At 50.4% G+C, this 57,671-nt stretch carries 51 protein-coding genes (1 of these 51 running past the window's edge); 27 read left to right on the plus strand and 24 right to left on the minus strand.

Annotated elements, in window-relative coordinates; translation table 11 throughout:
• The 4 genes from CWI69_RS10380 to CWI69_RS10395 all read right to left on the minus strand — a co-directional run.
• Nucleotides 1-2,441 carry the 5' portion of a TonB-dependent receptor gene (locus tag CWI69_RS10380; RefSeq protein WP_126764139.1) on the minus strand. It extends 262 nt beyond the left edge of the window, so only the first 2,441 of its 2,703 coding nucleotides appear in the window; it begins with the start codon at nt 2,439-2,441; its stop codon lies beyond the left edge, outside the window.
• 319 nt (nt 2,442-2,760) lie between these two features.
• Nucleotides 2,761-3,810, minus strand: coding sequence for a bifunctional glycosyltransferase family 2/GtrA family protein (locus tag CWI69_RS10385; RefSeq protein WP_126764140.1), 1,050 nt, complete (start codon nt 3,808-3,810; stop codon nt 2,761-2,763).
• A 10-nt stretch (nt 3,811-3,820) separates the two neighbouring features.
• Nucleotides 3,821-4,813, minus strand: coding sequence for a DUF3667 domain-containing protein (locus CWI69_RS10390; RefSeq protein ID WP_126764141.1), 993 nt, complete (start codon nt 4,811-4,813; stop codon nt 3,821-3,823).
• Nucleotides 4,814-4,937: 124 nt separating this feature from the next.
• Entirely contained in the window at nt 4,938-5,243 is a 306-nt protein-coding gene (locus tag CWI69_RS10395; protein WP_126764142.1) for a hypothetical protein, read from the minus strand.
• Nucleotides 5,244-5,454: 211 nt separating this feature from the next.
• Here CWI69_RS10395 and CWI69_RS10400 point away from each other — a divergent pair, with 211 nt between their 5' ends.
• Nucleotides 5,455-5,991, plus strand: a complete 537-nt coding sequence (locus CWI69_RS10400) for a WYL domain-containing protein (RefSeq protein ID WP_126764143.1) — start codon at nt 5,455-5,457, stop codon at nt 5,989-5,991.
• Between the two features lie 24 nt (nt 5,992-6,015).
• Here the strand turns inward: CWI69_RS10400 and CWI69_RS10405 are convergent, their stop codons facing one another.
• On the minus strand, nt 6,016-6,489 hold the full coding sequence (locus tag CWI69_RS10405; protein ID WP_198678941.1) for a methylated-DNA--[protein]-cysteine S-methyltransferase: 474 nt from the start codon (nt 6,487-6,489) through the stop codon (nt 6,016-6,018).
• Between the two features lie 47 nt (nt 6,490-6,536).
• Between CWI69_RS10405 and CWI69_RS10410 the strand changes: the two genes are divergently transcribed.
• Entirely contained in the window at nt 6,537-7,748 is a 1,212-nt protein-coding gene (locus CWI69_RS10410; protein ID WP_126764144.1) for an Nramp family divalent metal transporter, read from the plus strand.
• Nucleotide 7,749: 1 nt separating this feature from the next.
• Here CWI69_RS10410 and CWI69_RS10415 read toward each other — a convergent pair whose 3' ends face one another.
• Both CWI69_RS10415 and CWI69_RS10420 read right to left on the minus strand, forming a co-directional pair.
• Nucleotides 7,750-8,736, minus strand: coding sequence for a hypothetical protein (locus tag CWI69_RS10415; protein WP_126764145.1), 987 nt, complete (start codon nt 8,734-8,736; stop codon nt 7,750-7,752).
• A gap of 70 nt (nt 8,737-8,806) precedes the next feature.
• Nucleotides 8,807-10,486 (minus strand): NAD-dependent malic enzyme, encoded by a 1,680-nt coding sequence (locus tag CWI69_RS10420; protein WP_126764146.1) that lies wholly within the window; start codon nt 10,484-10,486, stop codon nt 8,807-8,809.
• A 74-nt stretch (nt 10,487-10,560) separates the two neighbouring features.
• On the opposite strand from CWI69_RS10420, the gene CWI69_RS10425 reads away from it, so the two are divergent.
• Nucleotides 10,561-11,010 (plus strand): OsmC family protein, encoded by a 450-nt coding sequence (locus tag CWI69_RS10425; protein WP_126764147.1) that lies wholly within the window; start codon nt 10,561-10,563, stop codon nt 11,008-11,010.
• Here the strand turns inward: CWI69_RS10425 and CWI69_RS10430 are convergent.
• Both CWI69_RS10430 and CWI69_RS10435 read right to left on the minus strand, forming a co-directional pair.
• Nucleotides 10,996-11,694: a 2OG-Fe(II) oxygenase gene (locus CWI69_RS10430; protein WP_126764148.1), complete on the minus strand. Its 699-nt coding sequence runs from the start codon at nt 11,692-11,694 to the stop codon at nt 10,996-10,998. The genes CWI69_RS10425 and CWI69_RS10430 overlap by 15 nt on opposite strands.
• A gap of 2 nt (nt 11,695-11,696) precedes the next feature.
• Nucleotides 11,697-12,143, minus strand: coding sequence for a DUF488 domain-containing protein (locus tag CWI69_RS10435; RefSeq protein WP_126764149.1), 447 nt, complete (start codon nt 12,141-12,143; stop codon nt 11,697-11,699).
• A 103-nt stretch (nt 12,144-12,246) separates the two neighbouring features.
• Here CWI69_RS10435 and CWI69_RS10440 point away from each other — a divergent pair, with 103 nt between their 5' ends.
• The 5 genes from CWI69_RS10440 (at nt 12,247) to CWI69_RS10460 (ending at nt 21,767) form a co-directional block, all read left to right on the plus strand.
• Nucleotides 12,247-14,727, plus strand: a complete 2,481-nt coding sequence (locus CWI69_RS10440) for an ExeM/NucH family extracellular endonuclease (RefSeq protein ID WP_126764150.1) — start codon at nt 12,247-12,249, stop codon at nt 14,725-14,727.
• Between the two features lie 133 nt (nt 14,728-14,860).
• A complete protein-coding gene (locus tag CWI69_RS10445; RefSeq protein WP_126764151.1) occupies nt 14,861-16,588 on the plus strand; it encodes a serine hydrolase domain-containing protein in 1,728 nt (575 codons plus the stop codon).
• Nucleotides 16,585-17,937, plus strand: a complete 1,353-nt coding sequence (gdhA, locus tag CWI69_RS10450) for an NADP-specific glutamate dehydrogenase (protein ID WP_126764152.1) — start codon at nt 16,585-16,587, stop codon at nt 17,935-17,937. The genes CWI69_RS10445 and gdhA overlap by 4 nt, the downstream gene beginning before the upstream one ends.
• A gap of 111 nt (nt 17,938-18,048) precedes the next feature.
• The gene (locus CWI69_RS10455; RefSeq protein WP_126764153.1) at nt 18,049-20,205 is read left to right on the plus strand and encodes a S46 family peptidase; all 2,157 of its coding nucleotides are present in this window, start codon (nt 18,049-18,051) and stop codon (nt 20,203-20,205) included.
• Nucleotides 20,206-20,351: 146 nt separating this feature from the next.
• Entirely contained in the window at nt 20,352-21,767 is a 1,416-nt protein-coding gene (locus CWI69_RS10460; protein WP_126764154.1) for a DUF3300 domain-containing protein, read from the plus strand.
• 80 nt (nt 21,768-21,847) lie between these two features.
• Here the strand turns inward: CWI69_RS10460 and CWI69_RS10465 are convergent, their stop codons facing one another.
• The 3 genes from CWI69_RS10465 to CWI69_RS10475 form a co-directional block, all read right to left on the minus strand.
• Complete coding sequence (locus CWI69_RS10465; RefSeq protein ID WP_126764155.1) at nt 21,848-24,736, minus strand: insulinase family protein; 2,889 nt, start codon at nt 24,734-24,736, stop codon at nt 21,848-21,850.
• 116 nt (nt 24,737-24,852) lie between these two features.
• Complete coding sequence (locus tag CWI69_RS10470) at nt 24,853-25,884, minus strand: GGDEF domain-containing protein (RefSeq protein ID WP_241971100.1); 1,032 nt, start codon at nt 25,882-25,884, stop codon at nt 24,853-24,855.
• Nucleotides 25,871-26,899 carry a CNNM domain-containing protein gene (locus CWI69_RS10475; protein ID WP_126764157.1) on the minus strand — a complete coding sequence of 343 codons (1,029 nt, stop codon included), beginning with the start codon at nt 26,897-26,899 and terminating at the stop codon, nt 25,871-25,873. Before CWI69_RS10475 ends, CWI69_RS10470 begins: the two co-directional genes overlap by 14 nt.
• A gap of 105 nt (nt 26,900-27,004) precedes the next feature.
• Here CWI69_RS10475 and CWI69_RS10480 point away from each other — a divergent pair, with 105 nt between their 5' ends.
• The gene (locus CWI69_RS10480) at nt 27,005-27,700 is read left to right on the plus strand and encodes a DNA-3-methyladenine glycosylase I (protein WP_126764158.1); all 696 of its coding nucleotides are present in this window, start codon (nt 27,005-27,007) and stop codon (nt 27,698-27,700) included.
• Between the two features lie 11 nt (nt 27,701-27,711).
• Here the strand turns inward: CWI69_RS10480 and CWI69_RS10485 are convergent, their stop codons facing one another.
• Entirely contained in the window at nt 27,712-28,401 is a 690-nt protein-coding gene (locus tag CWI69_RS10485) for an aspartate/glutamate racemase family protein (RefSeq protein WP_126764159.1), read from the minus strand.
• 68 nt (nt 28,402-28,469) lie between these two features.
• Complete coding sequence (gene gorA / locus CWI69_RS10490) at nt 28,470-29,825, minus strand: glutathione-disulfide reductase (protein ID WP_126764160.1); 1,356 nt, start codon at nt 29,823-29,825, stop codon at nt 28,470-28,472.
• 111 nt (nt 29,826-29,936) lie between these two features.
• Here gorA and CWI69_RS10495 point away from each other — a divergent pair, with 111 nt between their 5' ends.
• The gene (locus CWI69_RS10495) at nt 29,937-30,647 is read left to right on the plus strand and encodes a M48 family metallopeptidase (protein WP_157984268.1); all 711 of its coding nucleotides are present in this window, start codon (nt 29,937-29,939) and stop codon (nt 30,645-30,647) included.
• Here CWI69_RS10495 and CWI69_RS10500 read toward each other — a convergent pair.
• The gene (locus tag CWI69_RS10500) at nt 30,644-32,947 is read right to left on the minus strand and encodes a S9 family peptidase (protein WP_241971096.1); all 2,304 of its coding nucleotides are present in this window, start codon (nt 32,945-32,947) and stop codon (nt 30,644-30,646) included. The genes CWI69_RS10495 and CWI69_RS10500 overlap by 4 nt on opposite strands.
• Nucleotides 32,948-33,062: 115 nt before the next feature.
• Between CWI69_RS10500 and prlC the strand changes: the two genes are divergently transcribed.
• Nucleotides 33,063-35,129 carry an oligopeptidase A gene (gene prlC, locus CWI69_RS10505; RefSeq protein WP_126764162.1) on the plus strand — a complete coding sequence of 689 codons (2,067 nt, stop codon included), beginning with the start codon at nt 33,063-33,065 and terminating at the stop codon, nt 35,127-35,129.
• On the opposite strand, the gene CWI69_RS10510 is transcribed toward prlC, so the two are convergent.
• Nucleotides 35,126-35,323: a DUF2970 domain-containing protein gene (locus CWI69_RS10510; RefSeq protein WP_126764163.1), complete on the minus strand. Its 198-nt coding sequence runs from the start codon at nt 35,321-35,323 to the stop codon at nt 35,126-35,128. The genes prlC and CWI69_RS10510 overlap by 4 nt on opposite strands.
• Before the next feature lie 9 nt (nt 35,324-35,332).
• Nucleotides 35,333-35,665 (minus strand): hypothetical protein, encoded by a 333-nt coding sequence (locus CWI69_RS10515; RefSeq protein WP_126764164.1) that lies wholly within the window; start codon nt 35,663-35,665, stop codon nt 35,333-35,335.
• Between the two features lie 149 nt (nt 35,666-35,814).
• On the opposite strand from CWI69_RS10515, the gene rpe reads away from it, so the two are divergent.
• The 8 genes from rpe to CWI69_RS10555 all read left to right on the plus strand — a co-directional run bounded on the left by rpe (nt 35,815) and on the right by CWI69_RS10555 (nt 43,375).
• A complete protein-coding gene (gene rpe / locus CWI69_RS10520; protein WP_126764165.1) occupies nt 35,815-36,489 on the plus strand; it encodes a ribulose-phosphate 3-epimerase in 675 nt (224 codons plus the stop codon).
• 48 nt (nt 36,490-36,537) lie between these two features.
• On the plus strand, nt 36,538-37,542 hold the full coding sequence (gene trpS / locus CWI69_RS10525) for a tryptophan--tRNA ligase (protein ID WP_126764166.1): 1,005 nt from the start codon (nt 36,538-36,540) through the stop codon (nt 37,540-37,542).
• 19 nt (nt 37,543-37,561) lie between these two features.
• Nucleotides 37,562-38,155: an anthranilate synthase component II gene (locus tag CWI69_RS10530; protein ID WP_126764167.1), complete on the plus strand. Its 594-nt coding sequence runs from the start codon at nt 37,562-37,564 to the stop codon at nt 38,153-38,155.
• A gap of 183 nt (nt 38,156-38,338) precedes the next feature.
• A complete protein-coding gene (locus CWI69_RS10535) occupies nt 38,339-39,541 on the plus strand; it encodes an aspartate aminotransferase family protein (RefSeq protein WP_126764265.1) in 1,203 nt (400 codons plus the stop codon).
• 15 nt (nt 39,542-39,556) lie between these two features.
• On the plus strand, nt 39,557-40,576 hold the full coding sequence (gene astA, locus CWI69_RS10540) for an arginine N-succinyltransferase (RefSeq protein ID WP_126764168.1): 1,020 nt from the start codon (nt 39,557-39,559) through the stop codon (nt 40,574-40,576).
• Nucleotides 40,577-40,603: 27 nt separating this feature from the next.
• Nucleotides 40,604-42,088 (plus strand): succinylglutamate-semialdehyde dehydrogenase, encoded by a 1,485-nt coding sequence (astD, locus tag CWI69_RS10545; protein WP_126764169.1) that lies wholly within the window; start codon nt 40,604-40,606, stop codon nt 42,086-42,088.
• A gap of 15 nt (nt 42,089-42,103) precedes the next feature.
• The gene (locus CWI69_RS10550) at nt 42,104-42,508 is read left to right on the plus strand and encodes an OsmC family protein (protein WP_126764267.1); all 405 of its coding nucleotides are present in this window, start codon (nt 42,104-42,106) and stop codon (nt 42,506-42,508) included.
• Nucleotides 42,509-43,375 (plus strand): 23S rRNA (adenine(2030)-N(6))-methyltransferase RlmJ, encoded by an 867-nt coding sequence (locus CWI69_RS10555; RefSeq protein ID WP_126764170.1) that lies wholly within the window; start codon nt 42,509-42,511, stop codon nt 43,373-43,375.
• A gap of 10 nt (nt 43,376-43,385) precedes the next feature.
• Here CWI69_RS10555 and CWI69_RS10560 read toward each other — a convergent pair whose 3' ends face one another.
• Together CWI69_RS10560 and CWI69_RS10565 are read right to left on the minus strand one after the other, a co-directional pair.
• The gene (locus CWI69_RS10560; RefSeq protein ID WP_126764171.1) at nt 43,386-44,279 is read right to left on the minus strand and encodes a phosphoribulokinase; all 894 of its coding nucleotides are present in this window, start codon (nt 44,277-44,279) and stop codon (nt 43,386-43,388) included.
• An 87-nt stretch (nt 44,280-44,366) separates the two neighbouring features.
• Nucleotides 44,367-44,603: a SlyX family protein gene (locus CWI69_RS10565; protein WP_126764172.1), complete on the minus strand. Its 237-nt coding sequence runs from the start codon at nt 44,601-44,603 to the stop codon at nt 44,367-44,369.
• An 87-nt stretch (nt 44,604-44,690) separates the two neighbouring features.
• Here CWI69_RS10565 and fkpA point away from each other — a divergent pair, with 87 nt between their 5' ends.
• Both fkpA and CWI69_RS10575 read left to right on the plus strand, forming a co-directional pair.
• Complete coding sequence (gene fkpA / locus CWI69_RS10570; RefSeq protein WP_126764173.1) at nt 44,691-45,482, plus strand: FKBP-type peptidyl-prolyl cis-trans isomerase; 792 nt, start codon at nt 44,691-44,693, stop codon at nt 45,480-45,482.
• 144 nt (nt 45,483-45,626) lie between these two features.
• Nucleotides 45,627-46,037 carry a hypothetical protein gene (locus tag CWI69_RS10575; RefSeq protein ID WP_126764174.1) on the plus strand — a complete coding sequence of 137 codons (411 nt, stop codon included), beginning with the start codon at nt 45,627-45,629 and terminating at the stop codon, nt 46,035-46,037.
• A gap of 257 nt (nt 46,038-46,294) precedes the next feature.
• On the opposite strand, the gene CWI69_RS10580 is transcribed toward CWI69_RS10575, so the two are convergent.
• Nucleotides 46,295-46,690, minus strand: coding sequence for a hypothetical protein (locus CWI69_RS10580; RefSeq protein ID WP_126764176.1), 396 nt, complete (start codon nt 46,688-46,690; stop codon nt 46,295-46,297).
• A gap of 146 nt (nt 46,691-46,836) precedes the next feature.
• Between CWI69_RS10580 and CWI69_RS10585 the strand changes: the two genes are divergently transcribed.
• Together CWI69_RS10585 and CWI69_RS10590 are read left to right on the plus strand one after the other, a co-directional pair.
• Nucleotides 46,837-47,475 (plus strand): RHS domain-containing protein, encoded by a 639-nt coding sequence (locus CWI69_RS10585; RefSeq protein ID WP_126764178.1) that lies wholly within the window; start codon nt 46,837-46,839, stop codon nt 47,473-47,475.
• Complete coding sequence (locus CWI69_RS10590; protein WP_126764179.1) at nt 47,476-47,904, plus strand: hypothetical protein; 429 nt, start codon at nt 47,476-47,478, stop codon at nt 47,902-47,904.
• A gap of 205 nt (nt 47,905-48,109) precedes the next feature.
• On the opposite strand, the gene rsd is transcribed toward CWI69_RS10590, so the two are convergent.
• Nucleotides 48,110-48,580 carry a sigma D regulator gene (rsd, locus tag CWI69_RS10595; protein WP_126764180.1) on the minus strand — a complete coding sequence of 157 codons (471 nt, stop codon included), beginning with the start codon at nt 48,578-48,580 and terminating at the stop codon, nt 48,110-48,112.
• Nucleotides 48,581-48,668: 88 nt separating this feature from the next.
• Here rsd and nudC point away from each other — a divergent pair, with 88 nt between their 5' ends.
• The 4 genes from nudC to CWI69_RS10615 all read left to right on the plus strand — a co-directional run bounded on the left by nudC (nt 48,669) and on the right by CWI69_RS10615 (nt 54,900).
• A complete protein-coding gene (gene nudC / locus CWI69_RS10600; protein WP_126764181.1) occupies nt 48,669-49,490 on the plus strand; it encodes an NAD(+) diphosphatase in 822 nt (273 codons plus the stop codon).
• 70 nt (nt 49,491-49,560) lie between these two features.
• Nucleotides 49,561-50,625 carry a uroporphyrinogen decarboxylase gene (gene hemE / locus CWI69_RS10605; RefSeq protein WP_126764182.1) on the plus strand — a complete coding sequence of 355 codons (1,065 nt, stop codon included), beginning with the start codon at nt 49,561-49,563 and terminating at the stop codon, nt 50,623-50,625.
• A 109-nt stretch (nt 50,626-50,734) separates the two neighbouring features.
• Nucleotides 50,735-51,790 (plus strand): efflux RND transporter periplasmic adaptor subunit, encoded by a 1,056-nt coding sequence (locus tag CWI69_RS10610; RefSeq protein ID WP_126764184.1) that lies wholly within the window; start codon nt 50,735-50,737, stop codon nt 51,788-51,790.
• A gap of 2 nt (nt 51,791-51,792) precedes the next feature.
• Nucleotides 51,793-54,900 (plus strand): efflux RND transporter permease subunit, encoded by a 3,108-nt coding sequence (locus CWI69_RS10615; protein WP_126764185.1) that lies wholly within the window; start codon nt 51,793-51,795, stop codon nt 54,898-54,900.
• Here the strand turns inward: CWI69_RS10615 and CWI69_RS10620 are convergent.
• The 3 genes from CWI69_RS10620 to rsgA are packed head-to-tail and all read right to left on the minus strand — an operon-like array spanning nt 54,897 to nt 57,561.
• The gene (locus CWI69_RS10620) at nt 54,897-55,625 is read right to left on the minus strand and encodes a glycerophosphodiester phosphodiesterase (protein WP_126764187.1); all 729 of its coding nucleotides are present in this window, start codon (nt 55,623-55,625) and stop codon (nt 54,897-54,899) included. The two genes, CWI69_RS10615 and CWI69_RS10620, sit on opposite strands and share 4 nt — an antisense overlap.
• Nucleotides 55,626-55,630: 5 nt before the next feature.
• Nucleotides 55,631-56,500 (minus strand): archaetidylserine decarboxylase, encoded by an 870-nt coding sequence (gene asd / locus CWI69_RS10625; RefSeq protein ID WP_126764188.1) that lies wholly within the window; start codon nt 56,498-56,500, stop codon nt 55,631-55,633.
• A complete protein-coding gene (gene rsgA, locus CWI69_RS10630) occupies nt 56,497-57,561 on the minus strand; it encodes a small ribosomal subunit biogenesis GTPase RsgA (protein WP_126764190.1) in 1,065 nt (354 codons plus the stop codon). The genes asd and rsgA overlap by 4 nt, the downstream gene beginning before the upstream one ends.
• Between the last annotated feature and the right edge of the window lie 110 nt (nt 57,562-57,671).

A 57,671-nucleotide genomic window follows, 5' to 3' on the forward strand; every position in this document is an offset into this window, starting at 1 on the left:
TGCAGACGCCAGTCGTCCCGCGTAAATGTTGCAGTGGCATTCGAGCGCCAGTGCGTGTAACTACCACGGCCGCCAGTGATGTAGCCTGCATATTCGATTTCCGCAGCACCTACGAATGGTGCAAAGGTATATTCGTCTAAGTAGCTGACATTCCAACTAAAGTCACTCGCCCAACCAGCAAGTTCAGTTTTGTAGAATAATGCTGCATCAATACCTGAAACATTTTCTGTTGCTGCATTGGTCGGCTGTGCTGACAAGTAGTTAATATCACCGGTCAGTGAGTCGCGAGTGAAGTGCTCAGAACTACAGAACGGATGCGAAAGGTTGTCAGAGTTGTAGCATACTGACAACTTGGTTGAACCTGGGATGGTCTGAATCGCATTCTCGATATCAATGTTGTAGTAATCTACGGTAAGTTGCAGATTTTCGACAAAGTTAACGTCCCACACAACACCTGCGGTAAAGGTTTCTGCATCTTCAGGTTTCAGGTTCGGATTACCGCCGACTGTTGTTAATACAGTCGCGCCAAACTGAGTGTAGCCAGCAGGTACGCCATCTGCCTGGCAGTTGGCGGCCACTGTTGGATCTGCACCCGGCTGATCCCAACCATCACATGGATCTGTGGTGGTCAAGTTACCTTCTGCAACACCACCGAAAAGCTCTGGGATGTTAGGGATGCGGAAAGCAGTCGATTGCGTTGCACGCAGCTTCAGGGCGTCCGAAACCTGCCAGTGCAAGCTTGCTTTGTAGTTACCATCGCTACCAAAGGTATCGTAGTCGCTGTAACGATAGGCTAAATCAAGACTCAGTGATTTTGCGAAAGCTTCATCTGCAAACAGTGGTATAGAAGTTTCAGCATAAACCTCGTCGACAGTATAGCTACCTTCAATTGGCTCGGCTTGGTTGGTATTCATGATCCCCGCAACAATTGAGGAATCAGGATTACGCCAGCCTTTCTCTTTGCGGTGTTCTACGCCAAACGCTACCGGGACCCAGCCTGCAGGGAGGTCAAACAAGTCCCCGGTAATGTTTGCCGTAAGTGAACGCTGCTCGTTGCCGCCGTTGTCCGTAGTGCGGAACATAATGTGGTCGAGTGCTTCCTGTGATAAGTCGCCATAACCAAGCAAGTCGATACATGGGATGCCGTTAGTGCCACAGGTATTTGGATCCAGGCCTTGCTCCAGACGCTGGGTATTAACGATATTGGTCATGCCGTCAATGGCAGTATTACGACCATAATTGTATGCCACTTCCCAGTTCCAGCCGTTACCGATGATACCGTTTGCACCCACTACAGTACGGAAGGTATTCACGTCCTGGAAGAAAATACGCGGTCCGCCTTCCAGCAAACGGCGGCCGTCCAGGCGAATGGTTTCGCCAGTAGGGTTAGTCGGATGATCCGGACCAAACTCAATGCCCCGTAATGTTCCCGGTGTTGCCAGCTGCTCTGAAGTACGGTTGTTGTAAAGTACTTCAGTAAATACTGTGGTATCAGGGCTCAGTTGGTAGTCGCCAAACACGGACATATTCCAGTTCGTGATCGGGTTAACTGCATTCAGATATGGGAAGAAGGCAAAGTTATGCTCTGCACTACTGTAGGTCTCGTAGGAGTCGCCGTCACCATTAGGATCTTGATTGAAGTTAATGCGCTCACCAGCATTCGGGCCCGTGAGGATGGTTGCACGGCCACCAATAGTGCTGGAGCTACCAAAGCAATCCAGCTGACCTGGGGTCATTTCCGCTAACGCACAACCGGCTTGATCTGCCATGTTCAGTTCATCAGAGGAACGGTAGCCCAGAGTTGCCATGATCCGGCCTTTATCGCCACTGGTACCGAATATCAGGTTTACGTTGCGATCCTGGCCTTCGCCGTCGTCAGTCGAACCGACACGAGCTTCGACGGTGAACCCATCGTAGCTTTTTCGGGTGATGATGTTTACGACACCAGCGACAGCGTCAGCGCCGTAGATAGCAGAAGCGCCGTCTTTCAGGACTTCGATACGTTGAATCATTTCAACCGGTATCATGTTGAGATCGACTGAGCTGTTGGCACCAGTACCGCCGTTAACGATACGACGGCCATTAAGCAGTACCAGCGTTCGGTTAATGCCTAAACCGCGAAGGTTAACCTGTGCGGTGCCATAGCCGTTGCCGGTCCAGTACGCGTTATTCTGGCCACCAGCAGCACCTGCCGAGGCAGACATCCGCTGTAGAATCATTTCAACTGAGGTCATGCCCGAGACTTCAATATCCTCGGCATCGAAAACCTGAATTGGGGAGGCGCTTGCAGCTTCGGCGCGTTTCAATCGTGAGCCGGTTACAGTAATGCGTTCGGCATCCGCTTGTGCGTCACTCTCATTGGTTTGTGCAAACACTGTAGGAGAGCTGAAAAAGGTGGCCGATACGCTTAAAGCGACGGCGGAAAACAGTAATTTTTTCATTATGTCACCCTGAATAAATTTTCGTTGTTGTAGCTTATGGATTAGACGTCGAGTTTACCCGATCAACTTGTTTATACAACTACTACCATAGAAGTTTTTACAGTAGAGTAAAGAGCGCTCATAGTGAAAGTTGTATAAAGAATGCCCGATTTCAAGGGTATTTCAGGGCTTGTATAGTCAACCTGGGCCGAGATGGATTAGAGGAGGCTACTGTAATTGCTCGATTAACAGTACTGAAAGTTACACACAAAAAAAGTTGTTTAGATTAAATTCGATCCTAAACATACATAATAAATATGCATTATGCGCGCAATTAAATTCATCCTTGCTCTGCTGTTTTATTACGAAAAACCAACTTTTTTTGCAGTCGGTAGCTCAGCAGAAAAACGATGACTTCAGAGGCGGGTTTACCAATGAAGGGAGACACGCCGACCAGCAGTAATCCTTTTGTCAGCATGTAGTTAACAGCAACAAGCACGGCTGCTAGCAGGGAATAGTGCGTCGCGTCACGAAACAATGAGCCACCACGGCCAAAGACCCATTGGCGGTTCATACTAAAGTTAAAGATACCGGAACAGAGTCGGGCGCTTGCAATAGCTGCAAGAATTTCGCCAGTGAAGCCGTAGATCAGCGCAAATAAGCCGTAATCGATGAGCGCGGACGCAATGCCTACACCAGAAAACTTAAGAAACTTACTATAGATTCTTAGCGAATCCTGCAGGGGTTTAAAGTGACTACTTTTATTGCCTTCTTCGTAGACGGTAGTAATGTCCAGACTGCAAAAGCGCAACTGATTGCGTTTGGCTAAAATGAGCATATCCAGCTCAAATTCGTAACGATTGCTCGGCATCTCTATAAGCTCGGGCAAGAGCTTGGCAGGGACTCCCCGTAGGCCTGTCTGAGTGTCGGGAACATTGATTCTTAAGCCTAAGCGAAAGGTGAAACGAGCGAAGGTATTGCCAAGCCATGAGCGAAAAGGGATCCCGGGTGCCTTAAAGTCACGACTGCCTAACCAGAGCGCGTCAGGCTCATTGTGAAAAGCTTTTGCAACGGCCAGGATATCGTCGGGGAGATGTTGCCCGTCGGCGTCGGCAGTCACCGCACCGACGCTCGCGCCTGCATGGCGCTCAACCCAGCTAAAGCCGGTTTTTAATGCTGCACCCTTACCTAGATTAGTTTCGTGCTGGAGCACTGTTACCTGGTCAAAGGTTTCAAGCTCGGTAAAAATAGAGGTCGCATCGCTGCCGTCATTAATTACGACAATTCCCTGATAATCATTTGCATCTTCGAGCAACGTCTTAACGAGTTGCGTTAGACGGACATCAGGATTATAAGCGGGAATAATGATTACAGGTCGGCAGTCGGCCAAAATTTCCTCTCTAGGCAGTTAATATCCCAATAAACAGCATGATAACAAAAGCAAAGGCTAATAAGACAGAATAAACCAAAGCGCACAAGAAAAACTTGGTTAGGGTAAGCAACCAGCCCTGACCATAAAATAATTTTTGCGTGAACAGCATGTAGCTAATCATCCACACGATAAGGATGTTTTCTGCCCAATCAACGACATCTTCAATTATCGGTAATCCTGTCAGTTCCGTCGCCCAGGCGGAGCCTTTGCTGATTATGGTAAGCAGCATGAGCGACAATAGCAGAAACGCATGAGTGTGCAGCGCTGCGCTTAAATGTTCCAGGTAAAAGCGCCCGGAAAATGCGTAAATTAACTTTAGAAACAGCGCCCAGAATGGCAGCATGATAAGCATCATCTGGGGCGCTAATGAAACCAGCCGTTTGACTAATATTCTGGGCTCTTTAGAGAGCTCGACGACGCGCTCTTTTATCTGGTTCTCTTGCGCTTCTGTCGCAAAGGGCAGACTAATAGTAAGTCCCTCAAAGATTTCTTCGGGCGCTTTAATGGTGTTCCCGGCAGGGAGTAAATCCAGTCCTTGTTGGGCTTCGTCTAACGCCTGATCAAGTTGTTGCTGTTCCGCTGGGGTTAAATCGTCAGGCCCGGTTTGAATATTTTCGAAGTCAATAAGTGACGTCAGCACTAAAAATGAAATCAGCGAAATAAAGAAATAGAGTCGCAGCGGTGGCACATAGGATGCGTGCCGGCCACGAACAAACTCCTGGGTTAGAAATCCCGGACGTGAGAACAAGCCTACCAAGGTCCGGTAAAACCGCGAGTCCCAGTGACTAATTTCGCCCATCAGGTCGCCGACAACTGCAAAGACACTGCGGATATAGTGACGATTCTGTTGGCCACAAACATGACAGAATTCGCCCAAAAGTTCACTATCGCAATTTTTGCAGCGATGGTTCGCGGGTTCGGTGGCTGGAACAATGCTCGGCACAGCACTTTCGGTTGTCATAATGGTTCGGTTGTTATTGTTATAATGGCTTTAGTTTAGCTTAGCTTTTACTTATAGCATAAAAAAACGACCACAAGGGAGTGGTCGTTTCAGAGATTGGAAGTGATGGTGTCTTGGCTGAGAATTAGCGATTGTTACCGTTATCGCCGTTGTCCTTTTTCTTTTTGTCCTTACTGTCTTTCTTTTTGCCTTCAGCATCAGCTTTAAGCGCTGCACGCTGAGCTTCACGCTCTGCTTTCATCGCTTCATGCTCGGCTTTCATCTTCTCGCGCAAGTCTGTTTTGCGTTGCTCTGCTGTGTCCTTTGATTCTTTGTCTTTGGCATCTTCAGCTTGTTGTTGTCCTTGCGCTGCATTCTGGCTTTGCGCAGCTACGCTAAGTGGTAGCGTCAGTACAATACCTGCAAGCAATACTGTTAATAAACGATTCATGGTGAACTCCTCAACTACGGTTTTTGCAGTGACCGGCAAAGTATGTAATGAATAGATTGTACTTGAATTAGGGTAATCCTGCTCAATAAATCGGCACGATCCACAAATGTTTGCGACTATTTTACAAAAATATCACGCTGCGACATAACGTGTCGCATCACGGGTATAACCTTGGACTTCGGCGACACTGAATCAGAAAGGGAGTTCAGTTATGCAAACGGTTCTACGCTACTTGCTTATGTTGCGACATATACCAAGACAACCACAGAAAATCGATGTAAACACGCTAAGGGAACGTCTTGCCGAGCATGGTATTGATGTCAGCATTCGTACTATTCAACGCAATTTAATTGAGCTCTCTGAAGTATTTCCGCTGACCACCGATGAACGGTGTAAACCGTACGGTTGGAGTCTGTTGCCCGATGCCCCCCTATTGCCATTATTGTCATCAAATCAAATCCAGCGTATTGCGTCAGGGGCTGACACCGCAGTTACGGAAACTGTCCCGCTAAAATTGCGCTGTGTTCCGGAAATCAAGAAGCAATTGGAAACCTACCCGCTTAATGATAGTCAGCGGTTAAAAAGTAATGGCGAGAGCGTACTGCTCACCGCTACTGCCGACTTAACCGACGAACTTACGGTTTGGATTTTGAGTCATGGGGCTAAACTTGAGGTGCTTGAACCTATTGAGTTGCGAAATAAGGTCGCCGAGCAGGCACAGATCATGCACCGTTATTATAAAGCTTAGTGTTGGCCTGGTTCTGGATTTGGGTCAGGTCTCAGTCGGCCAACATCCTTCATGTCGTAATAACCAGGACTTTTTGTCTAGTCCCCCAGCGTATCCTGTCAAAGTACCGTTAGCACCGATCACTCGGTGACAGGGCACCACAATTCCTATTGGATTTTTGCTATTTGCCATGCCAACAGCGCGAACAGCCTTGGGATTTTCAATCGCATTGGCAACATCCGCATAGCTAGCCAGTTTCCCGAACGGAATACGTTGTAAGGTCTGCCAAACGCGCTCCTGGAATTCAGTGCCTTGCGGACGTAACGGCAGATCAAAAATACGTAATGAACCGTCAAAGTAATCGGTCAGCTGCTGCGCTGCTTCACGAAGGATCGGGCACCACTTCGTCTCAGTCACGGGTGACTGCACAAAGGAAACGGCTGTAATGGCCTCACCGTCACTGTAAATTGCGACGGGGCCTAATTCGGAATCGATACTTGCTTGATAAATTGTGTTCATGGTATTGATTTAGCACATCTTCGCGGCCTGTTCCAGAGAGAGACAAAATGATATCTAAACTAAAGCAACTAAGTTTCGGCCCCGCCACCCTGGTGGCGGCCGCTTTTATCGGGCCGGGAACCGTTGTTACCGCCAGTCTTGCTGGGGCTAATTTTGGCTATGCGTTACTCTGGGCTTTAGTTTTTTCCGTTCTTGCGACGATGATTTTGCAAGAGATGGCAGCACGGCTTGGTGTTGTTACCCAACAAGGGTTGGGTGAAGCTATCCGTTCACAACTGGAAAATCCTCTGCTCAAGTGGTTTGCCATAGCCTTAGTTATTGCAGCTGTGGTGATCGGCAATAGTGTTTATCAAGGCGGCAATCTTACCGGCGCAAGTCTGGGCATGGCAGGTTTGCTGGGGGAGCAGGCCGCATGGATGCCGCTGGTACTTGGGGTTCTGGCGGCTGCACTCCTTTGGCGCGGCAGTTACCGTTTATTGGAGCGGGTTCTGATTGCGCTGGTGTTGGTGATGAGCCTTGCATTTATCACCACGTTTCTTATCGCGCAGCCGGACTGGTCCGAATTTTTTCAGGGCTTGTTCATGCCAAGCCTGCCGACGGGTTCGTTGTTAACGGTAATAGCATTAATCGGCACCACTGTGGTGCCCTATAACCTCTTTCTACATGCCGCGAGTTCGGCTCAGAAATGGCAAAGTCCAGAGCAATTACCACAGGCACGTGGCGACTTACTGGTTTCAATTCCGCTTGGTGGACTTATTTCCATTGCGATAGTTTCGACAGCGGCAGCGGCATTTTTTGGTCGGGCAGTGACTTTGGAAGGTGCTGCAGATCTGAGTGAGTCCTTACGGCCATTGGCTGGCGATGGTGCTACCTGGTTGATGGCAATCGGCTTGTTTGCCGCGGGCTTGTCTTCATCGCTGACTGCTCCCCTTGCTTCAGCATATGCCCTTAGCGGTATTCTCGGTTACGGCGGTAATTTGCGGAGTTGGCCATTTCGCTTAACCTGGCTGGCGATTATTGCCATCGGGGTGGTTATTGCATCGCTGGGAATTCGACCCGTGAATGTGATTTGGTTTGCGCAAGTTGCCAACGGCTTGTTGTTGCCTATTATGGCACTGTTTCTGGTCTGGGCCTGTAATCATAAAATGATGGGCAATTACCGCAATTCCTGGCAGCAGAATACATTAGCTGCTGTCGTCGTGCTTATTGCGGTAGGGTTGGGATTACGCAGTATCGGTGCGGCGTTACAATGGTGGTAGGCTAATCACCAAACTGGAGCTCGAGCTCAATACCGACCAACCAACGGGGTTGCCGGTGTTCGCTTAGATGCTCGCGCGGCCAGTGGGTACCGACCCATGCTTCCAGATAGAGCCACTCACGTAAGAATCGTGAACGGTGTAATGCGCGTAGACCATAATCTTGCATTGGAATTTCGTGCTCTGTCTCGCCGTACCACCAGATCTCGGCGCCAACAGCACGCTCATGGTGATAGATGTAATACAGCTTTTCCGAAGCGTGCCAGCGGAGTCCCTCAGTGCGTTCAGCGAAGGTGCCGCGCACCCAGAACTTATTAAACCAGCGTTCGCTTAGGGCGAAATCGTGTTCGATCGTTTGCGCTACGCCAAAACCGTCACTGTCGCGCCAGAAACCAACAGTCTGCAAGATGATCTCGCTGCGCTCATTAATGATGCCTTCGTACCGGTAACGGGCGCGCACGTATGGATCCAGGTTTATTCCGCCGCGGAAGCCGGCACCAAAGGAGACGTTGTGGTTAGCCCGGACCATTGGATCGAAACCTAGCCCGATCATCCATTCTTCATCCGCTTCGTCGCGGCGAATAACCGTTGGTCGGGTGGTTTGTTGATCGTTGATGAAATCGTCAAAATCGCCACGGCCGATGATTGCAGAAATTTTGCGTTCGGCATGGGGCAATATGACTTTGGCACGAAAACTAGTGTCGAGCTCAAGGCCATTGTATTCATCCCATTCTGGTCTCAGGGTAAGGCTACCGTAAGCATTCTCGTAGTCGGAACGGATAATGTCTTCAGTAAAAAAAGAGTCGAGCCAGGCGGCTGTGGCACTGACACCTGTTTGCAGCCCTGAGCGGATGTCATCGATGAGTTCGGTATCTTCGTCGGAGTCTTCAGTCTTTGTTTGCTGCGCGGCCACAGTGCCGCTGAGCGTCAAACTTAAGAGCAGGACGCTAACTAAACTCAATGGATGGATTAAACCCCGGCGACATCGCATTACGCTGATTCCTTTTTGAGCCTGTCTTTGAACATACAAGGAATCAGCGGGTTTGGCCAGTTAACGAATGTTAAATACTGACACGTTTGTAGTGCCGGTACTCGGGTGACCAGAAATGCGAGTCAATGCGCTGGCGCAACGTTTCGTCACTTATTTCTAGCGCATGCCCTTCGGCTTGTGCAACTTTGCCGACAGCAAACGCAATGCTTTTACTGAGCTCAGCAATGTGTGTGAGCGGCGGCAACAACTGATCGTCTCTATTCTGTACCCGCGGTGAAGCCTCGGCGAGCGTGTTGCTTGCCGCCATCAACATGGCGTCGGAGATGATCCGGGCTTTAACCGCAAGCACACCTAAACCGATGCCCGGGAAGATATAACTGTTGTTACATTGCGCGATAGGGTAGAGCTTGCCATTAAATTTAATCGGCTCATACGGGCTTCCCGTTGCAACTATGGCATCACCATTGGTCCATTCGATCACGTGTGCGGGATGCGCTTCGATTTGTCGTGAGGGATTGGACAATGGGAAAATAATTGGCTGCTGGGTATATTGATGCATCGCCCGAATGACTTGCTCAGTAAACAGCCCAGGCTGGCCGGATACGCCGATAAGAATGGTTGGTTTGGCGCAATGCATGACATCCAGCAACGACGGGTAGTCACCACTATGTTGCCAGTCGCTCAGCTGTTGACGCTGTTGTACCAGAGCTTGCTGAAAGTCGCGTAAACCTTCCATCCCTTCAGTTAACAGACCAAAGCGATCGACCATATAAATTTGCTGGCGCGCTTCACTGTCGCTGAGTCCCTCGGCCACCATCTGCGCGATCACCTGTTCGGCGATACCACAACCGGCAGAGCCCGCGCCAACGAAGGCGACGCGTTGATCTTTCAGCAGCACACCTTTGGCTTTACAGGCGGCCAGCAAGGTGCCGACAGTCACCGCAGCAGTACCTTGAATATCATCATTGAAACAGCAGAAATCGTTGCGGTAACGTTGCAAAATCGGCATCGCGTTCGGCTGCGCAAAATCCTCAAACTGGATCATTGCTTCTGGCCAGCGGCGTCGCACAGCATGCATAAATTCCTGAATAAACGCATCATAACTTTCCTGATCGATACGTTTATGACGCGCCCCCATGTACATAGGATCGTTTAAGAGTTTCTCATTGTTGGTGCCGACATCTAAACAGACCGGCAGGGTATAGGCAGGACTGATACCACCACAAGCGGTATAAAGACTAAGCTTACCGATCGGGATCCCCATGCCGCCAATCCCCTGATCACCAAGCCCGAGAATCCGTTCGCCATCGGTGACAACAATGACTTTGACTTTACGCTTGGTCGCATTACGTAAAATGTCATCGATTTGGTCGCGCTCTTCGTACGAGATAAATAAACCACGCGAGCTGCGGTAGATATCGGAAAACTGCTCACATGCATCACCGACAGTTGGGGTGTAGATGATGGGCATCATTTCTGCCAGATTGTCTTGCAGTAATCGATAGAAAAGCGTTTCGTTGTTATCTTGAATGGCACGTAAGTAAATGTGCTTGTTCAGTGCCGTATCGAAACTCGAGTACTGCATGTAGCAGCGTTGCACCTGTTCTTCGATGGTTTCGTAGCGCGGAGGTAATAAGCCTGTTAAATTAAAATTAGCGCGCTCTTCACGCGTAAAAGCACTACCTTTGTTTAATAGCGGCGTTTCTAGCAAGTTCGGGCCTGCATAGGGAATATACAGCGGATTCTTCATGGAATCATTCTCCTGGCGCGTACGGATTCAAAAGCTTTGGACCCGTTATTATGGCAAAAAAATAAGGGAAACACATGGAAAATCCGTCATTTGAAGTAAAACTTGAGTTAGTTGACAACTACAAATTCGAAATTGATTTCGGTGATTTTGGACACATGATAAGTGATGAGCCTGAGCCACTTGGGCATGGTGAGGGACCGAATCCAAGCCGGCTGTTGGGTGCTGCAGTGGCAAACTGCCTGGCGGCCAGCTTAATGTTTGCCATCCGCAAATACAAAGGCGAACCGGGTAAGCTTCATGCCAAAGTTAAGGGTGATATGGCGCGGGTCGACGGCCGTTGGCGTGTCACTCACCTATACGTCGAGCTGGTCCTGGGTAATCGTGCCGATGCGATTGATAAACTGGATCGGGTGCTAGCCCAGTTCGAAGATTTTTGTGTGGTGACACAAAGTGTACGTAGTGGCGTGGAGGTTGACGTGACCGTCCTCGATGAAGACGGCCTGATATTATCAAGCGCCGAATAATTGCTGACCTGAGTTCATTAATATCCAACTGGTAAGAATGTACTTGTCGTTCGACTCCGGTACAGTTCCGCGATGAGTGTGGGTAAAGTATCCGGGGGCAATCACCATTCGCCCCTGGCGCGGCTGTATGCTGCGGTTTTGATAATAAAAATCGGTACTCCCACCCACTTCCACATCGTTGAGGTAGAACATAAACAACAAGCTGCGATGGAGGGCTTCGACACTACCTTTCTCGGGAAACACCTCGCAGTGCCAGTAATTGTAATTTCCCGCGCCGCGCTCGTATTTTTGTGCCTGAACTGCACCCAGTCGGTACAACAACTGCATAAATGCTAATTCGTTACCGGCCGCAACCTCATCAAAGTTTTCGTGAGTCAGTGTCACCGGCTCTCCCGTTTGCGGGTGGCGTACCTGCAATGCTACCGGGGCAATGAGGGCGAAGCGGTATTTCTTAAAGTAATCTAATGCGCAACGCTCTGTGGCTTCGATAATCGTTTTTAACTGTTGTTGATACTCAGCATGCTGATTTAAATACAAATCAGTGCTTAATTTCTTGCTCGGATCAACGCCACCGCCGGTGCGGCCGGGTTGCAAATGCGGACTGGCATTAAATGTTTCGATAAAGCGCTGGCAAAAGTCCGGGCTCAGCGCCTGGTCGTAAACTTCGATAAAATCATTGCTCATAGTTATTTTTCGTCCGAAATTTGAATTTCATCGGCAAAGCAGACGGGCGAGCTTAATTCGTTCCCGTCGGCCTGCTCATCTTCCAGTTGTAAAGCATGCAACATAGCTTTACGCAGCACTGGCAGGTGTGACTTATCAAGCGACTTGACTGCACTCAATAGCGTTACCTTACCTTCCCGCACATAGCTAAGCAGAGGTGTAAGTTCGTCGTATTTATCCTCAAGTTCCTGCAAGTAGCATTTTGCAAAATCCGGATAAGACAATTCGTCAGCATGGTAGCTTTTGCGTAAGTCATCCGATGGACAGACGTCTTTGCACCAGTCGGTCAGGTCAGCATCTTCCTTACTTACTCCGCGTGGCCAGATCCGGTCGGCGAGTATTCGGCTGCCATCGTCATCTGCAGTTTCTTCATAAATTCGTTTTAACTCTATGGAATAATCTTCACTCATGATGTCATTCCCTTGTAATAAAAAGTCATTAAATTGTTGCGCAACTTACGCTATAGTGATTCGCGAAAACTAAGTGGATTACACAACAATAAGAGAAAGGACTATGAAACGCCATAACTTAGCACTTGCAGTTTCGGCACTACTGGTTAGTGGTGCGGCATCTGCAGACATTATTATTTCTGAGCACATTGAAGGCAGCAGCAACAATAAAGCCCTTGAATTTTTTAATGCGGGATCGACGGAAATCGATCTCAGCACCTACGTTTTAGAGATCTATTCAAACGGCAGTCTTGAGGCTGGGAATACCGTACCATTGGCCGGCACATTGGCACCGAATGGCATTTATGTCATTGCGCATCCCTCTGCCAATACTGAAATTCAGGCTATCGCAGATAAAACCGGAAACCTCTATTACAACGGTAACGATGCATTAGTTTTGCGCAGCGGCGACGCTGTTGTCGATTCAATGGGGCAAATTGGTGTTGATGAAATTTGGGCGTCTGACGGTGTGTCCATGCAGAATCAGACCATCCGCCGCAAAGACACTATCACCACAGGTGACACCGACCCCAGCGATGCTTACGCTCCTGGCGATGAATTTAACAGTTTTGAAATCGATGACATCAGTGATCTAGGTAAGCACCTTGGCTACGGTAGCGAGCAACCTGAGCCTGAGCCCGAGCCGGCCCCTGAGTTTGGTGCCTGTGGCGACAATGCGACGCTGATTTCGGCAGTGCAGGGTAACGGTTTATCAAGTCCGTTATTTGAAGAAAAGGTCGTGGTTGAGGCAGTGGTAACTGCTGTTTATCTTGATGGTGAGCGACCGCTGAACGGTTTCTTTATTCAGGAAGAAGATGCGGATCATGATGCTGATCCTGCCACTTCTGAAGGTGTCTTTGTTTACCATCAGGATACTGCTGTAACTGCAGGCGATAAAGTTCGCATCGCTGGTACAGCCGCTGAATTTTATGACTCAACGCAGTTGGGCAACGTTACTGAAATTACTATATGTTCGTCTGGTGAAAGCGTTACACCTGCGAGTTTCAGTCTTCCTGTGGACTCAATGGACGCCTTTGAGGCCGTTGAAGGTATGCTGGTCAGCCTGGATCATCCGGTCGTGGTAACGAATACTGAGTCCTTAGGGCAATGGGGTGAATTCTGGGTGGCCCACGAACGTTTGTTTACCCCAACCCAAGTTGCAGCGCCGGCTGAAAATAATGACGTCAATGTACGCTTGAATGCATTTATGATTGATGATGCCCGGAGTGTAACCAACGCCGAAGACGTGCCATTCCCTGCAGGCGGCTTAAGTGCGGTGAACTCACTTCGCTTAGGCACCGAAATCACCAATCCCACAGGGGTGATCAACTACGGTTTTAGCGAGTATCGTTTACTACCCACGAGTGACTTGCAGTATGTCGATACCAACCCTCGTACGGCGGCGCCAGAACTTGATGCCGAAGGCGATTTGCGTATTGCTTCATTTAACGTGGAAAACTTCTTCAACGGTGACGGTGCAGGCGAAGGCTTTCCGACGGAGCGCGGGGCCGACACTGTGGCAGAGTACGAACGTCAACTTACCAAGTTAGTTGCGGCGATCACGGCGATGAATGCCGACATCATTGGTCTTAATGAAATTGAGAACGATGGCTTTGCTGAAACCAGCGCAATTGCACAGCTGGTTGCTGAGGTGAATGCACAAAGTGATGCCGAGTGGGCCTTTGTTGCTTTTGGCGATACTGAATTCATCGGTAGTGATGCGATCACCAATGCGTTGATTTACCGCACCGATCGCGTGGCTGAAACAGGTACAGCAGTATTTACCACCGATGCACCGTTCGATTTTGGTAACCGTCCGCCGATCGCGCAGACCTTCCATGATTTGGTAAACGAAGATGAAGTTACTGTTGTGGTAAACCACTTCCGTTCTAAAGGCGGGTGTAACAATAGTGCCGCAGAAGGTGACAAGGATAGTGGCGATGGCCAGGGATGCTGGAACGCAACCCGGGTTCAGGCTGCTGAAAAAGTGCTTGAATGGATTGCAGACGATCCGACCGGCCGCGCAGTTGACGACGTAATACTGGTCGGTGACTTTAATGCTTATGGCATGGAAGACCCGGTTCAGGTTCTTGTTGATGCGGGCTATACGGATCTGCAAATGGCGGAGCTGGGTGCCGAAAATCACACCTATGTGTATGAAGGTCTCTCGGGTTCACTTGACCACGCTTTTGCCTCCGCTAGCCTGACCGAAAAGGTTGTAGCGACGGCAAACTGGCACATTAACGCAGATGAGCCGAGCGTATTCAGTTACAACACTGAGTACAAGAGTGAGGCCAATCAGGTGAGCTACTACAACGAAGACCCTTATCGCAGTTCAGACCATGATCCAGTGGTGGTTGCCATGACTACGGTGGCTGGTGATACAGGTGACAATGATGGCGGCGACCCGGATGTCGATGATGGCGGTTCAGCGCCACCAACGGAAGAAATTCCGAATCTCGACCATGCCACAACCAGCGGTTCTTTCCCAATCTGGTTAGGTTTAAGCGCATTGTTGTTAGGTTTAATTCGCCGTCGCGTGTAACCACACCTACGGTTAGAAATGCTAACGCCGGTCAATGACCGGCGTTTTTTTTGCCGGAAACGCGGGTGCTGTATTGGATTAATTATTTTCGGGTTTTTGGGCTACTATTGATTAAAACCAAAAGGAGCTGACCATGCGTCTATTACTAACTTACTTTTTTATTTTCTGCCTGCTGGGGTTAACTGCATGTTCGCCAGCTACGGAGTCCACGCAAACTTCGATGGCTGAGCAGGCCGCTGATCCGGCAGTGGAAGCTGTCGCTGAATCCGGATTTGAGCAGATTGAGAAAATATTGGCTGAGGTTTATGCCGAAGACATGCCCGGTGCGACTGTAGTCGTTTCGCAGGGCGGTGAGATTATTTTCAAAGGTGCGCGTGGCATGGCCGACATGGAAATGAATGTGGCGCTGCAACCCGATCATATCCTGCGTCTTGCCTCCTTAACTAAGCAATATACTGCGGCAACAATTCTTAAATTGGTCGCCGCCGGCGAGCTCGATCTGGACGCTCCTGTGGGTGACGTTTTGCCAGACTTTCATATACCGGAGCTTACCCTACATCAATTACTGAACCATACGTCCGGCCTGCCAAGTTACACCGATGTGCCCGGATATATGATGAGCGACGAAATTCGTGCTGATGTGTCAACCGCCGAGTTGATTGCCCTGACCAGCGACATGCCGCTGGATTTCACGCCAGGTAGTGAGTGGCGTTATAACAATTCAGCTTATGTGGTACTGGGTGCCGTAATAGAAAAAGTAACAGGTAAAAGCTGGTATCAGGCCATGCAGGAAATGTTGTTTGACCCGTTGGGGCTTGAGGCGACGGGATACTATTCAGCAGCTGAAATCGTTGCCGGTCGGGTTGAAGGCTACATGCAAGAGGAAAAACTGGTCAACGCGCCCTTTATAAGTATGACGCAACCCCATGCGGCTGGCGCTTTATCAGCATCTGCCAGCGATGTTGATAAGTGGCAACAGGCCTTACACAACGGCAAGGTGTTAACTGATGCGATGTATGCACGAATGATTGACACCAGCAAAGGCTTTAATGATTACGGTTATGGTATTGCCAGCAGTAAGCTACGTGGTGAAACAATGTTAAGCCATTCTGGCGGTATTCATGGTTTTAGCACCTATGCGCTATGGTTGCCGCAACAGCAAGTTTCTGTCGTCGTGCTGAGCAACTACATGGGGCATTCGCCAGGTGCTGCTGAGGTTGCGTTACGTCTGGCCGCGCAGGTTATCGGTAAACCTTTTCCTATTGAAAAACCGACCGTAGAGCTTGCTGAGAGCGAATTACGTGAATTGATAGGAACGTATTCCATTGGTGACGATGAGCAACGCACGCTGAGCTGGGAAAATGGTGTGCTATACAGTCAACGCGAGGGGGGCCGCAAGTTCGCAGTTCGTGCTGTGGGCGATGACCAGTTCGTGTTGGAAGACTCGCTGGTTTATTTTACCGTGCGAAGAACGGACGATGGCACTGTTGAAGGTCTGAATTTTTATCAAATCGGTGCCACCGAGCCTGAATTTTCCAGGAAGGTAAGTGATGAAGTTGCGGTTCGCAGCGTGGTTGAATTGAGCGAAGACCAGGCAGCGCGCCTGATCGGCGACTACCAGTTGCAGCCTAATTTTGTCATTAGCGTACGTTACACTGACGCGGGAATTACCGCGCAAGCGACAGGACAATCAGCATTTCTGGTCAAAGCCGAGAGTCCAACGGTGTTATTCAACGAGCAGTTTGGTATCGTCATGGAGTTCCAACTGCCTGAGCAGGGATCCGCCGAGCAACTGACGTTAATACAAGGTGGTCAAAAATTGCCTGCGCCACGTATAGAGAATAACGAGGAGGGTGAATGACATATATCCATGACAGTATTGAACAGTTAAAGAAAAGCAGCCCAGCACAAACAGAATTCTATCAAGCGGTCGAAGAGATATTGGAATCGCTGGCGCCGTTATTGGAGCAGAATCCAAGATACCGCCAGCATTCTATTATCGAGCGATTACTCGAACCAGAGCGGCAGATTATGTTCCGTGTCCCCTGGCTCGATGATGACGGTAAGATTCAGGTCAATAAAGGCTATCGGGTCGAGTTTAATTCAGCCCTGGGGCCCTACAAAGGTGGCATGCGCTTTCATCCGAGTGTGAATGCCAGCATTGTTAAATTTCTGGGTTTTGAGCAAATATTTAAAAATGCCCTGACCGGTTTGCCAATCGGTGGTGGCAAAGGTGGTGCAAATTTTGACCCCAAAGGGAAATCCGATGCGGAAATTATGCGTTTCTGTCAGTCATTTATGACAGAACTCTATCGCCACATTGGCCCCAACACTGATGTGCCAGCTGGCGATATCGGCGTTGGTACCCGCGAAATCGGCTATTTATTTGGTCAGTACAAACGCATCGTCAATCGATTCGATGGCGTTTTAACTGGCAAGAGTCCGCTCTGGGGTGGTTCAGCGCTGCGTACCGAAGCAACAGGATTTGGCTGTGTTTACTTTGCCCGATCCCTGCTTGAAAGCCGTGACCAGACGCTTGAGGGCAAAACCTGTTTGGTATCCGGCTCTGGTAATGTGGCAATTTATACCATGCAGAAACTTTATGAGCTGGGCGCCAAGCCTGTCGCCTGCTCAGATTCGAGCGGCACAATTTATCATGCCAGCGGTATCGATCTGGACTTGGTCAAAGAGATAAAAGAAGTGCGTCACTCACGGCTCAGTGAGTATTGTGGTACGCATAGTGAAGCGATTTATACTGCCCGTACAGATTACCCTGAAAACGGCGATCAGATCTGGCGTTATCAGGCGCAACTGGCATTTCCCTGCGCGACGCAGAATGAACTTAATGAAAATGACGCCCAATGCCTGGTTGAACAGGGCATTGAAGCCGTTGTTGAAGGTGCCAACATGCCCTGCACCCAGGCTGCAATTGATTTGTTACAGGAACAACGCGTGCTCTACGGGCCAGGTAAGGCAGCAAATGCCGGTGGGGTTGCCACCAGTCAGCTGGAAATGGCGCAAAATGCCAGTCTGACGCGTTGGACACGCGAGGAAGTTGATGAGCAGCTGCAATGTATCATGGCACGTATCTACCGCGACGCAAAAGCTACCGCTGAAGAGTTTGATGCTCCCGATAACCTGGTCCTGGGGGCCAATATTGCCGGCTTCCGGCGGGTCGCCGATGCGATGATTGACCAGGGTGTTATCTGACACCCTGGCTCACTCAGAACACAGGTAATGATTGACTTTGCGCCCGGCAAGGGCAATGATGGCTGGAATCAATAACCACGTATTTTCTACATAAAAACAACGAGTATAAAAATGAAAAAGTCACTTATTGCATTGGCGCTGGTGAGCTCTGTGGCCGTTGCTGATGAAGGCATGTGGATGCCGCAACAGTTGCCGGAAATTGCGGATAAATTAAAGGCAGCGGGCTTAGAATTAGATCCCAGCGATCTAACCAAGCTAACTGAGTTCCCGATGGGAGCTGTGGTCAGCTTAGGCGGTTGTTCAGCATCTTTTGTGTCTCCGCAAGGCTTGGTGGTTACCAACCATCACTGTGTTTACAACAGCATTGCTTATAATTCGACACCTGAAAATGATCTGCTGGCCAATGGCTTTCTTGCCGCTTCACTGGAAGATGAAGTTGCAGCAGCTCCGGGATCCCGCATCTACGTAACCAAAGCTGTTGAAAATGTTACTGCGCAGGTGATTGATGCTGACACCGCCAAACTGACTGGTAAAGAGCGCGTCGATGCTATTGAAGATAACTACAAGAGTATTGTTGCGGCCTGTGAAGAAGATGCCGGACATCGCTGTGCGGTCTCATCATTTTATGGTGGGCTCGAGTACTTTTTGATTAAGCAGCTTGAAATCAAAGACGTGCGACTTGTCCACGCGCCTGCTGAAGGTGTCGGCAAATTTGGTGGTGATACGGACAATTGGATGTGGCCACGTCATACCGGGGACTACTCATTTTACCGCGCCTATGTCAGCCCGGAAGGTAAGTCTGCCGAATTTTCCGAGGAAAACGTACCCTATCAACCGGAGCATCACCTGACGATTGCGTCAGATGCCCTCGATGAAGGCGATTTTGTGATGGCCTTGGGCTATCCGGGTCGCACTAATCGTCATCGTTTGCCAAGTGAAGTGGAAAACACCTTCGAGTGGAGCTACCCAAACACGGTAGAGCGCTTCCGCGATAACCTCGACATCATTGCGACACAAACCGAAAGTAATAAAGATGCTGAGCTTAAGTACGCAAGCCGGGTGGCAGGTTTAAATAACTACCTGAAAAACCGCCAGGGCATGCTCGATAGTTTTGCCAACTCAGATCTTCTGCAACGCAAAAAGGCTGAACATCAAGCTCTGAAGCAGTGGGTCAACAACAGCGCTGAAAATGGCGCCGCTTATGCAGAAGATCTACAGGCAATCGAGCGTTTACTGGCTGAACGTCATGAAAGTGAGCGTGAGGATTACTACCGCTCGCTGGCAACGCCTCGCCTATTAGGTATGGCTGCAGTTTTATATAAACTGAGCCAGGAGCAAACCAAGCCAGACGCGGAACGTGAAGCCGGCTACCAGGAGCGTGACTTACCGCGTTTTAAAGCTTACGTAGCGGGTCTTGATCGTAGCTTCGACGCCAGTGTTGAAATGGCGCTTGATTTTTACAACCTGAAAAATTACCTGCAGGTACCGACAGAGCAACGCGACTCAGTCTTTGATGAGGCACTTGGTTTAAGCTCTGAGATGTCTGACGCCGAGCTTCGCGATCTGATTGCCAGCTGGTACGCAACAACCGACTTAACTGAACTTGATGTGCGCAATCAACTGTTGGCGGCGAGCCCGAGTCAGTTTGTTGATGAGGATGACGTATTTGTGCAGGCTGCAGTAGCTTTATACCCTCAGCAACAGGCTGAGCAGGATGAAGCCGAAGAGTTATCCGGGCAGATTCAGGCGGCTTATGCGAACTACATGCGGGCGAAAATTGCCTTCATGCGTGAGCAAGGTGAAGCCGTTTACCCTGATGCAAACAGTACGCTTCGGGTAACTTACGGCACCGTAACAGGGCGTGACCACGGCACTTATGACGGTACCGCCTGGACGGCATTTACAACTTTACGTGGCATTCAGCAAAAAGCCACTGGCGAAGGCGAGTTCAATGCGCCACAAGCGCAACTCGATGCCATTAAGAATGAAAACTATGCTGACTACTATGTTGAGAGCCTTGATTCAGTGCCAGTGAACTATCTTGCGACCCTTGATATCACCGGCGGTAACTCAGGCTCAGCGGTGCTGAATGGCAAAGCTGAACTGGTTGGTTTAGCCTTTGACGGTACCTTAGACTCGATTATCTCGGACTGGGATTTCAACATCGACAACACCCGCTCGATTCAAGTGGATAGCCGTTTCATGCTATGGCAGATGGAAGTTGTAGACGGTGCCGATAACTTGTTGAAAGAGCTAGGTATCCAATAAGTTTAAAGGAATCTGACAAAACACCGCTCACGGAGCGGTGTTTTTCTTTGTGAATTCTTTACATTTAATTTGTCACCAATTGCAGGATAGGAGCGTCTATACTTTAACTGGTAGCCAAAAGCTGCCCGCCTAACGGAGGCTCAATCATGTTTAAACTTAACAAGGTCAACGTGCCTTTACTGAAATTCAGTGTACTATCGTTGGCACTGGCAACCTCAATTGGCTGTACTGCGATTCCAACCGCGCATGCCGAGTCGGATCGTTACTCGGTGAGTGCAACCAATGGTGTATATACCCAGGCAGACCTGGATCGCATGTTGGCACCTGTTGCCTTGTATCCTGATAGCCTTCTTTCCCACATTCTAATTGCTGCGACCTATCCACTGGAAGTCGTCCAGGCAGAGCGGTGGGTCAGTCGTAACGCGCATTTAGCTCCTGAACAAGCGTTGGCACAGGCCGATGACGAAAGCTGGGATCCCAGTGTTAAAGCTCTAGTGGCCACACCCGATGTACTCAAGCAAATGAGTGAAAATCTGGAATGGACTCAAGCCCTTGGTGAAGCGTTTATCGCACAACAGGAAGACGTGCTGGCCAGTATTCAGGTGCTGCGCGACCGTGCTTATGTTGCAGGTAACTTACGCAGCGACGAACATGTCGCGGTGGCACGTGAAGCGCGCACTATTCGCATTGAGACAGTGCGCCGCGAATACGTTTATGTTCCGGTGTACGATACCCGTTATGTGTATGGTCCATGGTGGCACAGAACACCACCAGTTTATTGGGGACACCCCGGTTTAACTGTATCACTGGGCAGCGGTATTCGCTGGTCGTTCTCTTACCATGTGCCCCACTGGTATTTCTTCAGTGATTTTTACTGGCCGAGTCGCTATGTGGTTGTGCATCACCATCATTATCACAACCGTGATCGTGATTGGGATCGCGACCGTCGTCGTGGTCGCCACGACCGTGGCTACCGCCCTGAACCGGGTGATGGTGATCGCTGGCGTCATGACCCGCGCCATCGTCGCAACGTGGAATATCGTCATCGCGAGTTGGTACAGAATCCGCCGCAGCTGCAGCCGAAAGATGATCCAGGCCGCGTAGTCGCAGCTCCGGTACGCGATAAGCGTCCACCGCAAGTTGAAATCCGCCGCCGCTTGTTAGAAGCGGAAGCTGAGCCGCGGATGCGACGGGTTGAAGAGCGTGGGCCTATTGCTAAACAACCGGGCCGTGTCGAGCAGCAGCCAAACGAACCTGTTGTGCGTCAACAGCCGCGCTTCGAGCGCAAAGCAACGGAACCCGTGGTACGGCAGCAGCCGGTGTTTGAGCGCAAGCCAAGCCAACCCGTGGTGCGTCAGCAACCGCGTTTTGAGCCGAAGCCGAGTCAACCTGTGGTGCGTCAGCAACCGCGTTTTGAGCCTAAGCCGAGTCAACCGGTCGTACGTCAACAGCCAACTGTTGAACCGAAACCAAGTTTCGAACGCAAGCCACAAGCCAGACCGCAACCTATGCGACAGCCAGTGGAAGTTAAAGACGGTAAAAGTCGACGTCATATCGACTGAGGTCAAAAAAAAGCGCGTGGTTTAATACCTTCGCGCCTTTTTACTCAGTCATGACCAGTAAAGGAAAGCAGTAGCCGATTTTACGGCTGCTGCTTTTTCATATCTGCATGGAAGTCTGAGAGTTGTTCCACCAGTATTTGTGATTCGAAGTTTGCAAAAGGTTGTTCTGCAAATTTAGTACCACGCATCTGTACGCTAACGCGCGCTGCTTCCGGATTTAGCATAGTGTCACTATAGAACGTCTTGATGTCAGCTAAACTCACTTGTTCAACGGCTGAAATAAGTTGTTGCTTACTGTCGAAGCCGTAGTCTTCCCGGTACCAGTCGGACAGTAAGGGCGCAACTTCTTCTTGTAAGTTTTTTGGCGGTTCGTTCAGCGTTACCAAGGTACTGGTTTTCAGCTGTTCAAACTCTGCGTCCGTCATTTTATCTAACTCGGTAGCATACTCTTTTTTAAACGCGTCGAAGCGTTGCTGCATTGCCGCAACGTCTTTCACTGGCGTTTGAATGTACATGGCAAAGCCGGTGTAGTCGTCGAGGCGTGCTGCAGTGCCACCGACTGCGTAAGCCAGTTGCTCTTCTGTGCGTAAACGGTCAAAGGCGATATTACTAAAGTGGTCTTTGAGCACGGTAGCAGCAGCAAAAGTCTCATAACCTGGTGTCAGATTGACATGCACATCGATTAAGCCGACATCGGCAACTTCAATATCCTCCTGCCAGACCACATGTTTGTTGGCTTGGGGTAGCCAATAGTTGGCGATCTTATATTCGGGCTGCTGATTCTCGGTCGGTAGCGCGTTAGTTAAGGTAGCCACGACATTTTCGAGTGCAGACGTGTTGTAGTTACCGAACGCAAACACGCGCAATCGATGTTGGCTCAGAAAATCATCCATGAACATTTGCAAATCTGCCGCGTTCAACGATTGCGCAGTATCGATCAGAACCTCAGTATTGTAGTTACCTTCACGGATCAACTTATTATAGGCGCCGAACGCTTGATAGAAGGGGAACTGCTTACCTTGGTTTCCTAATGCTCGCACATAGCGATCAACAGCTTGTCTAAAACCCTGCGGGTCCACGTCCACCGCCAAATCAGCCAGAGCCTGTTGGAGGAGCAGGGGTTGCTTATCGGTGAAGCCACCAATACGCATGGTCAGGCCGGTGCCCGCAGAAAGCCGCAGTTGCATACCAGCGATACTAGCTTCGGTCGCTAATGCGCTTTGTTCCAGGTTATACAAATCACTCCATAACGACAACAGTACGTCTGCCTTAGCAGATTTTATTGGTGCCGCACTATTCATATTAATTTCCAGGACACCACGCGGCTGATCAGCAAATGCTTCGCTAGGATAGTGCCAAACGGTGACATTATCATTATCGATGACAACTTCCGGTTTATCACGTTGTTGTGTGGCGACGATCTCAAAGTTTTCAGGCAGCATCCGGTTTACCGCTGGTAGTGCTAAATCGATTGCAGGTTCAGCGTGCCACGCAGCTTGTTCTTCAGCGCTAATAGGCACAACTTTATACTTGCCATCGTAATAATGGAGTTCACTGTCGTGCGGTTCCTGTTTGCTTACATACCATACCCGTAAGCGTTCAGGTGTAAGTTGCGCGAGCACATCTTGAATGGCTTCAGCGTCGAAATGTTCGTAATGAAAGGGGGCAGCGATTGCCATCTCAGCTGGTACGTTTTGCATTGCCTCAGCTAGATTTGAGACGTAACTAAATTCGTCAGACTTTTCCAGGAAACGGAATTGATTCGCCAGGCTGGTTTTAATTTCACTGTAGTATTTCCTGTCTACGCCTTCTGATTTAATTAAATCGATATAATTCATTAGTAGCGCGGTGATAGTGTCACGTTGCTGCATACCTGCGTCGGTCAGGTTAACGTCAATCTGCAACACGCCGTAGTTGCCGTAATAGGTGGGACTGGCTGATGCGCTGAGACTCGAGATCAAGCCGAGTTTCTTTAGCTCATACGCCGGCGCGCCAGGCATCTCTGAGCCCAGCAAGTAGGTGATAAAGCGATTAGGTTTAACCGCATACTGGTCACTATTGTCATCAATAATAAATTCAAGTCTAAGCTGCTTGAGATCCTGATTAGGCACGTAATGAATACGCTTGCCACCAACCTCAGAAAAATCTATTTCGGCGGTCACTTCAGGTTCGGCAATTTTGTCATTCTCAATGGAACTGAAATGTTTAACCGCTAGCTTCTCAAGCTCAGCAACCGATTGCTTGCCAATGAGTGCGACTTTCATAATATTCGCTGAATAGTACTGCTCGTAAAAAGCGACGGTCTCGGCATGCAAGTTACTTCCTTCCTTGTCGCCAAGAGATTCCAGATTACCGATAAGAAAACGGTTCGCAGGATGATCGCCGAGTAAATTCCGTGCTAATTTGAACTGACCGAAAAAATCCATTTCGCGGCGCATGGACCATTCAGCGTTCACCGCATTCTTCTCTTTGTCGGTGTATTCCGGATACAACATAGGCGCTTTGAAAAAATCTGAGAAACGATCAAGTGCTTCATCCAGTGCGTCATTATTGACACTGAACATGTAATTCGTGATATCGAGCCAGGTGTAGGCGTTCTGGCTCCCACCATTGGCCGTCATGAACGCTGAGTAGCCTTTTGTATCCGGATAACGTTCGGTGCCTAGAAATAACATGTGTTCAAGATAATGTGCCATACCCTGCTGTGACATTGGGTCGTGCAACAGACCTACGCCAACACTAAGCGATGCCGCCGATTTTTCCGTTTGTGGATCTGAAATCAACATCACTTCAAGCCCGTTAGGAAGAATGACCGTTTTATAAGCGCGATCATCGTTGGGCGACTTTATAACCGCCTCGTTGGTCGGTTGATGCACTGCGGTCGTGGTTTCTGCGATTGTGTTAGTTTGGCTACCACAGCCGACAAGTAATGCGAGACTCATCGCACTTGCTAAGACTAAAGGTTTCATAGTTGTTGCTCTTATAAGAAAATGTATTTCGTGAAATTATTCAGCAAGTGTAGAACGCTTGTTGGCGCTTGTGCAGTAGTTGTGGGTAAAGATCGTCCAGAGCTTTGTAACAAAATCTAATCGATGGCAACCATGACACAGTTGCGCCCGGCTTGTTTAGCCTGGTAGAGGGCGCGATCGGCTTTAATAAAGGTGTGTTCGAACGAAGCTTCTGCATGTAATTCAGCGACACCAAAACTCATCGTCAGGGTTTGCCCAAAAGCAGCGTCATTGTCGGCAATATAGCGACGGAGAAGTTCGCTGTAGTGTTTTGCCTGATCAACGCTGTAATCGGGCAGAATGAGCATAAACTCTTCACCGCCCCAGCGCCCGACGATGCCATCATCGCGAGTAAAGCTGCGTAATAACCTGGCGGCTTGCTGCAGCACTTTATCACCCTGAATATGGCCCAGCCGGTCGTTAATCTCTTTAAAATTATCAATGTCAGCAATCACCACGCTTGAGTGGTTTAGTTGCCCGGCGGCCAGCTGCCGGTGTTGCTCAGCCACCACTGAGTCGAGCTTTATACGGTTGTACAAGCCGGTAAGCTTATCGGTGATCGACTGAATTTCGAGTGCGCGATAAGCAGACTCACGAGATCCCTCATAAAAACGAAAGAGGAACCACAAGGCAATACAGACTTCAATGATATTGAGTAAGGCGCCAAAACCTAAGGTGCGCATTTCAGTGTGCTGAATCACTACAGCCATAAAACCTATGACATACAGAAACAGTGAACCGGTAATCCAGGCACCCATTTTGCGCCCAAGCAGGAAGAACACGATGGGGGGGATGATCATGATCCAGAGAACGGAATAATTCTGGCCTCTGGCGATATGAATAAAGACCATGACATTAAAGATCACCGCGGCACAAGCTAGCCAGGAGGTCAGTTTGAGTCGGCTCGGGTCTTTGAAATAAAACAGCAAAAATAACGCGACGATGAAGCTTACGTAATTAAATAGCGCGGTATCGTAGCTGTTAAACAGGAATACGTTAATAGAGCCGATCAGTACCGAGAATATCGCGATGATCTTCAGCACCGCACGCAACAGTTGCGATTGGTGAAACAACGACTGTTCAGCGTAAATTAGTTCACGGTTTAGCATCGTCACTTGTCTTGATTCGTTGTCCCCAACGTTGTTTTGCGTAACGCCTTAGGCTGGGAATGGTGTCCGTTTCATCCATGATGGGCTGACCCAGTATGGTCTCAATAATATCTTCCAACGTGATCAGACCAAGCCAGCTGCCATGTTCGTCAAATACCACCGCCATGTGCTTGCGTGCTTCTAAAAATCGAGTCAAAGCGCTTTCCAAGTCGATGCTGGGGCTTAATACTTCAATTTCACGCGCAAGATTACTGACTTTTTCGTCACGATGCGACTCCAGAGCCTCATTGCGCAAGATAACACCATGTGGAACCTCGTCATCATCAATGACCGGGAAGCGCGAATAGGGCATTGCTTTGACTTGATCCAGAAATTCACCGATGGTGCTGTCCGGACGTACGGCTTCACAAACCATGCGTGGTGTCATGGCTTTACTGACTTTTATCGCATGTAAATCGAGAATATTGCTGATGACGCGTTTTTCATCATCATCGATAGCCTTCTGCTCGTTGCCAACGATGGCAAGGGCTTTGATTTCGGCGCGGATATCGATGTCGTGAGCGTTGCCGCCAATACGCTTGGTAATTTGATCCGAGGCCCAGATAAAGGGCTTGAGTCCAATAATCATAGTATTCAATAGTGGCGGTAGTGCCGGTGCAATCCCGCGCCAGAATTTTGCGCCGATAGTCTTCGGAATGATTTCAGAAAGCACTAAAATCAGCAGGGTCATGACGGCTGAAGCGATTGCGAGGTAACCATCACCAAACACCACACCTACCTGCGCACCAACGCCAGCAGCACCAACTGTGTGTGCTATGGTGTTAAGGGTCAAGATGGCGGCCAGCGGGCGATCAATCGTCGACTTAAGACGTTGCAGTTGATCGTGCAGATGCGGTCGTTCAGACTTGAGTTGCGCTATGTAACTCGGCGTAATCGAAAGCAGGGCTGCCTCGAGTATTGAGCATAGAAATGAAATGCCGATAGCGACAAAAGCAAAAACAATCAGTAAAACCATCGTTACCTACTAAGGTGAGAACGAAATAAAAATCAATGTTGTGAAACTAGCACACAGATGGTTAGCTTAGCTAGTAAGAATACGACCAACGACAGAGTAAAATTGATGAAATTTAGTTACTTTCAGGAACGTGCAATTGCGCGCAAGGGTAAAGCTGAAGTTAATGCGCGATTACCAAAAGTAGTCGAGCGTGAGGAACTTACTGAGCGCGATGATGCGTATTATCTCGCAGAAATCACCCGCGGTATTTTTCGCGCTGGCTTCGTCTGGCGTATTATCGACAACAAGTGGAAAGATTTTGAGCAAGCCTTTAGCGGTTTTGTCCCGCTGTACTGGCAACAGGTACCGCCGGAGCGTCTGGAGCAACTGGCCGACGATGCGCGCATCGTGCGCAACTGGCAGAAAATTGAAACCGTACCGAGAAATGCGCGGATGATAGTAGAAGCAGCGGAAGAGCATGGCAGCTTTGGTCAATTTCTCGCAAGTTGGCCATCGTCGGATCAGGCTGGACTGTTGGATTACTTCAAGGTCAATGGCGCAAGGCTTGCTGGTGCCACTGCGCAACACTTTCTAAGGCGCGTCGGCTGGGATGGTTTTGTGTTATCAACTGACGTGGTAACGGCCCTTAAAAATCATAATCTGATGGATGCCTCACCCACCAGCAAACGTGGCTTACGCCAGGCACAGCAGGCATTTAATCAGTGGCATGAAGATACCGGGCTACCTTATAGTCACCTCTCGCGTATCGTATCGATGAGTGTCGATGCAGCAGCACCGGAACGTAAGCCAAAACGTACGTAAACAGCTTGCTATCAGGCGAGCGCGGCTTTAACTGCGGCTGCCGCATGGATCTCTGTGGTGTCATAGAGCTTTATCGGCGTATCCTCTTGCTGCAGCAACAACCCAATTTCAGTGCAGCCAAGCACAATGCCTTCGGCTCCTTGCTGGTGCAGCTCGTCACAAGTTTTTAAAAAGGCTTGTTTTGCTGCTGTGGTAAATTGTCCCTGACATAACTCGTTAAAAATACAGTCATGCACGTACTGCCGCGTTGTTGCCGCAGGTGTTAACACTGTGATGCCATGTTGCTGTAAACGTTCGCGATAAAATTCCTGCTCCATAGTGAAGCGCGTACCCAGTAACCCAATAGAGCTATGACCTTGCTCCAGTATGGCATCGGCAAGCGCATCAACAATGTGAAGCAACGGCGAGCTGATGGCATCCTGCACTTCAGCCGCAACTTTGTGCATAGTGTTGGTGGCAATCAACATGAGCTCGGCGCCGGCGGCTTCAAGTGCCTGCGCTGCCTGGATTAAGATAATCGCGGTTTGCTCCCAGTCACCTTGCCGTTGCAGCTGTTCAATTTCTGCAAAGTCAACACTGTACAGCACCAGCTTTGCCGAATGATGGCCGCCTAACGCGGTGCGGGTGTATTGATTCAGTAAGCGGTAGTAGACCAGAGTCGACTCCCAACTCATGCCGCCAATAATTCCGATGGTTTTCATGCTCACTCTCCCTGCGCCACAAAGTGTTATTGGCATTTACCCTGGAGTTAGAAGGCGACGGTTACGATTTAGCGTAGCGTCACAAACTCTTCAGCACTGGTTGGGTGCAAAGCAACGGTAGCATCGAAATCTGCCTTGGTTGCACCCATTTTCATAGCTACGGCAAAACCCTGCAGTATTTCGTCCATACCTTCACCGATACCATGAATGCCGACTACCTTTTCTTCGTCGCCGGTACATACCAGTTTGAAGGTGCTCAGCGCCCGGTGAGGGGTTACGGCGTTGTACATGGCGGCAAATTTTGAACGATAGATTTTCACGTTACCTTCGCCGTATTTGGCACAAGCTTCAATCTCGGTAAAACCCACAGTGCCGATAGGCGGATGGGTGAATACGATGGTCGGAATCTGAGTGTAATCCATATGTGCGTCGGGAAGATCCGGATTAAATAAGCGCTCAGCGAGCAGTCGGCCGGCCTTGATCGCCACCGGAGTAAGTTGCGCTTCGCCAGTGATGTCACCTACTGCGTAAATGCCGTCGACATTGGTATTTTGATACTTGTCCGTGCGGACGAAACCGACGGGATCAACTTCAACGCCAGCAGCTTCAAGATTAATTTTATCAGTAGCAGGTTCGCGGCCGATGGCCCAAACCAGGCAATCGACATCTTCAATGACTTCGCCAGCCTCGGTGTGTACCGTTAGTATTCCTTGCTCATCTTTCTCAACCTTGCTGACCACTGTGTTGGTATGCAGAGTCGGACCGTCAAGTTCAAGGCGCTCCAGCAGTGCGTCCGTAATGTCTTCATCAAAATAACGTAGCGGGCGATCGCGGCGCACCAACAGATGGCTGTCGCTGCCTAAAGCGTGTAAGACGCCGGCGATTTCTACGGCAATGTAGCCAGCACCGACCACCACGGCTTTGTTTGGGCGTTCTTCCAGAGCAAAGAAACCATCAGAGTCGATACCATATTCGGCACCTTCACATGAAGGCACAATGGCCCGGCCGCCAACTGCGATGGTAATGTGCTTAGCGGTGATCTGCTCACCATTTACTTCAACGGTATTTTTATCAACGAAACGGGCGAAGCCTTCAATGTATTCCACACCGTTACTCTCAAAACCTCGTTTGTAGCCGCCGTGAATTCGTTCAATATAGGCCTCACGGTTACGTACTAAGGTTTTCCAGTCGAAACCGTTTTGCTTGATATCGAAACCATAGGCTTCACTGTATTTAAGTGCTTCGGCGATATGGGCACCGTACCACATGACTTTTTTCGGCACGCAACCAACATTCACGCAGGTTCCACCTACGGCTTTAGCTTCGATCACGGCGGCTTTTGCACCGCGAATCGCTGCGCGGTTCGCTGAGGCGATACCACCACTTCCTGCGCCAATCGCTAAATAATCGTAATGTCGGGTCATGCGTTGTGCTCCTGTTACGTGCTAATCTGTGACTTAATTGATGGCCGTATGATCGCCCAAAAAAGACCTATGTGCAACGCAAGCCGCGGTTAAAGCGAGATGAAAAAAACGATGAGCTCAATCTATCCCATCCATCGCAGTAAAAAGCGCCGCTCTGTCGCGATCAAAGTTCGCGATGGCGAAGTGCAGGTGCATGCGCCCTGGGCCCTCTCTGAAACCAAGATACAGCAATTCGTAGCCAGCAAAGAAGCCTGGATCCAGAAACATCTGCAGCGGCAGCAACAACAGCTGGCCGGCGTGCAGCCACGCAACTGGCAAGCCGGTGAGCGCCTGCGTTGGCTCGGGCAGCCCCTGACATTGCAGGTGCGAACCGCAACGCGGAAAAACTGTTGCCGCGAGAATGATGCGCTCATTGCCACAGTAACCACCCGATCTAACCCGGAAAAAGAGCCTAAGGGCATTGTTCGCGCCTGGTATCAGCAGCGGGCTAAGCAATGGCTGGATGACTTTTTCAGCGATTGGCCGCAAAACCATCCGTTACAGCCAAACAGCTGGGAAGTCGGCGGTTTTTCCGGCAAGTGGGGGCACTGTAGCCGTAAGGGAGAGTTGAAATTTTCCTGGAAGTTATGGCTGGCGCCGGAATGGGTGGTGCGCAATGTGGTTATTCATGAGCTTTGCCATCTGGCAGAATTCAATCACAGTGCCAGGTTCTGGCAGTGGGTGGCACGCTATTCAGATGACTATCAGGCAGCAGAACAATGGCTTCGGCAACACGGTATGACCGTGTTGAACGAAGCCTATCTTGATTACGCGGATGATTAGCGCGCGCCTGCCGGCAGGTGCTCACGCAGGAAGTCGGTCATCATAGTACGCAGATGCAGCGTGGTACCTTCGCCTTCACGAATACCATGGGTACGGTTCGGATAGGCAAAAAATTCGAACTGTTTACCATGCTTGATCAATTCGTTCACCAACCGCTCCGTTCCCTGGAAATGCACATTATCGTCACCGGTTCCGTGGACTAAGAGTAAATCGCCCTGCAGGTTTTCCGCATGGGTAATTGCTGAAGTTTCACGGTAGCGTTCAGCCGCCTCCGGCAGGAGCCCTGAATAACGTTCCTGATAAATAGTGTCGTAGAGCGTCAAATCAGGCACCGGCGCTAACGCTAAGCCGACATCATAAGCTTCGGGGTAGCGGAATAACGCATTCAGCGTTTGCGAACCGCCGCCACTATGACCCCAGATGCCGACCCGATCTTCATCAATAAATGACCAGCGGTCCAGCATGGCCTGCAGGGCATCGTGTTGATCGCGCACAGTTACCACGCCAAGGTTTTTATAGATCGAACGGCGCCAGTCAAAACCTCGTGGCGACTTGGTGCCACGGTTATCGATCGAAGCAACAATATAACCTTGTTGGGTCAGGTAAGTGTGCCATAAGAAACGTTCACCACCCCAACTGTTGCTCACGGTCTGGCCCCACGGCTCGCCATAAACGTAAAACAGGATCGGGTAGTCTTTGTTCGGGTCAAAGTTGACGGGCTTCATCAGAAAACCATCCAGCTCGAGCCCGTCCTGTGCGGTGACCTGGAAAAATTCAAAGCTGCCGCGAGCGAGTTCATTGAAGGCCGTCTGTGCTTCGGCATTGTTCTTGATCATCCGGATACGACGGTGATCGGGCAGGCTGATCATATCCACCTGCGGCATTTGCGTGACGCTGGAATAGGTATGCACAGCGTAATCAGCATCCGCCGACAATTGATAGCTGTGGGTACCTGCCTGCGCGGGTGTCAGGCGTTCCAGTTTACTGCTACCGTCCAGGCTGGCGCGAAACAAATAGCGCTCCAGTGGTGTCTCGGGTGAAGCAATAAAATAGACCCACCCTTGCGCTTCATTGATCTGCAGCACCTCGACCACGTCCCAGTTACCACGGGTAATTGCGGTGAGCCGACCGCTGTCACGATCAACACGATAAATATGGCGGTAACCACTGCGTTCGCTTAACCAGGTAAAGGATTCGCCATCGGCAAGAAAGGTCACATCGTCAACGTATTCGGCCCAGCTCTCAGTGGTTTCGCGAATCACTTCAGCGACGTTACCGGTATCAGCATTGGCTAAAAACGCACGGTTCACTGCTTGTGAACGGGTAAGCTGTTGAATGAACAACTGCTCTGAATTACCCGCCCATTGCATGCGAACCAGATAATGCTGACGTGGATCACCGGGTACCTTCATCCAGGTGGTGTCGCCACCGTCCGCTGGTATTACGCCGATGCGCATGGCGGCGTTGGTTTCACCAACTTTCGGGTAGGGGAAGGTTTTCAGCGTCGGATACAGTGCGTCTGTATTATTGATCATGGTAAATATGGGGGTACCTGAGGTATCCAGCTGCCAATAGGCAATTTCTGTACCGTCGGGACTCCAACGGAAGCCATCACGCAGGAAAAACTCTTCTTCGTTGACCCAGTCAAAGGTGCCATTAACGATAGTATCGCTACCGTCATGGGTGAGTTGGGTGATCTTACCGTCGCGCAAGCGTTCAACGTAGATATTGTTCTGCATGACATAGGCAACCCGCTCAGCCGCCGGGTCGAATTTAGCAAACTGTAAGGTTGAGGGATCCGCAAAAGTTCCGAGCTGTGTCAGCTCACGCTGTTGCAGGTCGAAGACCCAGTAGTCACCCAGAGTATGGGTGCGCCATGAGCGTTTGGTGTTGGTAAAAATCAACAGCTTGTCGCCGGCATTCGACCAGTGATAGTCGGCAATGTCCAGTGGAGCATTTGCGCCTTCGGGAGTTAATTCTTTTGCACTTATCAGCACCGTGCGTTGCTGCGTACGTGGGTGGTAACGGACTAAATCATGTCCGGACCCTTGCTCGGCTTGTTCGAGAATCGTGTAACCGCTGCCATCGGAGAGCCAGCGTGTGGGTGGCACGCCACGAGCTTCATAGGTATCGGTTTGGTAGAGCGCGGTTAAGCTGAGAGATTCACCATTGGGATGGGCATCCTGGCTAGCCACAGGTGCGTGACCTGGAACACTGCTACAAGCTGCAAGCGCGGTAACAGCGAGTGCAGCGGCAAAACCCTGGCGCATTTTGCGCAACAAAGCGTAAGCTGATTTCATTTTGATTTCCTGTTGTTATTTGGGCTGCAACCTTGAAAACAAGAGCTTCGGCCTAACATCTACAGTAGAGTAGCCGTAGATGAGTTACACAGCGCATTATTCAAGAGGAAGCCGTATGAGTCAAAACCCTTTATTAAGTGATTACCGTTTGCCGCCTTTCGATGCCATCGAAGCAGAGCACATTGTGCCAGCAATTGAGGCGCGCATTGCCGCCTGCAAGCAGGCCATCGAAACCGTGTTGGCAGCGCAGGATTACAGTTGGGATGGACTCGTCGCGCCATTGGAAGATGCGGATGATTTATTAGAGCGCAGCTGGTCGCCGGTGTCTCATCTTAACTCGGTGGTCAGTTCTCCGGAGTTACGTGAAGCACATGACGCCTGCCTGCCGTTACTAAGCGACTATGGCACTTTTGTCGGGCAACACGAAGGTCTGTTTAAAGCCTTTCAGGCGCTCAAAGATAGCGACGAATACGAGACCTTGTCGGAAGCTCAACGTAAAGTGATCGACGATACGCTGCGTGACTTCGAGTTGTCCGGAATTGCATTGCCAGCGGCGGAGAAGAAGCGCTATGCCGAGATCCAGACGCGTTTATCGGACCTTTCCTCGAGCTTTAGTAATAACCTGCTTGATGCCACCGACGGCTGGCACTATTTGGTCACAGATAAAGCGCGGTTGGGTGGATTACCACCGAGTGCCATCGATGCCGCCGCCAGTGCGGCCGAAGAAAATGACCAGCAAGGCTGGCGCTTCGGGTTAGCAATTCCCAGTTATTTACCGGTGATGATGTACGCCGACGATGCCGAATTACGTAAAGTGATGTATCAGGCTTTCACCACCCGGGCATCGGATCAGGGGCCGCAGGCTGGACAATTTGATAATAGCGCAATCATGGCTGAAACCCTGGCGTTGCGCCACGAACTGGCACAATTGTTGGGCTATCGCGATTATGCGGAACTAAGTCTGGCCACCAAAATGGCCGAGTCGACCACCCAAGTTGAACAGTTTTTACAGGACCTTGCTGCGCGATCTTTGCCGCAAGCGCACGCCGACTATCAGGAAGTCCTTGATTTCGCTCGCACTGAATACGGTATCGGGGAGCTCGAGGCCTGGGACGTGGCCTACTTTAGTGAAAAGTTAAAGCAGCAAAAGTACGCGATCTCTGATGAAGAGCTGCGCCCCTATTTCCCCGAACATCAGGTGCTGAAAGGACTCTTTACTGTCGTTGAAAACCTGTTCGGGATGAATGTGGAAGAGCAAACGCCGCCATCACGTTATCACGATCATCTTCGATACTTTGTGATCGGCGATAGCAATGGCGAGCTGCGGGGCAGTTTCTATCTGGATCTTTATGCGCGCAATGGCAAACGTGGTGGTGCATGGATGGCTGAGTGTGCGGTACGCCGCGTTAACACTAACAATGATCTGCAACACCCCATCGCTTACTTAACCTGTAATTTCAACAAGCCAGTGGGCGATAAGCCTGCGCTGTTTACCCACGATGAAGTGCTGACCCTGTTCCACGAATTCGGTCACGGCCTGCATCATATGTTGACCAAAGTCGACGTCGCTGGGGTATCAGGAATTAACGGTGTGGCCTGGGATGCGGTCGAACTGCCGTCGCAGTTTCTGGAAAACTGGTGTTGGGAACCGGAAGCTCTGGCAATTATTTCTGGCCATTACGAAACCGGTGAATCTTTACCTGAGGATTTATTGGAGAAAATGCTGGCCGCCCGCAACTTCCAGTCGGCAATGCAGATGGTTCGACAGCTGGAGTTTAGCCTGTTTGACCTGCGCATTCATCGTGACTATGACGCCCAGCAAGGCGATCAGATTCAGACCATTCTCGATGCTGTCCGCGATGAAGTCGCGGTACGCAAGCCGCCGGCCTATAACCGTTTCCAGCACGGCTTTGGGCATATCTTTGCAGGCGGCTACGCGGCTGGCTATTACAGTTACAAGTGGGCGGAAGTGTTATCTGCTGATGCCTTCAGTCGATTTGAGGAAGAAGGGATCTTCAATCGTGATGTGGGTATGGACTTCTTGCACGCTATTCTAGAGCGTGGCGGTTCGCGGGAAGCGATGCAGTTATTTAAAGAGTTTCGTGGCCGTGAACCTGAAGTTGAAGCTTTGCTGCGTCACTCAGGTATTACCTCGCATGAACATGCTGGTGCTCCCGTTTAAGGGAGTACCCAGTTCACAATAAGTAGCAGCGTAACCACGAATAAGACGATAAAAACAACGCCAACGCCGATGAACAGGCCCGGGTGGCCCTTGCTGAAATCGCGTTGGCGATTGGCTTCGGTTTGCACACCAAAAAGTGCAGCCAGAACGCTGAAAACGACACTGAAAAAGTTAGGTTTAGAATCAGTACTCATTCGCTCAGATTAACCCAAGCTGACTTTCTTGCTGCTACCATACTCATTCTGGCTTCGATTCGATTCTTCAAACAGAAGTTCGAACAGGTCAAGGAAGTGAAACTGGGTGGAACGGCTGCGACCAGAGAACCATGAGGCCCAGGATAGTTCGTTTTGAGTTGCTTGTTTAGCACACTGCTGCGCGTTTTGCGGCTGCTCGGAGTTAGCAAGCAGTTTTTGGCATTCTGCCTGAGAGGCGGTAAGCGTTGAAGAGCCACCACTGGTCAACAATGCAGCGGTCAGCATCACACAAACGACAGCAAAGCCGCTGGCGAGTTGTTTATAATTGCGCTGTTTTTGCATTGATGAGACTCCTTCCACGAATGCGTGAATAACGTACAATTTAGCAGCTTTGCCCCTGCGTTGCCAAGCTATTTGGCGCTTTTTTTAACTGGCAAGCGCGGGTCTGTCTGGTACACTAATGCACTTTCTTACCAGCAACGGGGATCACTATGGCAGATTATCTCATCGCTCCATCAATCTTGTCGGCAGATTTTGCCCGATTAGGGGATGAAGTTGACGCGGTTTTAGCCGCCGGCGCCGATGTCGTACATTTCGATGTAATGGACAATCATTTCGTGCCAAATCTCACCATTGGTCCCATGGTGTGTAAAGCGTTACGCAGTCACGGCATCACCGCGCCGATAGATGTGCATCTGATGGTGCAGCCGGTAGAACGCATGATTGATGAGTTCGCGGCAGCAGGTGCCTCGATTATTACCTTCCATCCTGAGGCGGCGACGCATGTTGATCGTTGTTTGCAACAGATCCGCGATCACGGTTGTCAGGCGGGGTTGGTGTTTAATCCAGCTACACCACTGCATTACCTGGATTACGTGATGGACAAACTTGATGTCATCCTGTTGATGTCAGTCAATCCTGGTTTTGGCGGTCAAAAGTTTATTCCGGCGACACTGGACAAGCTGCGTGAAGCGCGGCAGCGAATTGATGCGAGTGGACGACCGATCCGGCTGGAAATTGACGGTGGTGTAAAAACTGAAAACATCGCGGAAATAGCAGCTGCGGGTGCCGATATGTTCGTCGCCGGCTCGGCTATATTCAATCAACCGGATTATGCTCAGGTCATCAATGCTATGCGGGCTGAACTCGCAAAGGTAACCAACTAGCAGAGTCGCCAGCGGCTAAGATTTGCACGGGACGTTAACGGAATTATTATGAGCAAACCTATTGTATTAAGTGGCTGTCAGCCATCAGGACAACTTTCGATTGGTAATTATATTGGCGCGTTACGGCAGTGGGTGCAGATGCAGGCCACCCATGATTGCCGTTTTATGCTGGTCGATTTGCACGCGATAACCGTGCGTCAGGACCCGCAGCAATTGCGCGAAGCTACCCTGGATGGTTTAGCGCTTTATATGGCGTGCGGTCTTGATCCGGATAATAGCGTGATTTTTGTTCAGTCACATGTTCCTGAGCATGCGCAGCTGGCGTGGATCCTGAATTGCTACACGCAAATGGGCGAGCTGAATCGCATGACCCAGTTCAAGGACAAATCAGATCGGCACGCGCACAATATCAATGCTGGCCTGTTCACTTACCCGGCGCTGATGGCCGCTGATATTTTGCTCTATCAGGCCAACGAAGTGCCGGTCGGTAATGACCAGAAGCAGCACCTGGAACTTGCGCGCGATGTTGCCACCCGTTTCAACAACATCTATGGCGATGTCTTTACCATTCCGGATCCTTTTATTCCGGAAGTTGGCGCGCGCGTGATGAGTCTGCAGGATCCGACCAAAAAGATGTCCAAGTCGGATGAAAACCCGAATAATTTTATTGGCTTGCTGGAAGATCCGAAAAAAATCACGAAGAAGCTTAAACGCGCCGTTACGGACTCAGATGAGCAAGCACGGATTTATTTCGATCCGGAAGAAAAAGCTGGGGTTTCAAACCTGTTGTCGATCTTGTCTGCCGCGACCGGTCGTCCTATTGCTGAGCTGGTACCTGAGTACGAAGATAAAATGTATGGCCATTTGAAAACCGATACTGCCGATGCGGTAGTAGCGATGCTTGAGCCCATTCAGCAGCGCTACCACGAGTACCGGACGGATCTGGATTTTCTGAATCAGGTCATGGCCAGGGGAGCGGACAAAGCCAGCGGATATGCCGCAGAAACCCTGCGCAAGGTCTATGACGTAATCGGCCTTGTAGCACGTCCTTGAACCTTAAGAGCTCTGTACCATGTTGTTGATGATCGATAATTACGATTCGTTCACGCACAACGTGGTGCGCTATTTTCGCGAACTGGATTGCGAGGTAATGGTGGTGCGTAATGACGCCATTACCCTCGAAGAGATTGCCGCTTTACCGATCAGCGGCATTGTCCTGTCACCAGGTCCTTGCACCCCGGATGATGCGGGTATTACCTTGGCTGTCATCGAAGCCTTTGCCGGCAAAATTCCGCTGCTTGGGGTTTGTCTTGGCCATCAGGCGATAGGTCAGGTATTTGGTGCCAAAGTGGTACGCGCGACCCAGGTTATGCATGGTAAAACGTCGCTGCTGAGCCATCAGGGCGAAGGCCTGATGCACGGACTGCCGCCGCAGTTCAAAGTAGCCCGCTATCACTCATTGCTGCTGGCCAACGCTAGTATTCCGCCGTGTCTTGCGATTGACGCCTGGACAGAAAACGCTGATGGTGAACGTGAAATCATGGCACTACATCACCGCGATTTGGCTGTTTGGGGCGTGCAATACCATCCGGAAGCTATCGAAACCGAACACGGGCATGCTGTTTTACAAAATTTTTTGACCCACTGCCGAAATTTTGCGCGTTAACTATTCAACAAAAATGACAGCATACGCATAGTTATGCAGCCATCCCGCAAGCTTAGCCTGATTCGCTGAACGCACTGTTTTTTCTGCTCTTTCGCAACGACAAGTTGACGATTTTCTGCAATAATATGGCCACTCAAATTACCCGTAATAGAATCCGACAGAGAGGAATTTATGGCAGAACACATGAAGGTTACCCGCGAGACGTTTAATGACGTAATGGTCCCAAACTATAACCCGGCGAAGATGATTCCGGTAAAAGGTGAAGGCTCACGCGTGTGGGATCAGGATGGCACTGAATATGTTGATTTCGCTGGCGGTATCGCGGTGAACTGTCTGGGTCACTGCCATCCGGCAATGGTGAAAGCCCTGACCGAACAAGGCAACAAACTGTGGCACCTGAGTAATGTGTTCACCAATGAGCCGGCGATTCGGCTAGCGAAGAAGCTGACCGACGCAACATTTGCTGAGCGGGTCTATTTCGCCAACTCAGGCGCCGAAGCGAATGAAGCCGCATTAAAGCTGGCACGTCGCTGGGCGCTGGATAACCACGGCGCTGACAAAGATCAAATCGTCGCGTTCGCCAAAGGCTTCCACGGCCGCACATTTTTCACCGTAACCGTCGGTGGACAACCTGCGTACTCAGATGGCTTCGGACCAAAACCAGGCGGCATCGAGCACGTTGAATACAATGACCTGGCGGCACTCGAAGCGCAGATGTCAGATAAAACCTGTGCGGTGATGATGGAGCCGTTGCAAGGCGAGGGCGGCGTTATCAGCCCGGATCCAGACTTCGTAAAAGGTGTGCGGGCGCTTTGTGACAAATACAACGCGTTGTTGATTTTTGATGAAGTGCAAACAGGTTTTGGCCGTACTGGCAGCCTGTATGCGTACCAGCAACTGGGTGTTACTCCTGACATTCTGGCCTCGGCGAAATCGCTGGGCGGCGGCTTCCCTATTGGTGCGATGTTAACCACCAAAGCGATCGCGGAACACCTGAAACCGGGTACTCACGGCAGTACTTATGGCGGTAACCCGCTTGCCTGTGCGGTTGCTGAAGCCGTGTTTGACGTGGTGAACACCGATGAAGTCCTGGCCGGTGTCAAAGCCCGCGAAGAGTTATTCAAAACTAAGCTGGCTGAAATCAACGAACGTTACGGCATCTTTAAAGATATCCGTGGCAAAGGCTTGCTGATCGGTGCTGAGTTGAGCGACAAGTACGAAGGTAAGGCGCGCGACTTCCTGAACGCCGGTGCAGATGAGGGCGTAATGGTGCTGGTTGCCGGCCCCAATGTAATTCGCTTCACGCCGTCGTTGATTATTCCCGAAGCAGACGTTATCGAAGGTTTGGCACGCTTCGAGAAAGCCGTCGCGAAACTCGTCGGATAAGACGGCGGAGCCTATATGTTAGTAGTACGTCCAATTACGCCGCAGGATTATGCGGCGCTTTACGACTGTGCAGTGGAGTCTGGCTACGGCTTTACCTCATTGCCCGTTGATGAAGACTTGTTACGCCGGCGTATCGCGCGTGCTCAGGAAGCTTTTGCGCGTGAGCATGTCAGCGAGCCGGGTGAGGAAGGCTACCTGTTCGTTATGGAAGATACCGAAACGGGTGAAGTCGTTGGTTGCAGTGGTATTGAAGCCGCTGTGGGTTTAACTGAGGCCTTCTATCATTACCGACTTGGCAAGGTCGTCCACCACTCCAAAGGACTTGACGTCTACAACGCATTAGAAACGCTGACCCTATGTAATGACTACACCGGGGTCAGCGAGTTGTGCACGCTGTTTTTGCGCGAACCGTTCCGGAAAAATCAAAATGGTCGCGTACTCTCGCGTTTCCGCATGCTGTTTATGGCGGAGTTCCATGAACGCTTCAGCCAGTTCGCCATTGCCGAGATGCGCGGTGTTTCGAACGATAATGGCGAATCGCCGTTTTGGGGCTGGCTGGAGAAATATTTCTTCAACATGGACTTTGACCAGGCTGATTATCTTACGGGGATTGGCGAAAAAGCCTTTGTGGCTGAGTTAATGCCGCAATTTCCGCTGTATGTAAAAATGCTCGAACCTGAAGCGCAAGCGGTGATTGGTAAGGTGCATGACAACACCCGGCCGGCATTACGAATGTTGGAAAGTGAAGGTTTCCGCTTCCGTGGTTACGTGGATATTTTTGATGCGGGACCTACGGTTGAAGTGGAAGTGGCCAATATTAAAAGTGTCCGCGAAAGTCAGCGGAAAGCGGTTCGGATTGCTGAAGTTCAATCCGACAACGCGGCTGACGTGATTTTGTGTAATACACGCGTGGCGGATTTCCGCGCCGGACGGGCCACCATACAAGAACATCCCGATCATATTGTTATCTCCCCCGAAACGGCTGACCAGTTACGCCTGCAAGACGGGGATCATGCGCGCTTTGTCGCGTTGTAAGTGGACTCAAACTACGAGGAACACACTATGTCAGAACAAAATTTATTTATCGGCGGCGAATGGGTCGCTGGTGAAGGTGACGAATTTAAATCAATCAACCCAGCTCGTGACGAAGTCGTATGGGCCGGCCGTTGTGCTTCAGAAGCACAGGTTGACGCTGCGGTAATGGCTGCGCGTGCAGCTTTCATCGACTGGACCGATCGTGAGTTCGATGAGCGTCTGGCGATTTGCAAAAAGTTTTCTGAATTACTTGAAGAGAATAAACAGGAATTTGCTGAAATTATTGCCGAGGAAACCGGCAAGCCGATCTGGGAAACCTTGACCGAGGTTGGTGCCATGATTGGTAAAGTTGCGATTTCCGAGCGCGCTTACCATGAGCGCACAGGTACCGTTGAAAATCCAATGCCTGCTGGTAAAGCTTTTATTCGCCATAAAGCGCATGGTGTTGTAGCTGTTTATGGTCCGTATAATTTCCCGGGGCACTTGCCCAACGGGCACATTGTCCCCTCGCTATTAGCCGGCAACACCGTGGTGTTTAAGCCGAGTGAGATGACGCCAAAAGTGGCTGAGTACACTGTCAAACTATGGCAACAGGCAGGCTTACCAAAAGGCGTACTGAACCTGGTTCAGGGACTCGTGGAAACCGGCAAAGCATTGTCTGCTCATAGCCAGATTGATGGCTTGTTCTTCACCGGTTCATCGGGCACCGGCCACGTGCTGCACAAGCAGTTTGCCGGACGTCCGGACAAAATTCTGGCGTTAGAGATGGGTGGCAATAACCCGCTCATCGTCAAAGACGTCGCCGATGTCGATGGCGCAGTTCACGATATCGTGCAGTCGGCATTTATTACCTCGGGCCAGCGTTGCACCTGCGCGCGCCGCTTGTTTATCGAGCGCAGCGATAATGGTGATGCCATTCTTGAACGCTTACTCGAAGTGACCAAGCAAATTGAAGTCGGCGACTATGCCGCAGAGCCGCAGCCATTTATGGGCGCGATGATTTCTGCCAAAGCCGCCAATGAAATGGTCAAAGCGCAAAACGATCTAGCCGCTGTCGGCGGTAGCGTTTTGGTGCGTATGCAGCAAAAAGATCATCACCTCGGCTTTGTCACTCCGGGTATTATCGACGTGACCAACGTTGAAGACATGCCAGATATTGAGCATTTTGGTCCGTTGTTGAAGGTCTACCGCTACACGGATCTTGATGAAGCCATTAAAGAAGCGAATAACACCAGCTTCGGCTTATCTGCCGGTATTTTGTGTGATGAAGAAGAGACCTATCGTTACTTCTTTAAACGTATCCGTGCGGGCATCGTCAACTGGAACAAACCGATCACCGGCGCAAGCAGTGCCGCACCATTTGGTGGTATTGGTGCCAGTGGTAATCACCGCGCAAGTGCTTATTATGCGGCAGATTATTGTGCTTACCCGGTCGCCTCTGTCGAAGCCGAGAAGGTCAACATGCCAGAGAAATTACTGCCTGGTCTGCATTTCGACAAGCAAGAGGGTTAAGTCATGGCAGCAGCAATGAAATCAACAGTGGAATGGCAACAGGGCATGGTCTTTAAGGCCACCTCAGGAACCGGTCACGACGTCCTGCTCGATGGCGATAAAGCCGTTGCTGGCTCACCCATGGAGTTGGTGCTTGCTGCGGCAGGAGCCTGTTCATCCGTAGACGTGGTGAGTATTCTGGAAAAAGCGCGGCAGCAGGTGACAGCCTGCCGCTGCGAAGTCAACGGTGAGCGCGCTGATGCAGTGCCGGCCGTGTTTACTAAGATCCACCTGCATTTTGTGGTGACGGGTAAAGATGTTGCAGAAAAGCACGTCGAGCGCGCTGTTCAACTGTCGGCGGAGAAGTATTGTTCGGTAGCGAAGATGCTGGAAGCCGCTGTCGAAATGTCACACAGTTACAGTATCGAGCAGGCCAACTAAGTGAACTATCGCCATAGTTATCATGCCGGTAATTTTGCTGATGTAATGAAACACGCTCTGCAATGGGCGTGTTTGTCGTATCTGCAGCAAAAGGAAAAGCCGTTCTGGTTATTGGACACGCATGCCGGAATCGGTATGTACGATTTGCAGGGCGAGCAGGCGCAAAAAACCGCGGAATGGGAACTTGGCATCAAGCGCCTGTTGCAGGCGGAGGATGTACCTGAAGCCCTTAGCGGTTACGTGCAGGCGGTACGTGATCTGAACCTGCCGGAGGACAGCTGCCGCTGGTACCCGGGCTCGCCCTATTTGGCGGCGTTGCAGTTACGTGAGCAGGACCAGCTGACGTTGTGCGAACTTCACCCTGAAGATGCACAGCTTCTGGCCGAGAATGTTGTACAGGATTTCCCCCGGAGCCAACGCATTACCGTTGCTGGCGGTCGTAATGGCTTCGCTGCATTAAAAGCGCTGACCCCGCCACCTATCAAGCGGGGCATGGTCTTGATCGACCCACCCTTTGAACAGCCGGACGAGTTTGAGCAGGTGATTAATGCGCTGGCCGACGGTACCAAACGCTGGGCGAACGGAACTTATGTGGTGTGGTATCCGATTAAGGATCCCGTGGTGGCCAGTGAGTTTCAACAGGCGGTTGCTGACTTGCCGCAGGTCAGCAAAGCTATGGCTGTTGATTTATTGATTCGCGGTGCGCAAGACTCGAGCCGTTTAAACGGTTGCGGCATGCTGTTTATTAATCCACCTTATGGCGTGGTGCAACAGTTGCCGACCATCATGAACTTCCTGACCCCTTTGCTCAAACAAGAGCGCGGTGCCGAATGGCAAAGTCACTGGCTGGTGGGCGAAGAAGACTAGTTCTTCAAAGTTAACTCTTCAGCCAGCCTGGCTTGCCGCCGTGTAATTTGGCGAACATCATCTCTTCAATCAGCGGTGCCAGAATCAACTCCATCGCAAATACCATTTTGCCGCCCGGTACCACCAGGGTATTCATGCGCGACATAAATGAGCCATCGATCATTTGCAGATAGTAGGGGAAATTGACGTTACGCATGCCGCGAAAACGGATTACGACGAAGCTCTCGTCTAGCGACGGAATGTCTTTCGCGCTGAACGGGTTCGAGGTATCTACGGTAGGCACTCGTTGGAAGTTAATATGGGTACGCGAAAATTGCGGCACGATGTGATGGATGTAATCTTCCATACTACGCACAATGCTTTGCGTTACCGCCTCGCGACTATGACCTCGCTCGGCAGTGTCGCGGAGCAGCTTCTGAATCCATTCTAAGTTGACGATTGGAACCATGCCAATCAGCAAATCGACGTACTTAGCAACGTCATGGTCGGTCGTTTTTACGCCACCATGCAGGCCTTCATAAAACAGCAAGTCGGTATCATCCTGCACCGGCTCCCAGGGCGTGAAGGTACCTGGCATCTGGTGATAGGGCACGGCATCATCAAAGTTGTGTAAATACCGCCGAACTTCACCTTTACCACTCGAGCCATATTCGCGAAATAACGCCTCTAACCGATTAAAGTCATTCGCTTCCGGCCCGAAGTAACTGATATGACGGCCCTGCTCCTGTGCTTTACGGATAGCAACGTCCATTTCGGGGCGCGAGTACAGGTGGAAGCTGTCACCTTCAACACAGGCCGCAGTGATTTCCTGCGAACGGAAGATATGCCGCAACGCCTGGCTGGTGGTGGTGGTGCCTGCTCCTGATGAGCCGGTAACCGCAATAATTGGATGTTTGACCGACATGCTGACTCCGTTAAAGTTGAATGAATGTTATACGGGGTCAGCTAACAGCGGTCAAGTTAAGCTCGAATTCCTGGCTCCACCGGGCGATTAATAATGGGGCGGCACATCGGCCGTAGGGTCGTTATTGTCGTTATCGTCACTGCGCTCCTGCAGCTGTTGCAGGCGCTGCCCAAGCAGTTGCAATTTATGCTGCATAAGTTGCAGTTGTTCAGATTGTACGGTGACCAATTGATTGAGAGTTTCAATCGTGTCATCTTGAAACGCTAACCGACTTTCTAAATCGGCAACGCGCGTTTGCAGTTCACTCTCATGCTGTTCAGCCATAGGCAAATGCACCTGTTTATGTGTAGTATAGTGATCGCGACAAATTAGACCTTGTTAGACGCAAGAATTCAATCATGGAGTAAGTGAATGAGCTATTTAAAAAAGACTTTAGCGCTTAGCCTTGTTGCTATCGCGATTAGCGGTTGTACTCAACAAAAGCAGGAAGCCTATCCTGTTTCTGAAAAAGCACCAACAGAAGAGCAGGCGAAAATGGCTTATGCTCTGGGTGCGTCAGTGGGTACTTTTGTGAACAGTAACCTGGATGAGCAAGAGAAAATGGAGTTCGTGCTTGACCGTAACCAAGTTATTGCTGGGTTTGTTGATTCGCTGAAAGCTGAATCGAAGTTAACCGAAGAAGAACAGCAGCAATTACTTACGGACATGCAAAAGCAATTCACCGAGAAAAAAGCAGCCAATTTGGGTGCTGAAGCGCAAGCAACTGGTGAAGCTTATCGAGCTGAAAATGCCGAGAAAGAAGGCGTTATGGTGACCGAATCAGGCCTGCAGTACGAAGTGCTGAGCGAAGGCGCTGAAGGTGGTAAGCAGCCTGCAGCCGACGATATTGTTGAAGTTCATTACGAGGGAACCCTCGTTGACGGAACCGTCTTTGACAGCTCTGTCGAGCGCGGTGAACCAGCAGTATTCCCACTCAACCGAGTGATCCCAGGCTGGACCGAAGGTGTGCAGTTAATGAGCGTAGGTGACAAGTACCGCTTCGTTATCCCACCTGAATTAGCTTACGGTGACCGTGAAGTCGGTGGCGGCACAATTCCACCGAAATCAACGCTCATCTTCGAAGTTGAGCTGCTTGACGTAAAAGACAAGCCAGCAACTGAAGCTGCGCCTGAAGCAGCTGCAGACGTCGAAGCACAGGGCTAAGCCTTAAGCTTCCTTAAGAAAGTATAGAAAAGCGCCGTTCACCGGCGCTTTTTTTTTGGAAGGCAAGGCAGAGGTCAAAACAACTACTCAACAAATTGTTGAGGGTGCTAGAAGTACCGTAAGGATTTCCGCAGGGGATGATTGATGTTTAAAAGAGTATATTTGGCTTTTAAAGGCTCAAGGTTATGGTTGGCAGCAATAGATTCAGCCAAGCAAAGAGATTACGATGAGTCGAAAAAGCTGCTCGTTAAGATGGAGTCGATAGGGGTTCATCCCAATATTGAATACTGTCTTTTAAGAGGCTTTATAGAATATAGTACGCATCAGAAACAGCTAGCATCAAAGTTTTTGAATATGGCGATGGGTAAGCTTAATAAGGCCAAGCGATTCAACCAAAATGAAAAACTGTATCTGACTGCATATGCTGAGAGTATATTGAAGGAATACGATGAAGAACATGAGTATACGACACTATCTGATATAGATTTAGCCAGTGTCTCATGGCATTTAAAAGATAAGTTTCCATTGATCGAACACCCTTATTGGAAGCGTTAGTTTTTTGAGTTCAAAGCCTCGCTCGCGCGGGTAGTGTTCAGAGTTCAGTGCCAGCTAAGATGGCCTGCCGGAGTACGCGAGTTACACCAGGGCCGGAACCTGGCCGGTTTAAGCAAACCGACCCCATCGGCTACAAAGATGGCATGAACTGGTATGCTTATGTGGGGAAAGGTAACTAGCGATGCTTATAAAAAAATTGGCTCTATTTGCGTTAATTGTTGAAAGTATTGTGAGTTAGCTCTCAAAGAGAGCTTCTTTTACTTAAGCTTGCTGTTAATTTCATCACTAAAGAGCATCAATATTAATGCTCCTTCAAAAAGAGTAAGTAAATACCCAATTGACATATCTAGATATATCGAAACGCTGAATCCCAGTACATATGGACTAATAAGTAGATTAAAGGCAATAATAATGCTGAATAACCACTTAGCTAATTTCCTATATGTATAAAGCCCAAGAAGGCTCAATACATACAACGTTGAATAAACATATGGAAATGGATTGTTTGATTCGAGCATTCCGCCTGAACCAGAGGCCGATAGAATATAAACCACTTCTTCAGCGTAAATATGTGACCACATATACGGCATGAAGAAGAAAGCCGTGTATAGCGCTGCTGTTATAAGTACCGTAGTTTGAAAATGCTTAGTCATAGCTTCCCTTGTCTTTAATGTGCGTTAACTAAGTTATGTAGTGGCAGACGAAACCCGAACATCCTTTTAGGTGGTAGTATTATCCCTAATGAAGAAGTGTTCAATGGCAAAAAGACAACGGCGAACGTTGAGCACTGAGTTCAATCATGACGCAGGGAGCTTGGTTCTTGATCAAGGTTATAGTAGCGGTGGATGCAGACAGCAACCAATTGACCGGCCACCGCATCGGAACCAGTGGCAGATATAACGCATTATGGAGCCACGACAACGCCGGGAATCAAATGGAAAAAGAAACCAACACTTGGACCTATGGCGGTGACAATCGTGTACGCCGGCTGACACGCTCATCAGGGTTTTATTACGAAAACTGGTATGACGCCAATGAATTGTATTTTGTGCACAACGACCACTTAGGTCGCCCGCATAAAGTAACCGATGACACGAAAGCAGTCGTTTGGGAGGCAGACTTGCAAAGCTTTGACCGTAGTGTTGTGAACTCTAGCATTCCAACGAGTATGTTCAACCAGTATGGGAATCGCGTAACGCCGAGTGAGCTTGCGGACATGATGGAAAAGCAGGGTTACGATGGTAAACAACCTGTAAAGCTTCACTCTTGCGAAACGGGTTCAAAAGGGACGAGCTCATTTGCACAAAAGTTAGCAAACCAGCTAAATCAACCTGTAACGGCTCCATCAGTTCCTTACCTAATGAATACAAATGGTTGGCAAGGACTGCAAAGTGATGGTGAGTGGGTGACATTTAGGCCTCAGAATGGAGGAAATTAATTGAAACTATTATTGCCTGTTTTGACGCTATGCTTGGTCTCTATGTCACACGCCTTGCCAGCGCAGACTCATCTTGAAGGTGTGGAGGTGCGCGTCGGAGCTTTGGGTGAAGGCTATCGAGCGATGTGCTCAATTGTGGAAATTGAAACACCAACTTTTAAGCGAGACGGAAAGTTGCTAAGCAATGTAATTTCAAGCGTTTCCATATACTCGACGGTCCAAGATAGCCTTGTTTCGGTATCTAAGTTAAGCGTTGAATTGTGGGAGCAGCGCTATCTCTCCGTTGGATGTTTACCGTTAAATAAGGATTATCGTGTTGAGATCGATATCGCCTACCACCCTGATGGACAGCTTGAGCTCTGTCCTAAGCGTTTACAAATAAGTGATTTGAGGAGTTTTATAAATGCCAAGGATGAAAAGGAGATGTAACGGGCTTTTCAAAAAGAGACCAACACTTGGACCTATGGCGGTGACAACCGTGTGCACCGACTGGCACTTTTTGAATGGTCAAAGTGGCGAACGGCCCTGACGATACGGTAGCGCTTAGCTACGATGCTGCGGGGAGTTACAGCACCGTGTTTGCTAAAAGTTGCAGAAAGGGAATCAAAACAGGTTGGCCGTCACGCCCTTGTCGCTAGAGTAATCGATGCTGTTCCAGGGCGTGCAAGAGGCGATCTTCAAACTCCATCCGCAGTTCCAGTGCTTCTGCGAGGCCAGATAAATGACGGTCAAAGTCATCGAAGTTCGTATCATCGACACTATTACCGTATTGGTCGTGGAAGGCGAGGGCGACCTCGGTAGTTTCGCTGATCAGAGGGAAAAGCTCAGCGGCAAGTTCTTGTGTTTCAGCGGGCTTATCGCCACAGTTTGCGATGATCTGGTCGTAAATCTCGAAGTGACCTGCGGAAACGTAATCCACGAGCAACCCGCAAAAGTTGCGTATATCTTCCACCGCTGGGAGCGCTGACTTTTCTTTGTCATAGGGTGGCAAGCCAGCAAGTTTGAAATATTCGATGAGCAGAAGTTGGCGTTCCTGTAACCAGGTATCGATCGCCTGGTGGGCTCCGCCCCAACGTTGTTTGGCTTGTTCTTGTCGCTTCAGCATGCTTACCTCTCCTTCTATGCGTAGTGTCAATCTTCCGATGATGCTAAGCTTAGGTCAATAGTTTTTACCATATAGATAAAATGCCATTATGACAAAACCTTATCAACGTCCTTCTGCTGACGAGCCGGCATGGTGGTTTATTTGTGCCGGTGGTGAGATTGTTCTTGATGATGATCATCAGCCTCCCCACGGGCGCGCTGAAGAATTACCCTTGCCTACCCTGGATGAGTACCAAATTATCTGGCTGGGTGAAGTGCGCGAGCGCAGTTGCTACCTGGTGCTGGCCGATTATGGTGATGATGCCTTTGCCGCGCTTGGCGAGTTCCAGTCGCTGCGCCCCTTGATCGAAAAACACGATGAAGAAATGTTTTCGATGGCGTCACGGGCAAAGCAAATCACGGAGTTTGTTTCCACGCATCGGTTTTGTGGTCGCTGTGGTGCCCGCATGCAAGCGGTTGACTGGGAACTGGCGATGCAATGCCACACCTGTAAGCATCGCTGCTACCCGCGTATTTCGCCGTGTATTATCGTCGCCATTCGCAAAGGTAAGAAAATTCTACTGGCCCGCGGTGAACGACATCGACCCGGACTCTATTCGGTACTGGCAGGCTTTGTTGAGTCAGGCGAAACTCTTGAACAGACGCTGGCAAGGGAAGTAATGGAAGAGTCAGGCATCAAAGTTAAAAACGTTCAGTATGTCTGTAGTCAGCCGTGGCCATTCCCTAATTCGCTCATGATGGGCTTTACCGCAGAGTGGGAAAGTGGCGACCTGCACTTTGATCCATTTGAACTGGAAGACGGTGCCTGGTATGGATTTGATGAATTACCGGATATCCCCCTGCCAGGTACCATCGCGAATCGCTTGATCGAAACCGTAAAAGCGCAAATAGAGCAAGAATCTGAGACCTGAGACTGATAGAATAGCGTCGCAATTTTTGACCGGCCGAATCTTTAAAGTTAAACATGGGTAGTACAAGCGAATGAGTACTTTGCAGAATGATCTCTATTTACGTGCATTGTTGCGAGAGCCGACAGAGCGCACCCCGATTTGGATGATGCGCCAGGCAGGCAGATATTTGCCTGAGTATCGTGAGATCCGTAAAGAAGCTGGCGACTTTATGACGCTATGCAAGAATCCGGAGCTGGCATGTGAGGTCACCATGCAGCCGCTGCGCCGATTCCCGCTGGATGCCGCGATTTTGTTTTCAGACATTCTGACCATTCCAGATGCGATGGGGCTTGGCCTCTATTTTGAAGCCGGAGAAGGCCCGAAATTTGAGCGTCCGGTGCGCGATCTTGCCGCAATCAATAAGCTTGGCGTGCCTGACCCTGAGCAAGAGCTCGGTTATGTGATGAATGCTGTGCGTACTATTCGTCGCGAGCTGAAAGGTTCAGTGCCACTGATCGGTTTTTCCGGCAGCCCGTGGACATTGGCGACCTACATGGTCGAAGGTGGCAGCACCAAAAACTTCAGCGAAGTGAAGAAATTGATGTTTGCTGAACCACAGGCAATGCATAAGTTACTGGATACGTTGGCGCAGTCGGTCACAAGTTATTTGAATGCGCAGATTGCTGCGGGTGCGCAAGCCGTTATGGTTTTCGATACCTGGGGCGGCGTGCTGAGCCCACGCGATTACCGTGAATTCTCGCTGCGCTACATGCAACAGATTGTGGATGGGCTGACGCGGGAAAACGAAGGGCGTCGTGTACCTGTCACCTTGTTTACCAAAAATGCTGGCCCCTGGTTGGACGAAATGGCCAAAACCGGTGCTGATGCTTTGGGCGTCGATTGGACCACAGATCTTGCCGATGCGCGCAAATTAGTACAGGACAAAGTCGCCTTACAGGGCAATATGGACCCAAGCATGCTGTATGCCTCGCCAGCACGAATTGAAGAAGAAGTGGCAACCATTCTGGCAAGCTATGGCCATGGCCACGGGCATGTATTTAACCTTGGACACGGTATTCACCCGCAAGTCGATCCAGACCACGCAGCGGCATTTATTGAAGCCGTGCATAAGCTTAGCCCTGCCTATCACCGCTAATTTGCGGTAAACCTCAACGAATCGGCGGTAAGCGGGGCTGCCGCCGGGTCGTGTCACTGTACAATAACGCCATAGTCTTAGAATTCCTTCAAAGCACGTCGGGGAGTAGATGGCGGTGGCAAAATTTTTTAATCCGGTTTCCTTAATCGTCGCACTGTTGGCATTAGCGGCGGCTTATTTCATCTTCATTCATGAAGCAGTTATTGAAGAGCAGCGAGCGCAAGAAGCCGTTCCTGTTAAAGTGAGTGCGGCTGAGATTAAACCTTTTCGCGATATTATTGCAGCTATTGGTACTGCTCAGGCGAATGAGTCGGTGGTGATCACTGCGCAAACCCAGGAAAAAGTGATCGCGGTTCATTTTAGTGATGGTCAGACCGTGTCAGCGGGTGATTTACTGGTTGAACTTGATGCGCGCGAAGAACAAGCCCGCGTACAGGAGCTGAAATTCCGCCTGGCGGAAGCGAAACGCCAATACCAACGGTTACAGGACCTGGCCCGCCAGAACGCCGCCTCACAGCAGCAGCTTGAAACTCAAGATGTCGTGGTTAAAGAAATTGTGGCATTACTGGAAGTCGCTGAAACCCAGCTTGCGCAAAAACGCATCGTCGCGCCATTTGACGGCCGTTTAGGTATTCGTCAGATCAGCGTGGGCTCGCTGGTGGCGCCGGGACAAGAGATCACCACCCTCGACGATATTACCCCGATCAAACTGGATTTCAGTGTACCGGAACTAGTGTTCGCCAGCCTGGCCATTGATCAGACGATTACTGCGCTAAGCGGTGCTTACCCGGGACGCGAGTTTCAGGGCATCATTCGTAGTATTGATTCGCGGGTGGATCCGCTGACACGCTCAATTTTAGTGCGCGCCGAAGTTCCTAACAAGAACCTGTTGTTGCGTCCGGGCATGCTGCTGCGGGTCGAGCTACTGCGTAGTGTTGATAGCGTTATGCTGCTGCCCGAGCGCGCAGTGGTACCACTGGATACCCGGCACTTTGTGTATGTTGTTGGCGAAGATAATATCGCCAGAGAGCGCCAGATTACCATCGGTCGTCGTCAGCCGGGTGTTGTGGAAGTTATTGACGGTCTTGAACCTGGCGAACAGATTGTAACTGACGGCATCGTGCGCATGCGCGATGGCATCGAAGTTACCATTAAGGAGAGCTAATCATGTTGCTCTCCGATGTCTCCGTAAAACGTCCGGTATTTGCGACCGTCATCAACCTGTTACTGATCGTCTTCGGTATTGTCTGTTTTACCATGCTACCGTTGCGCGAATACCCCGATATTGATCCGCCAGTGGTATCCATTGATACCAGCTACCCGGGTGCATCAGCAGAGATCGTTGAAACCCAGATCACCCAGCCTATCGAAGACCGGATCAGCGGTATCGAGGGCATCAAAAACATAAGCTCCAGCAGCCGCAACGGTCGCTCGCGCATCACCATCGATTTTAACCTGAGTCGCGATGTGGATTCTGCCGCCAACGATGTGCGTGATCGGGTGTCGCGGGTGGTGGATAACTTGCCTGAGCAGGTCGACCCACCCGAGGTGTCGAAGGCTAACTCCGATGAAACCACCGTGGTGTGGTACAACCTGCGCAGCGAAAACCTCAGTATTCTGGAACTGACCGACTATGCGGACCGCTATATTGTCGAACGGCTGTCCGTGGTCGACGGTGTGGCCCGGGTGAACCTTGGTGGTGAGCGCCGTTACGCCATGCGCGTCTGGCTTGATCGCGATGCAATGGCGGCACGAAATATTACCGTGGCCGATATCGAAAGTCGCTTACGTTCCGAGAACGTCGAGTTACCTGCTGGTGAAGTCGAATCCGTTGATCGGGAGTTTACCGTCCGCGTGGCGCGAACTTATCTCAACCCCGACGATTTCAGATTACTCGCTATAAAGCGTGGTGACAGCGGCCAATTGGTGCGCCTTGGTGAAGTTGCGCGGATCGAGATGGGCTCGGAAGACGACAAAACTGAATTCCGCGGTAATGGCATCAATATGATTGGTATTGGTGTCATTAAACAATCAAAAGCGAACACCCTTGAAGTGGTGGAGAGTGTCCGGCGCGAAATCGAAACCATCCAGCAGACCTTGCCGGAATCGATGATCATTGTGCCGAGTTACGATTCGTCGATCTTCATTAAAGGTTCGATTGATGAAGTCTACAATACCCTCGGTATCGCCATGGGACTGGTGGTGGTGGTTATCTACCTATTCCTTGGCAATATTCGCGCCACCCTGATCCCGGCGCTGACGGTGCCGGTAGCGATCATTGCCTCCTACATAGCGCTCTTTGCCATGGGATTCTCCGTGAACTTGCTGACCTTGTTGGCGTTAGTGCTGGCAATAGGCCTGGTAGTGGATGACTCGATCGTGGTGCTGGAGAATATCTACCGGCGTGTGGAAGCGGGCGAGCCACCCTTATTAGCCGCGTACCGGGGTGCGCGCGAAGTTGGTTTTGCTGTGGTAGCGACCACCCTGGTGTTAATTGCGGTGTTCGTGCCCCTGGCATTCCTGGACGGCAATATCGGTCAGCTCTTCACTGAATTTGCGCTGGCGATTGCCGCCGCGGTGCTCTGTTCGAGTATTGCTGCGTTAACCTTGTCGCCCATGTTGAGCTCGAAGATCCTGCGCCGCCGTGAACGCACCAGTCGTTTTGGGCGCGGCATGGATCGCTTCTTTAACTGGGTTGAAGAAGGGTATGGACGTGTTTTAAAACGTACTCTGGCCTACCCATGGCTGGCGGTGGTGTTGGTGATACTTGCGACACTTGTGTCTTACAACATGCTGAAGCTGGTACCGCAGGAATTTGTGCCGCCAGAAGACCGTGGCACCTTCTTTGTCATGGTGCGCAGCGCCGAAGGTGCGAGTTTCGAGTCCAACGCCGAGCATATGCGCGAGATCGAAGCCTTGCTCTTACCTTATCTGGATGAAGGCAAGATTGACCGTCTCTTAGTCCGTTCGCCGGGTTGGGGTAACTCGGCAGGTATTGCCATTGTTGGCGCGGTGCCGTTTGACGACCGTGAATGGAGTACTTTCGAGCTGATGGACGAAGTCAGTGCCAAACTCAATCAGGTCAGTGGGGTGCGGGCCTTTGCCTTTATGCGTAGTGGCATCTCCGGCGGCAGCGGGCGACCGGTACAATTCGTCCTGCAGGGGAATACCTATGATCAGCTTGCCGCTTATCGGGACATCGTGATTGAGGAAGCAAGCAAGAATCCGAATTTACTGGAGCTTGACAGCGACTTTAAACAAACCCTGCCGCAGTTACTGATCCAGATCGATCAGACCCGTGCTGCCGATATGGGTGTGTCGGTCGGCGATATTGGCCGTACCCTCGAAACCATGTTGGGCGAGCGGCGCGTGACCACCTACCTGGACCGTGGTGAAGAGTACGATGTGATACTGGAAGGTGAACGCGCGGATTACCGTGATCCGACCGCCATCGACCAGATTTACGTGCGCTCAAATAGTAGTGGTGAGTTAATTCCGTTGGCGAACCTGGTGACCATTGAAGAGCGGGCTACCTCGGGTCAGCTTAACCGCTACAACCGGATGCGCAGTATTACCATCGAAGCCAACTTAGCCGAGGGGTATTCACTGGGCGATGCGCTGGCGTTTTTAGAGAATATTGTCGCAGAGAAACTGCCTGATGATGTGTCGATTGATTACAAAGGTGAGTCACAGCTGTATCAGGAAAGCGGTAGCTCAGTGATATTTGTCTTCGCGCTGGCCCTTGTCATCGCTTACCTGGTGCTTGCGGCTCAGTTTGAGAGCTTCATTCACCCGCTGGTTATTATGTTGATGGTGCCAATCGCGATTCTGGGGGCGGCTTTTGGTTTGTACTTCACCGATCTCACGCTCAATATCTACAGCCAGATAGGTATCGTCATGCTGATTGGGTTAGCGGCCAAAAACGGTATTCTTATCGTGGAATTCGCGAACCAGTTGCGTGATGCCGGGCATGACTTTGATGAAGCACTGATCCGCGCTTCGCAGCAGCGCTTGCGGCCCATCGTGATGACCGCATTTACCACCTTAATGAGCGCGGTTCCGCTCATCCTGGGCACAGGCCCGGGTGCTGAAAGCCGTATGGTCATTGGTACGGTGATTTTCTGTGGGGTTGCGTTCTCAGCCTTCCTGACGATTTTTGTGATCCCGTCGCTGTACTCGGTGCTGGCACGTAATACCACATCGCCGATGGCGCTGAGTCATGAATTGGACGAGCTTCAGCAACGTTTTCCTAAGCACCAGAGCGACAACGATTAGTCGATGTGCCAGGTCTCTGAGGGCTGCACCTGCAGCCCTTGGAGGACGTTACGGGCAACGCTTGGATGGTTGGTAAAGATACCGTCGACGCCCATTGTGTGAAGATCGCGCATATCTTCGGGTTCATCTACCGTAAACACAAACACCTGCAAACCGCGGGCATGGGCGTCGGCGACGAACTCAGGCGTGACGAAGTCGACATCAATATGCACGGACCAGGCCTGGAGTTCACTGGCGAAAGCCGCGTAACTTAACGGACATGAGGTGGTGAGCGCGCCGATGAGTTGTTGCGGGTGATCTTCCTTAAGCTGGCGTAACCAATGGTGGTTAAAGCTCGACACCAACAGTTGTTCACGGCTATAGCCAAGTTCAGCGCGGGCAAAGCGTAAGTGCTTGGTCAAACCGCGGGCAATGTCGGCTCCTTTCAATTCGATATTCACCATGCAGCGCCCGGCGATGAACGCCAGCGCCTCATCCAGCGTCGGCACCGGTTGCTGACCGAAAACCTTTAGTTTGCGTACTTGCTCTAAGGTCAGATCTTGCAAGCGGCCGGGATGTGCAGTGAGTCGTGCCAAGTACCTGTCGTGGAATACAATCCACTCATCCTGCAGCGGATAAACATCGAGTTCAATACCATCGGCGCCCGCGTCCAGGGCGCGACCGAAGGCCGTCAGGGTATTCTCTGGGGCTTCAAAACTCGCGCCGCGATGAGCGATAATCAGCATAAGCGCTAGTCGTCTCGTTCCCCGAGCACCTGTCCCATACGGGTGACAGATAGGGGACCAAGATCGTCATCAAAATCAATGGTGTCTTCAGGGAACGTGAGTACCACCGTTGAACCCAGCTTAAAGTGTCCCATTTCTTCACCTTTCGCCAGGCGAATCGCCTGATCACCGCTGGCCGGGTAGTCCCAGCTATGCACATGCTTACCGGTTGGCGGGGTCACTGTGCCGGCCCAGACGGTGCCGATACTGGCAACGATCGTAGCGCCGACCAGCACCATCGCGAATTTACCGAACTCACCATCAAAAATCGCAACCACGCGTTCATTACGAGCGAATAAGTTAGGCACATTGGCGGCAGTTAAAGGATTTACCGAAAATAAATCACCAGGCACATAGATCATTTTACGCAGCACACCATCGCACGGCATGTGGATGCGGTGGTAGTCTTTGGGTGCTAAATAAATGGTGGCAAATTCACCGTTTTTAAATGCATGGGCATCACGCGGATCGCCGCCCAGTAGTTCGGTCAGGCTGTAATCGTGGCCTTTGGCCTGAAAAATGCGACCGTCCTTGATGTCACCTAACTGACTGATTGCGCCATCGACCGGATGGGCGAATTGATGTGCTTCGCTTGCCTGCAGCGGACGTGACTCCGGCTTGAGGTAGCGGGTAAAAAAGTCATTAAAAGTCTTATAATGGCTGGGGCTCTCATGTATTGCCTCGCTCATATCGACTTTATATTGCCGGATAAACCAGCGGATAAAGAGTTGTGTAAACCACCCGGCGCGGGCAGCCGCAAAAGCTCCGACTAAGCGCGACAAAGCATGCTTAGGCGTTAAGTACTGCACTTTAATTTTTACATCGTCCCAATTCACTTCTTACTACCTCGAGGTATTGCGCGTGACGGTTTGCTGCTCGCCATCGACTCTATGATTTTGTGGAAATTGTACAACCGAAGTGGATGCAGATCACCTGCTTCCACCGCCTGTTGTAATGCGCAGCCTGGATCCTGCGGCTGATGCCGGCAATCGCGGAACTTACACTGACCCAAAAACGGCCGGAAATCGATAAAGCACCAGGCGACGCGGGTCTCATCTAAATGCCAGAGGGCAAACTCGCGAATGCCTGGCGAGTCGATAAGGAAACCGCCGTCTGGTAAGGGGTAGCGGGTAGCAACAGTGGTCGTATGTTGACCTAACCCGGAGTTACTGGAAACGTCACCGACATCGGCGTCGATGTCAGGCAGGAGCGCATTAACCAGCGATGATTTCCCCACCCCGGACTGGCCGACGACGATAGAAACCTGATTTTGTAACAAGGTTTTTATGTCGGTGAGGCCACCGTTGGTTTTTGCACTTACACTAAGGACCTCGTAACCGATGTCTTTATACATGGTCAGTGCAGCTTCAATTTCCTCGCGCTGTGCGGGCTCGATGTCGGTCAGCAAGTCGGCTTTGTTGAGCACAATGACCGGGGTGATATCAATGTCTTCGCAGGCAACCAGGTAACGGTCGATAATTTGCGTTGAAAAGGCTGGTAATACGCTGGAAATGATCAGGATCTGATCGATATTGGAGGCAACTGGCTTCACCCCGTCATAATAATCAGGGCGACTCAGTAGCGAGCGGCGCGGCTGTACCGCCTCGATAACACCTTGTTCAGTGTTTGCGCTTTGGCCGGTGAAACGGCGCCATACCACTTCATCGCCACACACCAGACTTTCGATGCCACGACGGATGTTACAACGGAAGTTTTGTTGTTCATCATTTGCCACTATGGCGTGCTGCCCGAACCGCGCAACAATGATGCCGGACTCCGCACCACCTAAACTTGCATCATCGAGCTCTTGTTCGAGATCGTTTTGCTGCAACCGTTTTTGCTGGTTGGCGCGAACGCGGCGTAACTGCCCTTTATTTAACTTTCGATGTTTACCCACAAGGCTCCTAACTTGGTTGGGAACGTCAATTGCTGCTAATGATACAATATTCTTTGCAACTCCGCCTGAATTACGCACAATGGGCGCTAATAGTTTTAACCAGAGGGTAG

This window comes from Pseudidiomarina halophila, from assembly GCF_003987215.1.
GTDB lineage: Bacteria > Pseudomonadota > Gammaproteobacteria > Enterobacterales > Alteromonadaceae > Pseudidiomarina > Pseudidiomarina halophila.

Excerpts from the sequence above, each read along its gene's own strand:
- CWI69_RS10620 (WP_126764187.1), bottom strand. The coding sequence starts at position 55,625 with ATGCTGATTATCGCTCATCGCGGCGCGAGTTTTGAAGCCCCAGAGAAT.
- CWI69_RS10485 (WP_126764159.1), bottom strand. The coding sequence starts at position 28,401 with ATGAAAACCATCGGAATTATTGGCGGCATGAGTTGGGAGTCGACTCTG.
- nudC (WP_126764181.1), top strand. The coding sequence starts at position 48,669 with ATGACAAAACCTTATCAACGTCCTTCTGCTGACGAGCCGGCATGGTGG.
- CWI69_RS10405 (WP_198678941.1), bottom strand. The coding sequence starts at position 6,489 with ATGAACACAATTTATCAAGCAAGTATCGATTCCGAATTAGGCCCCGTC.
- CWI69_RS10445 (WP_126764151.1), top strand. The coding sequence starts at position 14,861 with ATGCGTCTATTACTAACTTACTTTTTTATTTTCTGCCTGCTGGGGTTA.
- astA (WP_126764168.1), top strand. The coding sequence starts at position 39,557 with ATGTTAGTAGTACGTCCAATTACGCCGCAGGATTATGCGGCGCTTTAC.
- gorA (WP_126764160.1), bottom strand. The coding sequence starts at position 29,825 with ATGACCCGACATTACGATTATTTAGCGATTGGCGCAGGAAGTGGTGGT.
- CWI69_RS10475 (WP_126764157.1), bottom strand. The coding sequence starts at position 26,899 with ATGGTTTTACTGATTGTTTTTGCTTTTGTCGCTATCGGCATTTCATTT.
- CWI69_RS10425 (WP_126764147.1), top strand. The coding sequence starts at position 10,561 with ATGGAAAATCCGTCATTTGAAGTAAAACTTGAGTTAGTTGACAACTAC.
- CWI69_RS10565 (WP_126764172.1), bottom strand. The coding sequence starts at position 44,603 with ATGGCTGAACAGCATGAGAGTGAACTGCAAACGCGCGTTGCCGATTTA.
- CWI69_RS10515 (WP_126764164.1), bottom strand. The coding sequence starts at position 35,665 with ATGCAAAAACAGCGCAATTATAAACAACTCGCCAGCGGCTTTGCTGTC.
- CWI69_RS10430 (WP_126764148.1), bottom strand. The coding sequence starts at position 11,694 with ATGAGCAATGATTTTATCGAAGTTTACGACCAGGCGCTGAGCCCGGAC.
- CWI69_RS10560 (WP_126764171.1), bottom strand. The coding sequence starts at position 44,279 with ATGTCGGTCAAACATCCAATTATTGCGGTTACCGGCTCATCAGGAGCA.
- CWI69_RS10575 (WP_126764174.1), top strand. The coding sequence starts at position 45,627 with ATGTTTAAAAGAGTATATTTGGCTTTTAAAGGCTCAAGGTTATGGTTG.
- CWI69_RS10440 (WP_126764150.1), top strand. The coding sequence starts at position 12,247 with ATGAAACGCCATAACTTAGCACTTGCAGTTTCGGCACTACTGGTTAGT.
- CWI69_RS10465 (WP_126764155.1), bottom strand. The coding sequence starts at position 24,736 with ATGAAACCTTTAGTCTTAGCAAGTGCGATGAGTCTCGCATTACTTGTC.
- CWI69_RS10390 (WP_126764141.1), bottom strand. The coding sequence starts at position 4,813 with ATGACAACCGAAAGTGCTGTGCCGAGCATTGTTCCAGCCACCGAACCC.
- CWI69_RS10615 (WP_126764185.1), top strand. The coding sequence starts at position 51,793 with ATGTTGCTCTCCGATGTCTCCGTAAAACGTCCGGTATTTGCGACCGTC.
- CWI69_RS10535 (WP_126764265.1), top strand. The coding sequence starts at position 38,339 with ATGAAGGTTACCCGCGAGACGTTTAATGACGTAATGGTCCCAAACTAT.
- prlC (WP_126764162.1), top strand. The coding sequence starts at position 33,063 with ATGAGTCAAAACCCTTTATTAAGTGATTACCGTTTGCCGCCTTTCGAT.
- CWI69_RS10400 (WP_126764143.1), top strand. The coding sequence starts at position 5,455 with ATGCAAACGGTTCTACGCTACTTGCTTATGTTGCGACATATACCAAGA.
- fkpA (WP_126764173.1), top strand. The coding sequence starts at position 44,691 with ATGAGCTATTTAAAAAAGACTTTAGCGCTTAGCCTTGTTGCTATCGCG.
- CWI69_RS10455 (WP_126764153.1), top strand. The coding sequence starts at position 18,049 with ATGAAAAAGTCACTTATTGCATTGGCGCTGGTGAGCTCTGTGGCCGTT.
- CWI69_RS10585 (WP_126764178.1), top strand. The coding sequence starts at position 46,837 with ATGACGCAGGGAGCTTGGTTCTTGATCAAGGTTATAGTAGCGGTGGAT.
- rpe (WP_126764165.1), top strand. The coding sequence starts at position 35,815 with ATGGCAGATTATCTCATCGCTCCATCAATCTTGTCGGCAGATTTTGCC.
- CWI69_RS10470 (WP_241971100.1), bottom strand. The coding sequence starts at position 25,884 with ATGCTAAACCGTGAACTAATTTACGCTGAACAGTCGTTGTTTCACCAA.
- astD (WP_126764169.1), top strand. The coding sequence starts at position 40,604 with ATGTCAGAACAAAATTTATTTATCGGCGGCGAATGGGTCGCTGGTGAA.
- CWI69_RS10580 (WP_126764176.1), bottom strand. The coding sequence starts at position 46,690 with ATGACTAAGCATTTTCAAACTACGGTACTTATAACAGCAGCGCTATAC.
- CWI69_RS10610 (WP_126764184.1), top strand. The coding sequence starts at position 50,735 with ATGGCGGTGGCAAAATTTTTTAATCCGGTTTCCTTAATCGTCGCACTG.
- CWI69_RS10495 (WP_157984268.1), top strand. The coding sequence starts at position 29,937 with ATGAGCTCAATCTATCCCATCCATCGCAGTAAAAAGCGCCGCTCTGTC.
- CWI69_RS10550 (WP_126764267.1), top strand. The coding sequence starts at position 42,104 with ATGAAATCAACAGTGGAATGGCAACAGGGCATGGTCTTTAAGGCCACC.
- rsd (WP_126764180.1), bottom strand. The coding sequence starts at position 48,580 with ATGCTGAAGCGACAAGAACAAGCCAAACAACGTTGGGGCGGAGCCCAC.
- CWI69_RS10480 (WP_126764158.1), top strand. The coding sequence starts at position 27,005 with ATGAAATTTAGTTACTTTCAGGAACGTGCAATTGCGCGCAAGGGTAAA.
- trpS (WP_126764166.1), top strand. The coding sequence starts at position 36,538 with ATGAGCAAACCTATTGTATTAAGTGGCTGTCAGCCATCAGGACAACTT.
- CWI69_RS10395 (WP_126764142.1), bottom strand. The coding sequence starts at position 5,243 with ATGAATCGTTTATTAACAGTATTGCTTGCAGGTATTGTACTGACGCTA.
- CWI69_RS10410 (WP_126764144.1), top strand. The coding sequence starts at position 6,537 with ATGATATCTAAACTAAAGCAACTAAGTTTCGGCCCCGCCACCCTGGTG.
- CWI69_RS10460 (WP_126764154.1), top strand. The coding sequence starts at position 20,352 with ATGTTTAAACTTAACAAGGTCAACGTGCCTTTACTGAAATTCAGTGTA.
- hemE (WP_126764182.1), top strand. The coding sequence starts at position 49,561 with ATGAGTACTTTGCAGAATGATCTCTATTTACGTGCATTGTTGCGAGAG.
- CWI69_RS10530 (WP_126764167.1), top strand. The coding sequence starts at position 37,562 with ATGTTGTTGATGATCGATAATTACGATTCGTTCACGCACAACGTGGTG.
- CWI69_RS10510 (WP_126764163.1), bottom strand. The coding sequence starts at position 35,323 with ATGAGTACTGATTCTAAACCTAACTTTTTCAGTGTCGTTTTCAGCGTT.
- CWI69_RS10415 (WP_126764145.1), bottom strand. The coding sequence starts at position 8,736 with ATGCGATGTCGCCGGGGTTTAATCCATCCATTGAGTTTAGTTAGCGTC.
- CWI69_RS10420 (WP_126764146.1), bottom strand. The coding sequence starts at position 10,486 with ATGAAGAATCCGCTGTATATTCCCTATGCAGGCCCGAACTTGCTAGAA.
- CWI69_RS10435 (WP_126764149.1), bottom strand. The coding sequence starts at position 12,143 with ATGAGTGAAGATTATTCCATAGAGTTAAAACGAATTTATGAAGAAACT.
- gdhA (WP_126764152.1), top strand. The coding sequence starts at position 16,585 with ATGACATATATCCATGACAGTATTGAACAGTTAAAGAAAAGCAGCCCA.
- CWI69_RS10500 (WP_241971096.1), bottom strand. The coding sequence starts at position 32,947 with ATGAAATCAGCTTACGCTTTGTTGCGCAAAATGCGCCAGGGTTTTGCC.